This window comes from Acidobacteriota bacterium, assembly GCA_026707545.1.
Classification (GTDB): domain Bacteria; phylum Acidobacteriota; class Thermoanaerobaculia; order Multivoradales; family Multivoraceae; genus Multivorans.
In genome coordinates, this window is record JAPOWR010000005.1 from 114457 (window position 1) to 172127 (window position 57671).

The following is a 57671-nucleotide window of genomic DNA, read 5'->3' on the forward strand; positions in this document are numbered from 1 at the left end:
GTGCTGCACGGCGACGGAGATGCCGGGCGTCTGCGTGGCCTCCATGGAGTCGGAGACGAGTCGGTCGATTCGTTCGAGCAGGGCGCCGCGGTCGTCGGCACCCCCCGCCGCCGGAGCGATCGCCGTGGCCAACGTGGAGAAGAGGATGAACCGGGCCATCGATGGGATTCGCATGGACTCGATCCTATGGCGCGCTACCCTGTGGAGATGCCCATGTCGAAGCCTCGAACGACCTCACCTCACCTCCCTCACCGAAGCCGGCTCCGGGCCGTGCCGGTCCTGGCGGCAGGTCTCAGCCTCGGTGTCCTGGCCTGCACCGACACCTCCCTGTCGATCGACGACTACGCCGGGACGCCCGCGCCGGCGTCGCGGACGGAGGGCTACAACGAGCACCGGAACGTCTACTTCGGCGACGTCCACGTCCACACCCGCTACTCCTTCGACGCCTACCTCCTCGGTACCGAGGTGACGCCCGACGAGAGCTACCGGTTCGCCAGGGGCGAGGCGATCGAGAGCTCCTTCGGCAACGAGATGAAGCTCCGCGAGCCCCTCGACTTCTTCGCTGTCTCGGACCACGGGTTCTTTCTCGGCATGGTGCCCCAGTGGGCCGATCCGTCGACCCGCGTGGGCCAGCTTCCCGGCGCGCAGGCGTTCCACGGCGTCAACGAGGGCGACAACCTGAACCCGTACTCGGTGCAGATGCGCTCGGTTCTGTTCCGCGAGCGCTTCGGCCGCCAGATGCGCACCGACGGCGGCTTCCTGCGGCGCCAGCGGGCGCGAATGGCGAATCATCCGCAGATGCAGTACGCGTCCTTCGACGACGGCGCCCACCGCTCGGCCTGGGAGGACTCGATCCTCGCCGCCGAGCGCCACAACGACCCGGGCAACTTCACTACGTTCATCGCCTACGAGTGGACCTCGTCGACGCCGGCGCCGGAGTCGGCGGCGTACCACCGTAACGTCATCTTCGCTGGGTCCAGGGCGCCGGCCCGGCCGTTCACCCGCATCGATTCGCACGAGCCGGAACAGCTCTGGAGCTGGATGGACCGGCTGCGGGAGCAGGGCGTCGACAGCCTGGCGATCCCGCACAACTCCAACCAGTCCCACGGCCAGGTGTTCCGGCTCAAGTACTCCGACGGCCGCGCCGTCGACCAGGCCTTCGCCGAGCAGCGCATGCGGAACGAGCCGCTGGTCGAACTGACCCAGGTCAAGGGCACGTCGGAGACCCACCCCAGGCTCTCGCCGGACGACGAGTGGGCCAACTTCGAGATCCTGAACACCCGCAAAGGCAGGATCACCGCCCATAGCAATCCGGACGGCAGCTACGCGCGGCAGGCCCTGGCCAACGGTCTGGCCCTCGAGCAGGAGGGACGCGGCAACCCGTTCAAGATCGGTTTCGTCGGCTCCAGCGACACGCACAACGGCGCGCCCTCCTTCGACGAGTCGAACTACTTCGGCTCGGCGCCGACCTCGGTAAGCCCCGAGAACCGGGGCGCGGTGCCGGTCTCCCGGGAACGGCTGGACTACATCGCCGGCCTGCCGCCCGCCGCGCGAGCCCGCGGCACCGTCGTCGACGACGAACTCGGTCCCTACTTCGGCATGCGGAGCGCGCAGTTCTCGGCCTCCGGCCTCGCCGCGGTGTGGGCCGAGGAGAACACCCGGGACGCCATCTTCCAGGGGATGCGCCGCAAGGAGACCTACGCCACCTCCGGCACGCGCATCCGGCTCCGCTTCTTCGCCGGATTCGACTACGACGGCCTCGATCCGGCGAACCCGGACCTGATCGAACAGGCCTACGCCGGCGGCGTGCCGATGGGCGGCGACCTGGTCGCCGACGGCGACGCGGCGCCCCGCTTCCTGGTCTGGGCCCAGCAGGACCGACTTAGCGCCCCGCTGCAGCGGCTCCAGGTCGTCAAGGGCTGGTACGACAGCGGCTACCGCAAGGAGATCCGGGAGCAGGTCTACGACGTCGCCTGCTCGGACGGCGGAACGGTCGATCCGGAAACGCACCGCTGTCCCGACAGCGGGGCGACCGTCGATCTCTCCGACTGCTCGTTCAGCGAAGACCTGGGCGCCGGCGAACTGGCAGGGGTGTGGGACGACCCGGACTTCGACCCGGGCACCGACGCGGTCTACTACGTGCGCGTACTCGAGAACCCGACCTGCCGCTGGACCACCTGGGACGCGCTGCGGGCCGGCGTCGAGCCGCGCGGCGGTGTCCCGGCGACGATCCAGGAGCGGGCCTGGTCGTCGCCGATCTGGTACTACGCGCCGCGCTAGCGGGACGCCGTGGTGGGCCGTGAGGGGATCGAACCCCCGACCCTTGGATTAAAAGTCCACTGCTCTACCAACTGAGCTAACGGCCCGGCGCAGTATACGGCTCTACTCGCCGACCGCCGCTTGGACCCTGGAGATCCGCTCCCCCAGCCAGCCCTCGAGACTCCCACCGCCGCTCACGACGGTTTCCTCCCGTCGCGGGCCGGACGAGATCAGGTCCGCGCTGGCCTCGAGTTCCTGCTCCAGGAAATCGATGTAGTCGAGCGCGGCCTGCGGCAGGTCGCTCCGGTCGAGCACGCCGCGCGTGTCCTGCTTCCAGCCGGGGAACGTACGGTAGATCGGCTCGGCGGCTTCCAGCCGGTCGGTCACCGCCGGCAGGTTGCGCACGACTTCGCCGCCGATGCGGTAGGCGACGCACACCTGGAGTTCGTCCAGCTCGTCGAGCACGTCGATCTTCGTCAGCGCCAGGCAGCGCGCCCCGTTGACCCGGCTCGCGTGGCGCAGGACGACCAGATCGAGCCAGCCGCAACGCCTCGGACGGCCGGTCGTCGTGCCGAACTCGTGTCCGCGGTCCCGCAGGTGGCTCCCCACGTCGTCGAACAACTCGGTCGGCATCGGCCCCTCGCCGACGCGGGTCGTGTACGCCTTGACCACCCCGATCGCTCCGTCGATCGCCGTCGGCGGCACGCCGCTGCCGGTCGCGGCGCCACCGGTCGTCGAGTTGGAGCTCGTCACGTAGGGGTAGGTCCCGTGGTCGACGTCGAGCAGGGCGCCCTGCGCTCCCTCGAAGAGGACAGTGCCGCCGGTCCGCATCAGATCGTCCAGCTCGACCGACAGGTCGCACAGGTAGGGGGACAGGCTTTCCGCCCAGCGGGTGAAGGCGGCCGCGGCGGCTTCGGGGTCCAGCTCGGCGCCCTCGGCGGCCGGACGCTCGAAGTCCGCGACCCGCACGATCTGTCGGTTCCTCATCGCCTCGCCGCCGGCGACGAGTTCCGCCAGGCGGATACCGGTGCGACCGATCTTGCTCTCGTAGGCGGGGCCGATGCCCTTGGCGGTCGTGCCGATGCGGTCCGCGCCGCGCGCCTCCTCGCGGACGATGTCGAGCGCCACGTGCACCGGCGTCAGGGCATGCGCCCGGTCGGAAAGCCGCAGCCGGCCGGCCGTTTCGATGCCTCGTCGCTCCAGTTGGGCGACCTCGCCCAGGAAGGCGTCCGGGTCGATCACCATGCCGTTGCCCAGGTAGCAGGCCATCCCCGGGTGCAGGATGCCGGAGGGGATCAGGTGCAACGCGAAGTGCTCGTCACCCTCGCCACTGCCGAACTTGACCGTATGGCCGGCGTTGTTGCCGCCTTGGAAACGGACCACGGCATCGAAGGCGGGGCACAGGAGATCGATGATCTTCCCCTTGCCCTCGTCGCCCCACTGCATACCGACGACGGCTACGTTCGCCATGTCCAGTTCCTTCAGGCAACTCGCGGTTCGACCCGCATCGCGCCGACGCGGGGAGCGCGACCCTAGCAGCGCGACCGCTACAGGTAACCCATCGCTTTCAAACGCTCGATCTCCTGCCGCGTCCGCTCGACGTCCGTGCCGCCCACCGTGTCGACGGGCTGCCATGCGTCACGGTAGGTCGCCACGCGGCGCGCCGACATCGCCTCCGGCGACGCCTCGAAAGCCCCCTCCAGCACCCTGCCCTCGGCATCCTCCGGCAGCGGCAGACCCAGCAGCGCCAGCACGGTCGGAAAGACATCGAGCACATGGCTGCTCTCCAGCCGGTGGCCGCGCCGGATGCCGGGGCCATACATCAGCAGGACGCCGTCCGGGCCGTGCCGGTGCTGGGTGTACAGCCGGTGGACGAAGGTCGGCGACTGTCCGTGGTCGGAGGCGACAACGAAGACCGTCTCCGGACCCAGGGCCCGGCGCAACTCGCCGACCAGGTCGTCGATCCGCCGGTAGACATCGGCCACCGCCTCGCCGTGCTCCTCGATGCCGGCCCGGGAGACGAACGGGAACAGCTCCGGTTCGGCCCAGCGCCAGCGCTGGTGCGAGACGGTGTCCGGTTCATGGGTGTAGAGGTTGAGGAAGCGCGGCGGCGGCTCGCCCTGCGCGGAGCGGTGCTCCAGCAGGGAGATCACGGCCCGGTGCTGCCAGTCGAGGTCCGGCCGGCCGGCGGCCGCGTCCAGGACCTCCCCGGGCACATCCGGCGGCTGGGCGAACCACTCGAGCGTCGTCTCCGCGCCGCCGGAAGCCGCCAGGGTGTCGTTCAGGCCGTAGCCGAGGAGCCGGCTCGACGGTTCGAGCATCCGCTGGGCAGGAAACGAGTAGAAGTAGCCGTCGACGACGACCGTCGGCAGGCCGGCGCGATCCGCGATCTCCCAGATCGGCGGCGACGCCAGGTCGAGCCGGTTGACGAAGCGCCGCGAGATCCCCGGCGCCCATGCCACGCGCTCGATCAGCTCCTTGAAGCTGGTGCGGTGAACCGGAAACAGGCCGGCTCCCGAACCGGGAAAGCGAATCCGGTAGAAGTCGTGAACGCCGTGCCGCTTGGGCGTCTCGCCGGTGTAGATCGACGCCCAGATCACCGCGGAGTTGGCGTTGCTGATCGTCCCGAGCCGGCTCGACGTGCCCTCGCGGACGAACTCGGCCAGGTTCGGCAGCTCGCCGTCGTCGATCAGATCCTGGAGCATGTCGGGGTCCACCCCGTCGAAACCCAGCAGGGCGACCGGCGGTCCGGCGCCGGCGACCAGCGCCGTCGGGTCGAAGGACGCCGCCCCTTCCTGCGGAGCGAGCCGGAACGCGATCGGCAACACGACGTGGGCCCCGAGCAGGGCCAGGGCGAGCGCGACCACGAGCCGCGGCAGCCGATCGGCGCCGGCGAGACGGGCGACCCGAGCCGCGACCACCCAGGTGCCGATCCAGATGGCGGCGCCAGCCAGAACAGCGGCCACGGCAAGAAACAGCGCCATGCTCCAGAAGCCGGCGGGCGTGAACCAGGGGACCTGCCCGTAAGTCAGGCCGTAGAACAGGACGAGTTCGAGGAAGACGAGGTTGAACAGGCAGGCGGCGAGCACGGTCGGCTTGCGCGCCGGCCTGCGGCGCAGGTGGGCAAGCGTTCGCCAAAGCAGGCTCAGGCCGCCGAAGGCGGCGCCCGCCCAGACGCCGTAGAGCAACGCGAAGAGCAGAAGCGCGGCGATTCCGGCGACGGCGCTGTCCGTCCGGTTGTGCACCAGGTGCGCTAGCGAGATCGGCCCGCCGAACAGCAGCGCACCGAACAGCAGACCCGCCCTCAGGTCGCGGCCGCAGGCGACCAGCAGTCCGCGAATGAAGGAAGCGGCGCCAGCACGTTCGGCCACGGGCCGGGATGATACGGCAGGCGCCTGTGGCGGTTGCGGTCGCCGTTTCGCGGCGGCGTGTTTCTGGCCGCCTCCGGCGGCAGCGGACCAGAAGGTCCGCGCACCCAGAGAGCGGCCCCGGTGTGGCTTGCTTCTCTACATGCGGATGACACGGCGCCGCTACGGGCGCAACCCAACTGCAGCAGGGCATCCCGCAGGACCTCCGCCCGTTCTCTGGGTGCGCGGACCTTCTGGTCCGCTCGGGGGCGGAGCCGCGGAGCGGCGTAGCCCCAATGAAACAGCAGCCGGCCGAATGGCCGGCGACCTTTGACCCTTCCGGCGCATCTATGCGATGCCGCGAAGCGGCAAGCTACACAGCTTCGCGCAGAATAGGCGCATGTCCACCGTCCGCCAGGCCCTTGCCGCCCTCGACCGCGACGCGGCCGGTCGGTCGATGATGGACCTTGCCGCCGAGCTCTACCCCATCCCTCGCAGTCTGACCGGCGACGGCGTCCGCGCGACGCTGGAACGGATAGCCAGCCGAATCCCCCTGGAAGTCCACGAACTACCCACCGGCACCCCGGTTCTCGACTGGACCGTGCCGCGGGAGTGGAACCCGCGCGAGGCCTGGATCCGCGACCCCTCGGGCCGCCGCGTCGTCGACTTCGCCGGCCACAACCTCCACCTAGTCGGCTACAGCGTCCCGGTCCACCGCCGCCTTTCCCTGAACGAGCTGCGTCCGCGTCTGCACAGCCTGCCGGAGCAGCCGGACCTGATTCCTTACCGCACGTCCTACTACGAGGAAACCTGGGGCTTCTGCCTGCCCCACCGACTGCTCGAATCGTTGCCGGATGGCGACTACGAGGTGTTCATCGACGCCTCGCTCGGAGACGGCTCGATGACCTGGGGTGAGTGCCTTCTGCCGGGGTCGACCGCCGAAGAGGTCGTCATCTCGAGCCACGTCTGCCATCCCCAACTCGCCAATGACAACCTCTCGGGGATCGCGGTCGCGACCCACCTCGCCGAAGCGCTGGCCGCCGTGCCCGAGCGCCGCTACAGCTACCGCTTCCTGTTCGCCCCCGGCACGATCGGCGCGATCGCCTGGCTGGCGCGGAACCGGGAGGGTCTGGACACCTTCCGCCACGGCCTGATCGCCGCAAACCTCGGCGACGCGGGCGCCTTCCACTACAAGAAGAGCCGCCGCGGCGACGCCGGGATCGACCGCGCCGTCGCCGCCGCCCTCTCCGGCCTGGGACAGGAACTCGTCACGGAGGACTTCTTCCCCTTCGGCTACGACGAACGCCAGTACTGCTCCCCCGGCTTCGACCTGCCGGTCGGCGTCCTGACACGCACCCCCTGGGGCCAGTATCCCGAGTACCACACCTCGGCGGACGACCTGTCCTTCATTCGTGCCGGTGCGCTGGCCGGTGCGCTTGCCGCCTACCTGGCGACGGCTGCCGTGCTTGAGGAAAGACCGGGTGCGCCGGCGTCTCCGCCGGCTGCCGCCGAAGGCGGCCAGAAGGGCGCGGTCCACACCGGCTCGGTCGCCCGATCAGAGCAGACGCGGTCCCAGCGCCCGGCCAACGACCGCCGCTACCGAAACCTGGAGCCCTTCGGCGAACCCCAGCTCGGCCGCCGCGGACTCTACGGCGGCCTTGGAGGCGCCGGGCGCAAGGAACGGGAGATGGCCATGCTGTGGGTGCTCAACCAGAGCGACGGCCAACACTCGCTGGGCGACGTGGCGGCACGTTCGGGCCTGCCCTTCGACCTGATCCGGGAGGCCGCGGACGCCCTGTCCGAGGCGGGCCTGCTGGAAGAGCTCTAGTCAGGGCTCCCCGACCCGAACCGGCAGCCGTAACGGCGCGACGCCGCGGCTCGCGAACCACGCGACCTGTTCGTACACGAGGTCGATCTCCAGCGTGTAGTCGCCGGGTTCGTCCGGGGCGCGGACCGGCAGCATGATCGTCTCGAAGGCGCCCGGGCTCATGTCCGGCAGCAGGCTGCGCCGCCCCTCCGGGCCGACCTGGGGGCCGGGATCCACGCCCTCGTCTTCGGGCCCGGCGATGCCCCGGCGCCAGCGGGAACCAAGGTTGACTCCGACGCCTCCCTGGCGCTGCCACGTCACGGTCGACTCGTTCGTCACTCCCACGGGGAGCTGGATCTCGGCGCCGGCGCCGAGGGTCGACGGCACGAGGCCCACGGTGCCGATCCGGGCCGCGAAGACATCCGCTCCCAGGTGCTCCTCGCTGCCCAGGATGCGCAGTTCGGCGCCGAGGTAGAAGGTCTCCTCGGTCTCCCGGTTCCAGGCGTAGACCGCGCAGGGCGCGGGCGGCCGGACCCTGGTCCACTTCGTCGGCGCCCCGCCCGTCGTCTCGACACGCACACGATGAACGTAGCTGCGGTGACCGTCCCGCCGCCTTACCTTGTGCGGCTTCCGGGAGGTCAGCGTGACTCGCATTCGTTCGTCGGCCTGGAAGAACTCGAGATAGACCGGCGGGCCGCCGTCGAGCTTCAGACGGACACGGTTTCCCGCGACCGGCGAAGTGACGGAGAGCACGAGGCTGTCGAACCGGTGCCGGGACTCGATGAAGAGCTCGCTCGGACCGCGAGCGGCGACCCACCAGGAGCCGCCCCGCGCCAGCACCCGGTCGGCTCTGCCCAGAACCGTCATGCCGGCGACTCCCCTCCGTTCGTAGCCGGGAACGTTGCGCAGCGAGAACTCGAACGGCAGGTAGCGAAGCGGCGCGTTGCGGGTGTGCGCCTGCAGCGTCGGCGCGGGAACGGTGACGCCGAAGGGCGCGAGGACCATCGCTCCGGCGAACAGCCCGGCGGCGAAGAAGCCGGTCGGCACGGTCCAGGGGGGGATCCGGCCGGGCACCAGGAACAGGAACGCCGGCATCAGGCTCACGAAGTAGCGGTTGCCGATGAAGCCCCCGCCCCCCTGCCAGTTCCAGCCGATGAAGAGCAGGAAGTAGCCCGCCACCACGACGAGCGCCGCGAGCAGCAGCCAGCGGTCGCGGTCGCGGCGGCCGCCGACCAGGAACAGGGCCAGGGCGATGCCGGCGAACGGGTGGTACGGCAGCAGTCCCGCGTGCCGGCCGATCAGGAAGTACTTGACGTTCTCGACCACCTCACCGACCGACTGGCGCGGAATGCGGAACAGCCACGTGAAGGCGTTGCCGGTCGGAGATTCCGGAATGACCAACGCCTCGGCGGCTTCCCCGGTTGCGGGTTCCTCGCCGGCGGCGATCCGCCGCGCCTCGACGATCTCGGCCGGCCAGCCTCCCGGTTCGCACACCCGCACGGCGGCCCGCACGTCGGACCCGAGGTAGGGCAGAAGCTGGCCCGTCATCCGTTGGGACATCCCCGCCAGGAGGGCCAGGGTCACCGCGAAGCCGGCCGTCCAGACCGCGGCCGTGCGCCACTGCCGGCGCAGCAGGTACGCGCCGGCGAGTGGCAGGGCGATCGCGGCGAACATCGGCTTGTTGTAGGTCGGCAGCGCCAGCAGCACCCCGGACAGGGCGCTCAGCCACCAGGCCCGGCGGCGATGCCTGAAGCCCCAGTACAGCGCGCCGAAGACGCCGAACATGTTGAACACCTCGGGCTGCAGCCAGAACACGTAGCGGGAGCAGGCCGAGAGCAGCAGCAGGCCGCAGGCGAACGCGGCGGCGGTCGCGGGCGCGGTGCGGCGGGCCAGGAAGACGGCGGCCAGCCACACCATGGCGACGAACAGGGCCATGTTGAGGAACACCATCCCGTTGGCCCCGAAGAGCGCCGCGAAGGGCGCGGCGAACAGCGGGTAGGGAAGCGGCTTTCCGTAGTGCGCCGTGTCCCAGCCGTCGGAGGTCATCAGGATGAGGTTGTGGGTGGAGGCGAAGGGGAACTCCTCCAGCAACCGGTCGCCGTCGGCCGGCTGGTAGAGCAGGTCGAAGTCGCGGGCGAGGCTCAGCGCCATCAGGTAGTAGGCCGGCTCGTCGGCCTTGAGCGTCGGCGGCTGACCGGGTTTGCCGATCGTCAGGGGGACGGTGAGCAGGAAGCAGCTCAGCGCGGCCAGGGTCACGACCGCGGGCCGGCAGGCGAACAGCCCTTCGCGGCTCCGGAGCAGTGACCGGAGCCGCGCGGTCCACGCTCCGACTGCTCCGATCACGGTCGGACCCCGGGCGGCGTCCCGGCCGCGGATCTCCAGCCGCCGGCCTCAGGCCAGTGCGCGCGCAGGAGGCCGGACGAGGGATCGAGGTCAAGAACGGGCGGGGCTTCGGTCGGCACGGCGAACTCCAGGGACAGCCCGGGGCCGCTCGCCGTCCACGTCCGCGTCGCGCCACGGAGGAACAGGAGCGTGTCGCCGTTCCCCGTCCACTCGGGGTAGAGGGAATCCGGCCCCGCCGCCCAGCTCTCGTTTCGCCACTCCCCCTGCGCGAAGCGCGCTGTCCGCACCCGGTAGACGCCGCCGTCGAAACGGCTCCAGGCGAGCGCGGCGCCGTCGGCCGTCGCCAGAACCCGGGGTGTGATGTCGGGCAGCCGGTTGTCCGGTGAGACCCGGCCTCCGGTCCAGCTTCCGTCCGGCAGCCGCTGCCGCCAGACGAGGTCGTCGTCGCTGCCGTCGAAGGCGGCCCAGACGAGCAGCCAGGAGCCGTCGGCCAGCACGGCCGCGTCCAGCGCGGTTTGAGAACCGGGCCCGGCGCCGATCAGGCGGGTGGCGGGCTGGAAATCTCCGCCCTCATATGGAGCCAGCCACACCTCCTGGCCTCGCGGCCGGGTCGCTTCGAGCCAGGCAAGTCCCTGCACGCCTCCGGCTCCGGTGGCCGCCAGCCAGCGCGGGGAGGCGATCTGGATCCCGGCGCGCGGGCGCTCGGGGGGAGAAAGAGCGCGGATCTCGGCGCCGCGGCCGCGGTGAAGCCTCAGACGGGGTCCGTTCCTGTCCACGGCGACACCGGCTACCGCCCATTCCTGGATGCCGTCCGGGTCCCCGCCGAGCAGCACCAGGTCGTCATAGCGGACCGATGTCCCGGGGGCGGTCGTCGCCGGCAGTTCCACTGCCTGGTCGGGGCCCAGCCAGAGGATCGGCTGCCCGGCCTCCGTCTGCAGGTGCGCCCAGTTCTGTCCCCGATAGGCGGTCAGCCCGTCGGCGGCGAGAGCCGGTGGGAACCCCGTGCTCCAGGCAAGGAACGCGAGCGTCAGGCGGAGCGGCCTTCGCATCGGTCTCAGCTTACCGGGCGGGAGGTCGGTAAGCTGCGCGCGTGCCCGGCGGTACAAGCAGGTTTGCCGAGCGGATCGCGGTCGTGGCCGGAGCCACTGGGGCGATCGGCGGCGCGGTGGCCCGCCTGCTGGCGGCTGAGGGCGCCTCCCTCGTGCTCCTGGGCCGGAACGATGCGCGTCTTCGGGCAACGGCCGCCCAACTCGCGGGTCGCGCGGGGGAGATCCGCACGGTCGCCGGCGACCTGACCGAAACCGCGGCGGTCGACGCGGCCGGGGTGGAGGCGGAGTCGTTCGGCGGCGGGATCGACCTCCTCGTCCATGCCGCTGGAGCCTTCCGGGCGGGCCCCTTCGAAACGGCGCCGGCGGGCGACCTGCAGGTCCAGCTCGCGGTCAACGTGCACGCTCCGTACCTCCTGACCCGGCGGTTGCTCCCGGGTCTCCGGCACAGCCGGGGCCTGGTCGTGTTCGTTAACTCGACGGCGGGACTGGCGGCCGGCGCGGGAAGCGCCGCGTATGCGGCCAGCAAGCACGCATTGAGGGCTCTGGCGGATTCCCTTCGCGCCGAGGCGAACGCGGACGGCGTCAGGGTGCTGAGCGTCTATCCGGGCCGTACCCGGAGCCGCATGCAGGAGGAGGTCTGCCGCAGCCTGGGCCAGCGCTACGACGCGGAGCGCTTCCTCGATCCGGGCGACGTGGCGGCGGCGATCGTCGAGGCGGCGGCTCTGCCGCCGTCGGCCGAGATGGTCGACCTCCGGCTCCGGCCGGCGGCCAAGCCGCGGCTTTAGGGTGCTCGCTCGCGCGGCGACGTCACGACGTACCCCAGCGCCTTCAGGCGCTCCATCTCCTCCGGTGTGATCTCCGGTTCACCGCGTTCGGCGAGCAGGGTGGGCCGGTCGACGCCGTTCGCCGCCTGCCAGCGACTCTGCAGGCGGCGCGTGAAGTCGTCCTCGGCGGGAGCCGGCCGCACGGTGCCGTCGGCGGACCACTCGAACGCCTCGAGTCGCGGCCGGGTGCCGAGTGCGCCCATCAGCGGCGGCGCTGACTCGAACCGCCGCTCGAGCCGGGCCAGGAGTTCCTCCGGCTCCTCCGCCAGCGGCGCCGACGGTTCGCCGTCGGCGAGCACCAGCATCGCGTCGTAGTAGCGCTCCTCGGCCGGAGCGAACCGGCTCTCCCACACCAGTTGGCGCCCCTCCTCGACCAGGGAGACCTCGTTCGTGCCGTTGCCCAGATAGAGCTCGGACAGCGCTCCGGCATCGCTCGGCGTAAACAGGCTCGGTGGACTGCCGGGCGGCGGCGCCCCTCCCGCGGCCTCGATCAGGGTGGAGAAGAGGCGGTAGTTGGCGACCACCGGACCCGGGTCGAGCGGCCGCGGCCAGCCGGCCGGCAGCTTGACGATCAGCGGCACCTCGATCAGCACGCGGTGCAGGCTGTTGCCGTGCAGGACCTGTCCGTTCTCGCCGAACTCCTCGCCGTGGTCGGAGGTCACGGCGATCAGGGCATCGTCCATGTGGCCGCTTTCGCGCAGCGCTTCCAGCATCGCGCCGACCTGGGCGTCGGCATGGGCCGCGTTGAGCTGGTAGAGCTGCCAGGCGCGCTCCCTCTGGTCGGGATCGAGTGGGATCGCCGGATCGGCGAACCGCCTCATCTCCAGCGGGCCGATCCGCGCCGGCAGGTCGTCGCGCGGCGCGGACAGGCGGTCGAGATAGGGGGCGTGGAGCCGGTAGGGCGCGTGGGGCGGCAGCACATGCATCCAGACGAACTGGGGTCCGCCGTCGAGGCCCCGAAGGACCCCGGTCACCCGCTCCATCCGGGAAACCGGGCCGAAGCGTTCGAAACCGCGAACGTAGCCGTAATCCCTGGTCAGCCAGGGGTTCGACCGGAAGGCGGCGTTGCGGAAGCCGAGGTCGCGAAGGATCTCCGGCAGGGTGGGCAGATCGTCCGGAAGAGCCGCCCGCGCGCCGTGCCAACCGCCATGCCGCCAGGGTTGCCGTCCGACGAAGAGCGACGCCATGGACGGCACCGTCCAGCTCGAACTGGTGATCGCGGTGCCGGCCCAGTCCGCGTCCTCCGCGAGACGGTCGAGGTGGGGCATCAGGCCGGTCCCGACCAGATCGGCGCGCAGCGCGTCGATCGTGATCAGGACGATCGGCCCGCGATGGGCCGGCGGCGCCTCGGAACAGCCGGCGATGAGCGCTCCGACTGCCAGGGCGCAACCGGCAATGCGGGTCTTCGCGGCGGGGCGTCGCCTCATGCCGGCGACTCTATGGTCTTACTGCGGCAGGAGCTCGATGTGGAGGTCCGACCAGACCCAGCCGGGCTGGGCCGGTTCGGTCTCGTGCTCGCCGCGGAAACCGAAGCCGACCGCGATCCGTTGCCCCGGATGGAAGGGGACGCGGGAAATGTTCGGGCGACCCACCGACCGCATGACCTCGACGCCTCTCGAATCGGTCAACGTCAGGACGATGCGGCCGCCGTCGGCGTCGAAGTCGAACATCACGTCGTAGGTCTCGCCGGCCTGCATCAGGTGGTGTTTCACCACCCGCTGCTTGTTGACGTGGGTGACTCCCCAGTCCGTGCGGTAGAAGACCTGGGCCGGTCCGCCGGGCCCCTTGGCGATGCCGAACCCGAACAGGTCGACGTGCTTCTCGCGAGCCAGCCAGAACAGGTTCTGGTTCCGCGACGACACCCGGTTCCAGCCGCCGTGATGGACCTTGAAGCGGAAGACCACCCGCTTGTACGTTCCCGGCGGCGTGTCCAGCCTCGTCTCGAAACTGGGGCGAGCGTTCGTGGCGCGGTGGAACCTGCCCTCGAGGTCGACGCACACCCAGCCGCGCGTGCAGCCGTCTACTGTCGGAGGTTCGGGTGGCGGTTCCGGCTCCGGCGGCGGATCGTCGTACCCGGGCCGTCGCAGCGCCGATCCGCCGCTCCGGGATGGTTGCAGCACGGTCAGGCGGTCCGCCTCGTCGTCGGCGACCAGTCCGGCGATGTAGAAGTTGTCAGCGCAGTTGGTGGAGATCGTGTAGTGATCGCCGATTTCGATGCCGACCACCTTCAGGACATCGGTGACGTAGGTCAGGGAAAGCGGCAGGTGGTTCAGGATGCGGGACTCGATGGCCCACTTGCCATCGTGGCTGCGCACCCTGTGTTCGCAGGTGGTGCTCGTGTGCGACAGGTTGAGGATCGCGTAGTCCGAGCGATCGCGGCTGTCCCGCCGTATCCCGCTCACGAAGGCCCAGGTTCCGCCGGGGACCATGTTCGTCGAGTCGACGATCGGAACCTGCTCCCGCAGACCGACCCGCTTGCCGCTCTCGTCGGTGGGCATCGTGTAGGCCTGGAAGGTGAGTTCGCCGCTCGTGACGAGCTCGACCATCGCGGGATCCTCACCCGCCAGATCGCTGTACTGCATCGTCCGACCGGGCTCCACCGACATGGTGATCGCCGGCTGGGGCCGCGTGGTGCCGTTGGTTCCGGAGACGATCGGCAGAATGTCGAAGCTCTGACTCTCGTCGGTCGGATTGTGGACGCTGAGCAGGACTTGCTTGGCGTCGTCGTCGTGCGCGATCAGGACGTAGGACGTGTCCTGTGCGGACAGGGCAACCGGCAGGCCGACCACCAGGGCGGCGATTGCGCGTACTGCTGGACGAACGATCGACTTCATCATCGGATTTCTCCTTTGCCGTGGAGATCGCAATGACACGTAGAAACATGCAGAATAGCAGATAAATGGGCCGAAAGGAACCCATCGGAGGGTCGCGTTCGCGCCTGTAACATTCCCGCGCTTGACTGGTAACTGCTTCTCCAGGCGCCCTCGAATCGTCCCGCGGCCCGGCGTGCTCGCCGCCGTGCTGCTTGCTCTGGCCGCGGCCGCGGCCGCGCAGACGCCGAGTCGCTGCAAGGCTTTCGGCGACAGCATCACGGCCGGTGTCGGTGACGATCCGGGGCGCGCGGAAGCGGGCTACCCGCCCCGTCTCGAAGCTCTGGTGCCCGGCCTGGTGGTCGACAACCGCGGCGTCGGCGCCGAGCGTACGCCGGAAGGTCTGGCGCGCATCGACGACGTGCTCGCGGAGCCGGGCGACTGCCTGCTGCTGATGGAGGGAACCAACGACATCAGCCGCGACATCTCAGCCGAAACGACCCTGTTCAACCTGGATCAGATGGCCGCCCGAGCGGCCGCCGCGGATTGGACGGCGTACCACGCCACGCTGATTCCCCGCCTGCCGAATGCCCGTTTCGATCCGAACAACGTGCAGAACCAGGACCTGGTGCAGTCCATCCGGCGGCTGGCGGCGATTCGGGGCCGTGGCCTGGTCGATCCGTTCGAGATCTTCAGTACCGAGAGGAGGCTGTTCCACGCGTACTACTACGCCGGCACGGAGGATCCCGTCGGCCATCCGAACGGCGCCGGCTACGATCTTCTCGCCTCGGCCTTCCGCGACGTGCTCGAGTCCTCGGACGAGGTTCCGCCGGTACCGACGCGCCTGATCCCCGCCCACGGCGCCGAAGGGGTTTCGGCGGCGAGTGCCGTGGAGGTCGAAGTGAGGGACTTCGGGAGCGCCATCGACACGGGTTCGGCCTCGCTCCTGGTCGATGGTCTGCCGGCGCCCGCGCCCGGCGTCGGCGACGATGGCCGTTGGCTGCGCTGGCGTTTCTCGTCGGGGGAGCCGCTTGAGGGCGTGGTGACGCTGTCCCTGCGCGTCGCCGATGCCGAGGGCAACGTGTACGACCGCATGCTGGGCCGTTTCCTGGTCGAGGGCGCCGTCCGGCCGCCGGGCGATGTCGATCGGGACGGTCGCGTGGACGGCCGCGACCTGGTCTTCCTGGGCCTCGCCTTCGGCGCCGGCTCGAGGTCGCATCGGTTCGACGCCGATGCCGATCTCGACGGCAGCGGGCAGGTGGACGGCGAGGACCTGGCCATCCTCGCGGCCAACTTCGGCGCCAGCCTCTGAGTCCGGGTCGCGAAGATGCAGCTCGGCATCCTGGGCCTGCCCAAGGCGGGCAAGACGGCGCTGTTCAATGCGCTGACCGCCTCCCGCAAGGCGACGGGGAGGTTCCGGGCGTCGAAGACCGCGAACGTGGGCATCGCGGTGGTAGGGGACCGGCGCCTGGAGAGGCTCCGGGACCTCTACCAGCCCCGGCGCTTCGTCCCGGCCCAGGTGCGGTTCGTCGACGTCCCCGGTATCGACCGGGGCCGCGGAGAAACGCTGGACCTGGCGGAGCTGCGGATGATGGACGGCCTGGTCCACGTCGTGCGTGCCTTCGAGGACCCGGAACTCCTGCACCCGTCCGGGGGCGTCGACCCGCGGCGCGACATCGCGGCCATCGACCTGGAGCTGATTCTCGCGGACTACGACGTCGTGGAGCGGCGCCTGGAGCGCCTCGTTCAGGCCCGGACGAGAGGTCTCACCGACCTGGAGAAGCGCGAGCGCGCCCTGCTGTCGGACCGCGTCCTGCCGGCGCTCGAGGCGGAAACGTCGTTGCGACGTCTGGAACTGGACACGGAGGAGGAGAAACGGCTGCGCGGCTACGGCCTGCTCTCACTGAAACCGATGCTGGTCGTCCTCAACGTCGATGAGGATGTCGCGGCGGTTCCCGCGGCGATCGCCGGGATCGAAGCCCCGCCGGGCACCCGGATTCTCGCCGTCAGCGCTTGCCTGGAGGAGGAGATCTCCCGCCTCGACGCGGCCGATCAGGGCGACTTTCTGGCCGAGGCCGGCCTTGACCAGCCAAGCGCGATCCGGGTCGTGCGGGCGGGCTACGAGCTGTTGGGACTGATCTCCTTCTTCACCGTCGGCGACGACGAAGTCCGCGCGTGGACGATCCGCCGGGGCAGCACGGCGCTCAAGGCCGCGGGCACCGTCCATTCCGACATCGAGCGCGGCTTCATTCGCGCCGAGGTCACCGAGTGGCATGAGCTGGTCGATGCCGGATCGCTCGCGGCCTGCCGCGAACGGGCGACCCTGCGTCTGGAGGGCAAGGGCTACCGGGTTCGGGACGGCGAGGTGGTCCACTTCCGCTTCAACGTCTAGTCTGCCCGGTGATGGACCGCAGGGGGCCTTTCTGGCTCGATGATTCGCGCATCGCCTTCCCTTCGCCGCGACTGGCGGATCCGAGCGGTCTGCTCGCGGTGGGCGGAAACCTCGAGCCGGAACGGCTGCTCGCGGCCTACCGGTCCGGCATCTTCCCCTGGCCGCTCCTGGGGCCGGACGGACCCATGCTGTGGTTCTCTCCCGATCCGCGCCTGGTGCTGTATCCGTAGCGGTTCAGAACGTCCCGCAGTCTTCGGCGCGAACTGCGGCGCGAGCCGTTCGAGGTGGCGGTCGACACGCGCTTCAGGGAGGTCATCGTGGCCTGCGCCGAGAACCCGCGTGCCGGGCAGCAGGGCACGTGGATCACGGGGCCCCTGATCGACGCCTTCGAACGTCTCCACCGGCTGGGCCACGCCCACTCGGTCGAATGCCTGCAGGGCGGCGAACTGGTGGGTGGCCTCTACGGCGTTTCGATCGGCGGAGCGTTCTTCGGCGAGTCCATGTTCACCCGGCGCTCGAACTCGTCCAAGATCGCGCTGGTTCGTCTGGTTCGCTGCCTGGAGCAGTGGGGCTACGCGTTCGTGGACTGCCAGCAGGTCACGGAACACATGCTCCGGTTCGGCGCCGAGGAGATTCCGCGCAGCCGCTTCCTGGACGAACTCGAAGCGGCGCTCCGGCTCCCCGGCCGTCCGGGTTCGTGGCGCTCCGGCTCCTGACCGCGGTCAGGAGGACGGTTCCATCACGACCAACTGCGTGACGACCTCGTCGGCGATCCGCGAACCCACGTCGGCGCCGAAGACGAGGATGTCGCTCTCGGCGCCTTCGTAGGACTCGGTCCAGAGGACGGTCCCGTCGTCGGCCAGGAGCAGGCGGGCCCAGACCCGGAGGCGACCCTGCTGCCGCTGCACGCGGCCGTCGAGCAGGTAGTCGGCGAGGATCCGCCTTGCTCTACCGCCGGCGCCCGTGAATGGCCGGAGGTCGCGCGAAACGACCGCCAGCCGATCGGACGCCTGCCGGCCGAGCGACGTGATGAGTTCCTGCTCCAGACCCTCGCGGAACGAGTCCGCGCCGGACCAGGTCTCCACCGGCGTGAAGGGCAGTACCACGAGCACGGGCCGTGGCGGCTCGTTCGCGCTGGACGGTTCGGAGTCGAGGGCGCGCCAGACGAGGATCGTCGCGACGACTCCCAGGACCGCCCCAAGAGCGGCGAGCGCGATGGCCGCGAAAGGCCGGGAGCGCCGGCCGGCCCCGCCCCGGGAGGGCTCCGGTTCGTCGTCGTCGTCGTCGCCGATCTCGCTCACCGGCTTGAGGAAGCGGTACCCGAGGCGCGGCAGCGTCTCGATGTACTCGGGCGTGTCGGCGCTGTCGCCGAGTGCTATGCGGATCCGCTTCACGCAGGAGTTCATGCTCTGGTCGTACTCGACGTGGACCCGGTCGGGCCAGAGATGGCGACGGACGGCCTCGCGCGAGACGACGGCGCCAGGGTGCGCGATCAGAAGCTCGAGGAGCCGGGCGGGTTGCGGTTGAAGCCGTACCGTGCGGCCGCGGCCGGAGAGTTCCAGGGACTCTGGATCGAAGCGGAACTCGCCGAACCTCAGCCGGCGAGGGCGTGCAGCGAGCGTGCCGTCGTCGCTCCGCTCCGGGCTTTCCCCGGGCGATGTGCCGTTATCGCGCTGCATGACGTAGCCCCTGGATAGCTACGGTTGAGCCCCTGTCTGGTGTTTCCAATCCTCGAAACTGCAGTTCCGATTCTAGGGTCCTCTTTTTCGAGGACACAAAACAAGACTACGCACAGAGCGTTCCAGGCTGTACGTGACAGTTGCGTGACCCGTTCGTGACCCGTCAGCGGGTCTGCGCGTAACTTACTGGGGCGCTTGCACTTAGGCTGCCGGTGTGCTACCTTTCGGGGCCACAAGAAAAGAGGATAGGGACCGCTCCGGGGTTCTCACCCGAATCGACCTGAGCCTCCCATCCCTCGCTAGCGTTTCCTCAACCCTCAGCTTGGCGGGCATCCGGTCGGGGAGCGCTTCGCGCGCCACCGATCCTCCGTTCGGGCCCGGGCGCCTGTGTCTTGCGACTCCGGCGGTGGAACCTTGCGGCCCCTCCAGTCCCTTCCGGGGTTCGCCGGGACTCCCTCCCGTCCTCCCTCCCCTTCGGGTCTCCCGCTCCGGCTTGCGCCTTCCCGGTCAACCCTCCGGCTCAGGTGGCCGAAAGGTCCACGCCGCCGTTCCGCTTCGTGTCCAGTCCCCCGGCTTGCGCCTTGGAACCGATCACGTTGCGGCCCGCCGCCGCGGGGACTCCCTAGCGTCTCTCTCCTTCGACCTGGCGCCCCTGGGGTACTTCGTCGCTCGACTGGTCGGGTCTCACGACGAAGCCCCCGAAGCGTCTGCCGATGAAGCGCTTCAGCTGCCGATCGGCCTTCCGCTGCTGCCGGGCAACGTCCGGCCGGTCGCTTCCCTGAAGCCGCCTCCCTGGCTTTGGCGCGGTGAGGCTTGCGCCTCTCTTTGCCGCCCCCCGGGAAGCCTTCGGCTACGGGAGCCACTCGCCGACTGAAGCTTCATGGCGTCAGGATCTCCTCGGCTTGCGCCTCGGTTTTCCCGGCTCCAAGCGGCTTCCGCCGCCGAGCCCGGCTTCGAGTCGTGACCTTCCGACCCTCACTCTTGAAGCGCGCCCACCACGCGAACGTGACTTTCGCCCTTCTCAAGCTCCGATCCGAGGGTCGCGTCTCTTGGACCGGTGGATTGGGTTGCGATTCTTGGTCACAGTCCCTATCCGCGAAACAACGTATAGGGCAGATGAAGGTCGTGTCAAGACGACGGCTGCAGCGTTTCTTCGCCCGGTGCTCCGGGTGGAGTCCTAACTGTCTGAGGTGCTGGAACTTGACCCTCGCAACAGGGAATTGCCCGGATGGTCGCCCTCTGCGGATTTCCTGCGGATTCGGGCAGCGGCGGCGGAGTCGAGTGGTGCCCAGGGGCGGATTCGAACCACCGACACCCTGATTTTCAGTCAGGTGCTCTACCAACTGAGCTACCTGGGCAAGTCGCACGCCGGGTCAGGCCGGGCAGGGTGTTCTAACAGGCATGGAGCGAGCCAGTCAATGGAGTACCCCGCGTGAGGCTGACAGACGGGTGGGGCACTGACTACACTCCCCGACCATGAACGAAACCAGAAAAGCGGGCCGGCGAGTTGCGGCCGCGTCGATCAGTCTGTTGATTCTTGGAGGGGGCGCCGCCCAGGCGCAGCGCCTGCTGAGCCTGGGCCCAGGAACGGGGACCCCCGGAGTGGCCGCGGCCGCGCAGTTCGAACCGGGCATGGGGCCGGTGACCGTACAGGTCGATCTCGATCTGGTCAGGTCGGCCCCGCCGCGGCTCGAGTTGCCGACGCCCGACGGCCGGGTGCTCGTCGCGGTGCGGAGCGTGTTCGAGGATCGCGGCAACGGCAACGTGATGTGGGCAGGCAGCTTTCCGGGGGCGGACTACGAGAGCGTCGTCCTGACGGTGGAGGACGGCAGCTTCGTGGGACGGTTCGGGGAACCGGGAGGCGTGAAGTTCAGGATCAGCGCGGGCCCCGACGGCGGTGGCACGATGGCGGATACCGGTGGCGTGCCGGGCGACGCCCCGGAGACCGTCTGTCCGGTCGGCCTGGAGCCCTTGGGCCTGGAGGAGAACTTCCTGGTCGAGACCCCCGGGCGCGTTGGCCAGTCTCAGCGTGTGGCCCAGGCGCAGAACGGGAACGAACTCGACATTCTGGTGCTGTACACGGCGCAGGCAGCCCGGAACTGGGCGAACCGGGGCGGCGCCCTGGCCTCGATCCGGAACGCGGGCGACTACCTGAACCTGGTGCTCCGCAACGGTCAGATACCGATCAAGGCGAACCTCGTCCACATCGCCAGGGCGCCCGCGGTGCTCGACACGGTGGGCAGAAGGGGTGTCGGCCCGTTCCAGAACGAACTCAGCTTGCGAACGCTCTGGAACGGCGAGGTCCTGCAGTTGCGAACCCGCCACGGCGCCGACGTGGTCCACGTGTTCAGCGGCGAGAGGACGTCCCTGCTCGGGGCTTGCGGCCGCGCCTACCTGCTGACTCAGGGTGAGACGGCCGAGGACTTCTCCTCCCGTGCGTACGGCTGGACCGCGAACAGTTGTGCCAGTTTCGACGACGCCGAGATCTTCGCGCACGAGGTCGGCCACAACCTGGGCGCCAACCACGATCCTGACAATGTCTCGGTGATCACTCCTGACCAGGCGGTGGAGCCGTACGCCTTCGGCCACCACAACCACGAACACATTCCGAACGTCGGCACGATCATGAGCTATCGCGGCCAGACGGAGCCCTTCTTCTCGTCGGTGCGGATCAGGCCCAAGCGGCGGACCATCGGGATCGGCGGCGAGCAGGAGAACGAGCGCGCGCTCCGCCGCACCTCGAGGATCGGCGTCCAGTACAGCGACGCCCTGACCGTGCCGCCGGAGGGCGCGCCCGCGGCGCCGGGCAACGTTCGCGCTCAGCTCGCCGGCGCCGGGACCGTGCGCGTCAGTTGGGTCGACAACTCGGACGACGAGGTCGGATTCGAGGTCTGGGTCCAGCGGCAGGGCCAACCGTTGGCGGTCAGTACCCTGGTCGCCGCCGATGAGGAGTCGGTCGAGATCGACGACCTCGAGCCCGGCTATCACTTCTTCTGGGTCTATTCGTACATCGGCGATAACCGTTCCCTGAGAAGCACCTACCTGGATGTCGTCGTGCCCGGGGCGGAGCCGGCCGCTCCCACGGATTTGAGCGTGACGGCCATCGGGAGCTTCGCGATCCTGTTCTGGACGGACAACTCGGACGACGAGATCGGCTTCGAACTCCAGTCGCTGCGCGGCGGCGAACTCTGGTATCGGAACGAGGTCGCGGCGGACCGACAGTTCAGCTTCATTGGGGGCCTCGAGCCGGGCGTTCGCCATGTCTTTCGCGTTTCCGCGTACAGCGGTGGCGGCTTGTCCTGGAGCGACGACGTCGTCGTCGTGCCGGAGGAGCTCGAGGGTCCGGAGCCGCCCAGCAACCTCCGCGCGACGGTGACCGATGGCACGTCGGTTCGCCTGACCTGGACCGACAACTCGGACGACGAGGTCGGGTTCGACGTCCGGGCCGCCGTCTGGGGCTGGTCCGAGTTCTTCGCGGTCGAGGCCAACACGGAGTCCATCGAGATTCCGGCCCTCGCACGGGGCGGCCGCTACTTCTTCAGCGTGGTCGCCGTGGACGCCGAGGGACAGACGGCTTCGAGCGACACGCTGGTCGTCACGCTCGGCGTGTCAGGGAAGGGGCCGCGGGGGCCGAGACGGCTTCGAGCGATGCCCGTCGACGCGACCTCGGTGCGGCTGACCTGGGAGGACGACTCGACGGACGAACGGGGCTTCGAGGTCCAGGTCCGTGAGTTCGGCGACCGCTGGAGCCGGGCCGCCCTGGTCGGCGCCAACGAGGAGTCCGTGCTGCTCACACGCCTGACGCCCGGGAGCGTCGACGACTACCGCGTCTTCGCCTTCAACGACACCGGTTTCTCCGGCAGCAGCAACACGGTGACCGTGAAGCTGCCCGGTGGCGTACGACCCACGGAGCTCACAGCGGCGCCCGCGGGCGACTCCGCGATCGAGCTGAAGTGGTTCGGAAGGTGGGCCGACAGGTCGCTGGGCCTGATCGTCGTCGAGGGGCGCAATCCGGAGTCGGACTGGACTGAACTGATCACGACCCGGGCCGCCACCGGTTCGGTTCGGATCAGTGGTCTGATGACCGACACTCCCTACACGTTCCGCCTCGTCTCGGCGGTCGGCGCCACGCGAGCGGTTTCCGGAGAGGTGAGCGCGACGACCGGCGCCTTCCGGGACGCCTGTCGTGACGGCGCGCAGTACCTGTGCCTCCGGGATGGCCGCTTCGAGGTGCAGGTGCATTGGACGAACCCGGACAAGGCGGGCGACCACGGCTTCGGCACCGGCGTCCCCATCGACTTCTCGGACGAATCCGGTCTGTTCTGGTTCTTCGAGCCGGACAACGTGGAACTCGTTCTCAAGGTGCTCGACGGCACGGCGCTCAACGGCAACTTCTGGGTGTTCTTCGGCGCCCTGTCGGACGTGGAGTACTGGGTGACGGTGGAGGACACGCAGGGCGAACAGCGGCGCACCTACCACAACCCGCCCAAGGAAGTCTGTGGGCAGAGCGACATCGCCGCCTTCGCGGGAGCCGGAGTGGCCGCGCAGCTTGCGCCGTCGACGGGGGTGCGGGGCGAGCCCGGCATCGACCTGCTGAAGATGGACGTGGCGCGGCTGCCCGCGATCGGCATCGAGCGATCCGAAGAGTCTGCGGGGGAATGCGAGGCCGGCAAGGAACTGCTGTGTCTGCTCGACGACCGCTTCTCGGTCGAGGTCGGCTTCGTCGATCCCAACCTCGAGTCTCCCGACAATGAGAAGACCGCCAGGGTGGCCGATTCCCTGACCACGGCCAACACCGGGTTCTTCTGGTTCTTCAACAAGGAGAACATCGAGTTGGCGGTGAAGGTGCTCGACGGCCGGGCGATCAACGGCAGCTTCTGGATCCTCTACGGCGGTCTCTCGGATGTGCAGTACAAGATGACGGTGGAGGACACGGTCACCGGCGAATCCGCCTCATACGAAAACGAGAAGGGCAGTCTCTGCGGGCGGGTCGATATCGAGCCCTTTGCCGATCCTTGAGGCGGCCTTTCAGCGTGCTACGCTGCGCCGACTCCGATGCTCCCCGTTCGCCGCGCACTGGTCTCGGTCTTCGACAAGGCGGGCCTTGAGGAACTGGGTTCGGGGCTGGCGAAGCTCGGTGTCGAGATCATCTCGACCGGCGGTACCGCGCGCCAGCTCGCGGAGCACGGCGTATCGGTCACCGCGGTGTCCGATGTAACCGGACACCCCGAGATCCTCCACGGGCGCGTCAAGAGTCTGCACCCCCGGATCTTCGGCGGCATCCTGGCCGACCGGCGCCGGCCGGAGCACCAGGCGGAACTGGAGCAGCACGAGATCCCGCCGATCGACCTCGTGGCGGTGAACCTGTACGCCTTCGCCGCCGCCGCCGCGGCCCCGGATGCGACCGTGGACAGCACCGTCGAGATGATCGACATCGGCGGCCCGAGCATGGTCCGCGCCGCGGCGAAGAACTTCGCCAACGTGGCGGTCGTCGTGGACCCGGCGGACTACCCGCGGATCCTCGAGGCCCTTCGGTCCGAGGGAGGCCTGCCGGAAGAGCTCCGGCGCGAACTGGCGCTCAAGGCGTTCCGGCACACAGAGAGCTACGATGCCGCGATCGCCGACTGGTTGGCGAACGGCACGGGGGCGCCCGCCCGCGACGAGTCTTCACCCCTGCCGGAGTCCGTCCGGCTCGAACTCGAGCAGGTGCTGGCGCCGCGCTACGGCGAGAACCCGCACCAGGGAGCGGCGGTCTACCGGGAGGTCGGCGGCGGCGGCGTCCTGGGCGGTTTTCGGCAACTCCAGGGCCGGGAACTCTCGTGGAACAACATGCTCGATGCGGACGCGGCGCGGAAGCTGTCGGCGCTGTTCGGCGCCGCCGGGGACGACCCGACGGTGGTCATCGTCAAGCACAACAACCCGTGCGGTGTCGGACGGGGCGCGTCCTTGGTCGAGGCCTACGAACGGGCCCTGGCCTGCGACCCGGTATCGGCGTTCGGCTCGATCATCGCGGTCAACCGGCCCTTCCCGGAGCCCCTGGCCGGGGCGATGGCGAAGCTGTTCGTCGAGGTCATCGTGGCTCCCTCCTTCGACGCCGCCGCGCTGGAGCGGCTCGGCCGCAAGAAGAACCTCCGCCTGCTTGAATGCCCTCCCTTCTCCGCTGAGGACGGTGCCTACGAGCTGCGAGCCGTCGACGGCGGGTTCATCGCCCAGCACCTCGACAGCGCTCCGGAAGACCCGCGGGAATGGACCTGTCCCACGCGGGCGCAACCGGACGAGGCGCAGTTGCGCGCGCTCGATTTCGCCTGGCGGGTGTGCAGGGCGACGAAGTCGAACGCGATCGTGGTCACCAACGAGCACCAGACCGTCGGCATCGGCGCCGGCCAGATGAGTCGCGTCGATTCCTGCCGGATTGCGCTCGACAAGGCGCAGCTCCCCCTTGCCGGCACGGTTGCCGCTTCGGACGCCTTCTTCCCCTTCCGGGACGGGATCGACACCCTCGCCGAGGCGGGAGTCGTGGCGATCGTCCAGCCGGGCGGCTCGGTCCGGGACGACGAGGTGATCGCGGCCGCCGACGAGCACGGCGTCGCCATGCTCCTGACCGGGCGCCGCCACTTCAAGCACTGATGCGGCCCGCGCGAACGGCGGCATCCGTCAGGCGTAACGGCGTAACACTGGGTGCGCCGGCCTTCTGGCCGGCATCAGCCCTCGCGGCCCTCTGCCTGGTGGCCGCCGGGCCTTCGCACGCCGACGATCCCTGGGGCGTTCTCGAGGAGTTCCGGCGTTCGCTCGAGGCGCAGTCGCCGCTCTCGGCGGGGTTCGTCCAGACCTACGTCCCCTACGGCTTCGATCCGGAGGACGGCGAGACGGAACGCGGCGACCTGGCCGTCGACCTGCCGGGTTGCCTGCGCTGGGACTACTCGCCGCCGTTCGAGAAGGCGTTCCTGCTGTGCGACCGGACCGTGCATCACTGGAATCCGGGCGAGTCGGTCGGCCAGCGCCACGACCTGTCCGAGCAGCCGGCCCCGGGGCTGGACTTCTTCCTGCTCACGACCGACGATCTCCGGGACCGGTACGAGGCGGAAACCGGCCCCGCACCGGACGACCGGGTGCTCGTCGTCCTGCGCCCGCTCGAACCGAGCGAAGACGTCGCCCTCGTGCAGGTCGTGATCGATCGCGGCCAGCAACGGCTGCGTGAACTGACCTACTACGACGCCCAGCGCAACGAGAACCGCTTCGTCGTCGGCGACTACCGCAGCGGCGCGGCCCCGGGCCGCTTCGAACCGCCGCCCGGCATCGTGTGGGAGGAGCCGTAGGGAGTCCGCCGGCGCAGTCGTCGGGTTGGCGGTGGGGAGAAAGGTCGCCGGCCTCCGGCCGGCGGCTGCGTTCCTGGGGCTACGCCGCTTCGCGGCCCCGCCCCAAGCGGACCAGAAGGTCCGCGCACCCAGAGAGCGGTCGTGGGGTTCTGCGAGCTGCCCTGCTGCAGTTGAGATAGCCCGCAGCGGCGGAAGGTCGCCGGCCGTTGGCCGGCGGCAGTGTTCCTGGGGCTACGCCGCTTCGCGGCCCCGCCCCAAGCGGACCAGAAGGTCCGCGCACCCAGAGAGCGGTCGTGGGGTTCTGCGAGCTGCCCTGCTGCAGTTGAGATAGCCCGCAGCGGCGGAAGGTCGCCGGCCGTTGGCCGGCGGCAGTGTTCCTGGGGCTACGCCGCTTCGCGGCTCCGCCCTGAGCGGACCAGAGGGTCCGCGCACCCAGAGAACGGTCGTGGGGTTCTGCGGGATGCCCTGCTGCAGTTGGGTTCCGCCCGCAGCGGCGCCATGTCATCTGCATGTAGAAAAGTCGGCCACACCGGGCTGGCTCTCTGGGTGCGCGGACCTTCTGGTCCGCTCGCCGCCGGAGGCGGCCAGAAACACGCCGCCGCGGAGCGGCGACCGCAAGCGCTGCAGCGGCGGCATGGCACCCGCATGTAGAAACCCCGCCGCACTGCGCCCGTTCTCTGGGTGCGCGGACCCTCTGGTCCGCTTGCCGCCGAAGGCGGCCAGAAACACGCGCCGGCCGAAGGCCGGCACCTTCTAGCTACGCGCCCGCACCGCCCGAAGCTCCTTCAACCCATACACCTCCACAGTGTCGAATGTGCGCGAGGCCGAGTCCCTCCAGGCCGGCCGTCCGGCGGTCAGCACCAGCGGCCGCCACTCACAGTCGCCGCCGCGGCAGAACTTGAGCCGGCCGGCACCGACGGCGCTTCCTGGCCGGAACTCCAGTTCGAGCACCCCGGTGACCTCGCGGCCGAAGTCCACCCGAAACGCCGATCGCTCGCCGGGCAACACCTCGAGGCCGGGGGACGTGGAGACGCGCACGATGCGGCGCGGCACAACGGCCTGCCAGATCGGCTCGGGCCTCGCCAGCTCGCCGCGGACGATGCGGCCCCAGCGGCCGACAGGCGGCCGCCCCCAGGAGCGAACGAACCCGGGCTCACGGCCGTCCGCGACCGGCGCGGCTCCCTTCACCGCCAGCGGTTCCCACGCGTCCAGGAAACGCCACGTGCGGTCCGTCGTGACCGGCATCGATCCGTCGGCGAGTTCGATGCCGGCGAGCGCGCCGCCGTCGCCGTAGGGCGTGCGCACCTCGATCGTCAGACGGTTGGCCCCGGCGCGCAACAGGTGGGCGACCTGGACCTCGTCGATCGGCTCGCCCCGCCGGAAGCCGCCGCGCGCGATCTGATGGCCGTTCAGATGCACCGCGTACTCGCGGTCGGCGGTCACGAACAGGCGAGCTGCCGCCTCCGGCGCCTGGTCCAGCTCGAAGTCGCCCAGCAGCACGTAGGCCGCCGGCTGTCCGGCCTCCGTGGCCGCCGTCTCGGGCCAGATCCACTCCGCCGCGCCGGTCGGCAGCGAGGCGTCGCCACACCCCGCCAGCAGGCACGCCGCGATCGGGGCTAGAACGCGCGGGGTCCGGTACACGCCGCGAGCGTATCGGCCCGTCCGCCGGTGAGCGGCCCGGCGGTTTGACCGGCGGCGCGCCGCGCGGGTAGGGTCGCCCGTGTCGAGTGCTCGGCCCGTATCGGACGCAGTCGGTATCGTCTGTGCGATTCCTGCTCGATATGGCTCGATTCGATTGCCCGGGAAGGCCTTGCTGCCGATCTGCGGCCGCCCCATGATCGAGCATGTCTACCGCCGGGCGAGCGAAGCGTCGGGTCTCGACGCCGTAGTCGTGCTGACGGACCATGAGGACATTCGCCGGACGGTCGAGGGCTTCGGCGGAACCTGCCAGATGACGCCCGCGGACTGCCGTAGCGGCACGGACCGGATCGCCTGGGCGGCGCGTGGCTGGCGCGCCGACGCGGTGATCAACGTGCAGGGCGACGAGCCCCTGCTCGATCCGTCGGCGATCACGCAACTCGCCGAGCACCTGCGAGCGCGAAACGGCGAGGAGATGGTCACCCTGGCCGCCGAGGTCGACGAGGAGGCCCTGCGGGATCCCAACCAGGTCAAGGTCGTGTGCGGGGGAGACGGCTACGCCCTCTACTTCAGCCGCGCCGGGATCCCCTTTCGCCGGCGTTCGGAGGACGACGGCCCGGCGGCGCCGGTCCTCCTGCATGTCGGCGTCTACGGCTACCGCCGCGAGGTGCTGCTGCGGATCGCCGAACTCGAGGCCTCGCCGCTCGAGCGCTCCGAGAAGCTGGAGCAGCTCCGCGCGCTCGAGAACGGCGTCCGCATCCGCGTCCTGCCGGTCGACGAGGCGCCCCTGGGAGTCGACACGCCGGCGGACCTGGCGCTGGCCGAGCGGCGGATGCTGGCCATGCAGACGGACGAGAATCCATAGGTAAGGACGGGAGCACACGCCATGGCAACCAAGTACATCTTCATCACCGGCGGCGTCGTGTCCTCGCTCGGCAAGGGCGTGGCCGCGTCCTCGGTGGGAGCGATTCTCGAGGCCCGCGGCTTCACCGTCGAGATGATGAAGCTCGACCCCTACGTGAACGTCGATCCGGGGACGATGTCCCCCTACCAGCATGGCGAGGTGTTCGTCACCGACGACGGCGCCGAGGCGGATCTCGACCTGGGGCACTACGAGCGGTTCACCACCTGCAAGACGAGCAAGAAGCACAACTACACGACCGGCAAGATCTACGAGGCGGTGATCAACAAGGAGCGCAGGGGCGACTACCTGGGCAACACGGTCCAGGTCATTCCCCACGTGACGGACGAGATCAAGGCGGGGATGCGCCGGCTGGCGGGCAGCGCCGATGTCGTGCTGGTCGAGATCGGCGGCACGGTCGGCGACATCGAGTCCCTGCCCTTCCTGGAGGCGATCCGGCAGTTCCGCCAGGAACTGGGTCGAAGCAACGCCGTCAACCTCCACCTCACCCTGGTGCCGTACATCGCCGCCTCCGACGAGCAGAAGACGAAGCCCACCCAGCACTCGGTGCGCGAGTTGCGGGCCATCGGCATCTCCCCGGACATCCTGCTCTGCCGGGTGGACCGCGACCTGCCGGACGAGATGAAGGCGAAGATCGCCCTTTTCTGCAACGTGGACACCCACAACGTGATCGCCGCGCGCGACGTCGACACGATCTACGAAGTGCCCCTGATGTTCTGCCGCGAGGGCCTCGACGAGTCCCTCATGGACCTGCTCAGCCTGCCGGGCTCCCCGCGCAACCTGGCCGGTTGGGAACGCATGGTCCACCGCATCCGCCACCCGCAGGGGCAGGTGCGGATCGGCATCGTCGGCAAGTACGTTGAACTGCCCGACGCGTACAAGAGCCTGAACGAAGCCCTGATGCACGGCGGCATCGCCAACGACGTCGAGGTCCAGTTGGTCTACATCAACGCGGAGGACCTGGAGACCGAGAGCTGGCCCCAGGAGATGTTCGAGGTCGACGGCCTGCTCGTGCCGATCGGCTTCGGCCCGCGCGGGGTCGAGGGCAAGATCCGGGCGATCCAGTACGCGCGCGAGCAGCAGGTGCCGATGTTCGGCATCTGCCTCGGCATGCAGTGCATGGTGATCGAGATCTCGCGCAACGCCTGCGGCATGGAGGGCGCCCAGTCGACGGAGTTCGACGAGGTGGCGGTTGATCCCGTGATCTACAAGTTGCGCGACCTGCTCGGAGTCGAGGAGATGGGCGGCACGATGCGTCTGGGCGCCTATCCCTGCGTCGTCGAGGAGGGCACTCTGGCGGCGCAGGTCTACGGCGGGACGTCCGAAACCGAGGACGGCCGGTTGCTGATCAGCGAGCGCCACCGGCACCGCTACGAGGTGAACCAGAAGTACCTCGGGGCGCTCCAGGACTCCGGAGTCGTCGTCTCCGGCCGGAGCCCCGACGGCAAGTTCGTCGAGATCGTGGAGCTTCCGGACCACCCCTGGTTCCTCGGCTGCCAGTTCCACCCCGAGTACAGGTCGCGTCCGGCCGATCCGCACCCGCTCTTCATCTCCTACATCCGGGCGGCGGTCGAGCAGAAACAGCGGACCGCGGCGGCGTCGGCGAGCGCCGGGGACGAGCTTCCCTCCGGCGGCGCCGAAGCAAACTGAGGCTGTCCCGGGAACCGTGACCGCGGAAGGCTTCGAACTCGCGCCGGGAATCGTCCTCGGTCGCGGCGGCTTGCCCGTGATCGCGGGTCCCTGCGTGATCGAGGGCCGCGACTGGCTCGTCGGCGTGGGCCAGCAGATCCAGGCGATGAGCCATCGCCTCGGGCTGCCGATCGTCTTCAAGTCCTCGTTCGACAAGGCGAACCGCAGCTCCGGCGACAGCTTCCGGGGCCCGGGGCTCACCGAAGGGCTGGCGGCGCTGGCGGAGGTCAGGGAGGCGACCGGACTGCCGGTGCTGACCGATGTCCACCAACCGGGCCAGTGCGCCGAAGCCGCCCAGGTCTGCGACGTCCTCCAGATCCCCGCCTTCCTCTGCCGCCAGACGGACCTGGTCGTCGAGGCGGCCGCAACCGGGCGGCCGGTCCTGATCAAGAAGGGCCAGTTCATGGCGCCGGCCGACATGGTGCGCGTGGTCGACAAGGCACGCGCCACCGGCAACGCGCGGATCGCCGTGACCGAGCGCGGCAGCTCCTTCGGGTACCACAACCTGGTCGTCGACATGCGCAGTTTCGAACTCCTCGCCGAGCACCGGATCGCCGTCCTCTACGACGTGACGCACTCGCTGCAGTTGCCCGGCGCCCGCGAGAAGGAGAGCGGCGGCGACCGCCGGTTCGCGGAGCCGCTGGCCCGCGCCGCGATCGCCGCCGGCGCCGCCGGCCTATATCTCGAGACGCATCCGGACCCCGACAGCGCGCGGTGCGACCGCGAGACCCAGTTGCCGCTCGCACGCGCCGAGAAACTGCTCCTGTCCGCGCTCGAGATTCACCGCTCTCGCGTCGCCGAGGGCCCCTGGGTCTGAACTGAAGTGGCCGGACGCCCCAGCAGCGCAACCGCCGAATCGGAGCGAAGCCTGGAGATCGCCCGGGCCGTCCTCGAACTCGAGGCGGCGGCGATCCGCGGCCTGATCGGGCAGCTCGAGGACTCCTTCGGCGAGGCGGTGCGGCGCATGCGCGACTGCCGGGGGCGGGTGATCTGCACCGGTATGGGCAAGAGCGGCCACGTGATGAAGAAGGTGGCGGCCACCCTGGCCTCGACCGGCACGCCCGCCCTGTTCATCCATCCGGCCGAGGCGATCCACGGCGACCTGGGCATGATCGTGCCGGGCGACGTGGTTCTGGCCGCCTCGACCTCCGGCGGCACGGAAGAACTGCTGCGGATGATCGACGTGCTGCATCGGCGCGGCGTTCCCCTGATCGCCGTCACCGGGGCCGCGAAGAGTCCGATCGCCGAGCGCGCCGACATCCACCTGTCGGCGGCGATCGACCAGGAGGCATGCCCCCTGAACCTGGCGCCGACCGCATCGACGACCGCCACCCTGGCGCTGGGCGACGCACTTGCCATGGCGCTGCTCGAGGCGCGCGGGTTCACCCTCGAGGACTTCGCCACCCTTCATCCCGGCGGCGAGCTCGGCCGCCGGCTGATGACGGTGGATCAGGTGATGCACGCCGGCGCCGCCGTGCCCAAGGTCGGGCTCCAGGCCTCGATGCGCGAGGCCCTGTTCGAGATGACCGAGAAGTCGTTCGGCATCACCGCGATCGTCGACGACGCGGGCGGTCTCTGCGGCGTCGTCTCGGACGGGGACCTGCGGCGCCTGCTGAACACGGATCCGGCTGCCGGCGAGTCGGCCGGCGGCGCGTTCCTGGACCGCGCCGTCTGCCACTACATGACGCCCGAACCGAAGACGATCCAGCCCGACGCCCTGGTCACGGTCGCCCTGGCGTCCATGGAGCGGCACCGGATCACGTCCCTGTTCATCTGCCACGGCGACGGCCGCCTGCGCGGCCTCGTCCACATCCACGATCTTTGGGGCCTGCGCCGGAAGTAGCCGCCGATGTCCACCATGCTCTCCTCCGTTGTCCTTCGCCTCCGCTTCCTCCTCTTCGACGTCGACGGCGTGCTCACCGACGGCCGGCTCTACTACCTCGGCGACGAGATCGCGGTGGCGTTCGACACGCGAGACGGCGTCGCCGTGAAGCGCGCCCGCGACGCGGGCCTCGGCGTCGGTCTTCTGAGCTCCAGGAGAGACTCCCCCGCGGTCGCCCGCCGCGCCGCCGACCTCGGCTTCGACGAGGTGCTCCTCGGCCGCCGCGACAAGGCCGCGGCCTTCGCCGATCTGCTCGAGCGTCGCGGGCTCGAAGCCTCCGAAGTGGCCTACGTCGGCGACGACCTGGTCGACCTGCCGGTCCTGCGCGCCGCAGGCCTGTCCGTCGCCCCGGCCGACGCGGTGCAGGAGGTCCGCGACAACGTCGACCTCGTCCTCGACGCCCCCGGCGGCCGCGGCGCCGCCCGCGAACTCGTCGACCTCATCGTCGAGGCGTTGGGCCCGGTGTCGTAGCCGGTGGCGAGCCGCGCTCCGCGGCGCAGAGTGCCAGAAACTCGCTCTCGCTGGCGCAGTGCAACGCGGCCCGCACCATCGCGGTCGCCGGCAGTTCACCCAGCGCGGCGAGACGTGCCGGCAGTGACGGCGCCGCCGTGATGCCGCGCTCTTCGAGGATGGCGAGCACCGACTCGTACCGCACCTCGGCGCGCCCCTCGTTGCGACTCTCGTTGCGGTAGTGCCGCAGCCAGGGGTCGTCGTCCGGTCCCGTGCCTTCGGCGGCGCTCAGGGCGGCGCCTACGCGATGCAGGGCCTCGCGCGTGATGTCCGACATCCGGTGTTCGTTCAACGCCCGGTGAATCTCCTCGGCAGTCCAGCCGGGAAACGCTCGACTGCTCTCGGCCCGGACGAAGCGGCCGCCCTCAAGAACGTGAATCGCGAGACCGGGCACCCGGGACTTGGGACGGCTCGGCGAGCCCACATCCGGCACGTCGACCCAGACCTCGGGGAAACCCCAGGCCTCGTACAGTCGAAGCTTGCGAACGCGAACGTCCGTCGAGTAGTCGACCTCCAGCACGACGTCGGGCAGAGCCCCGCCGTCCACGTCCACCTTCGGCGCCAGCTCTTCAGCGGAAGGCGGATGCAGGTACAGGATCTGGTCCGCCTGCATCAACACCCTGGGCTTGCCCCGGGCGTCGAAGCGCACCAGGTCCGACGTGCCGAAAGCCGCGATCGCCGAGCCCCTCGACGCTGCGATGAGCGCCGCAAGGCCGGCCAGTCTGTGCCCGGGCCGCTCGTGATAGGTGGTCGTCGGCTCGCACACGACCATCGCTGTCGCGGTCCGCCTCTCCCAATACTCGAGCCGGCCCTCGTACTCGTCGATCTGCTCCAGCGTGATGCGGACCGCCCTGCAGCCGGGAAAGTCCGCCGCGTCAAGCGGTGCTCGTTCGGCGTCGGACGGCGCCGTTCGTGCTGCGTGGGCGGGCTCGGCCATGCGCGGGATCCTATCTCCGGGATCCCGCCACGATGCGCTAGCTCGCCCACTCCTCTTCGGCCTCTTTCTCGAGACGCTTGCGGCGGCGCTGGACCAGGGCCGAGGCGCCGACGCCGAGCAGGTAGAGGAGCAGCGTCGGCCCCGCCACGATGGTCATGTTGATGGCGTCCGGGGTCGGCGTGATCGCGGCGGAGAGGATCACGATGATGAGCACTGCCCATCGGAAGTGGCGCATCAGGAACCGCGGCGTCACGATGCCGAGCTGCGACAGCATGAAGATGACGATCGGGAGCAGGAACATGACGGCCAGGCCGAGCAGGACGTTGACCGCGAAGCTCAGGTACCGCTCGATCCGGATGTCGGCGCCCCAGTCGCTGTTGAGACCCATGTTGACCAGGAACTCGGTCGCGAAGGGCAGGGCGACGAAGTAGCCGAAGGCGCCGCCGCCCAGGAAGAAGAAGGAGCCGAAGAAGATGAAGGGGATCGCGTAGCGCTTCTCGCGCCGGTAGAGCCCCGGCGAGACGAAGCCCCAGAGCTGGCTGACGAGATAGGGGGAGGTGACGAAGACGGAGGCCAGGAGCGCCACCTTCACGAAGACGATGAACGGATCCGTGACGCCGTCGAACACGAGCTGATCGACGTGGGGCTCGATCGGTCTCGCCAGCACGTTGTAGATCTCTTCGGCGAAGGCGAAGCAGCCGAAGAACGCGACGACGACGACGATCAGCGTGCGGAGGATGCGGCGGCGCAGCTCGTCGAGGTGCTCGAGCAGCGTCATCCGCGGGAGTTCTTCTTCGTCCTCCTCAGATTTCCTGCGGGCGGGCTGCGTCGGGGGCAGCCGCTCCGGTTCCGACTCTTCAGTCGGCTGTCCCTGTTCGGGCTCTTCAGGCGGCGGGGTCACTCGGCGTCCGGGCCCCCGATTCGCCCGTCTTCTTCGAATCGTCGGCGCTCGCGGTCTTCCTGGAACCGTCCGACACCCCGGTCTTCTTGCTCTTGTCGATTCGGCGTGGCGGCGGCGGGCGCTTCTCTTCGTCGAGTTCGACGTCGATCGAGCGCTTCAAATCGCTCGTGGCACGCCGAAACTCGGCCATGCCGCGGCCCAGCGTGCGGCCCAGTTCAGGCAGCTTCCGTGGGCCGAAGATGAGCAGAGCGGCCGCCATGATGAACAGCATCTCCTGCATGCCGATCGGGCCGAACATGGGACGGCATGATACGCCAACCCGCGCCACTGGCTCGCTGTTACAATCTTCGCTTCGCCTCGCCGGGCGGCGGTCCGACCGGCGCGACCAAGAGCGGAACCCTCGTGCAGAAACCCTGGCGCAACATCGCACTCGTCCTCTTCGTCACGGCCGTTCTCGTCGGCGGGCTGGCCGGTGGCCACCTGCTGGCGGTGGGCGGCGGGGAGTTCGCGCCGGTTCGCGAGTACACCGACCTGATCGAAGCGGCGCACGCGCACTACGCCGTGCCTGAGGTCGCCTACCGCGACCTGATCTACGCCTCGATCGGCGGCATGCTGCGCAGCCTCGATCCGCATACCAGCTTCCTGCCGCCGGTCGCCTACGACTCGATGAGGGAACGCCAGCAGAGTTCGTTCTACGGCCTCGGCATCTACGTCGGGACGCGCAACAACCGGCTGACGGTCATCTCGCCGATCGAAGGCACGCCGGGCTACGAGAAGGGCATCCGCGCCGGCGACATCATCCACCTCATCAACGGCGAGCCGACCGAGGAGATGAGTCCGAACGAGGCAATCCGCAATCTCAAGGGCCCCAAGGGGACCGACGTCACCGTCACCCTGCTCCGTCCGGGTCTCGACGAGCCCCTGGTCGTCACCGTGACCCGGGCCGAGATCCCGCAGGAGACCGTTCGCCATGTCCACATGGTGAAGCCGGGCGTCGGCTACGTCCTGGTCAACGACTTCTCGCGCTCGACCGGCGATGAACTCGAACGGGCCCTCGCGAGTCTCCGGGACCAGGGCATGGAGCGTCTGGTGCTCGACCTGCGGGAGAACGGCGGCGGTCTCCTCGACCAGGCGATCGCGGTCTCCGATCAGTTCGTGCCCCCCGGCAGCACGATCGTCGAGACCCGCGGCCGCATCGACAGTTCTCACCAGACCTACCGCTCCACCGGCCGCCACGAGCCGCTCGGCCTGCCCCTCGTCGTGCTCGTGAACGGCGGCTCAGCGTCGGCCTCCGAGATCGTCTCGGGCGCCGTCCAGGACCACGACGTCGGTCTGGTCGTCGGCGCGTCGACCTGGGGCAAGGGTCTGGTGCAGACCGTCTACGAGCTGTCCTACGGCGCCGGCCTCGCACTGACGACGGCCCGGTACTACACGCCGTCGGGGAGGTTGATCCAGCGCGACTACTCGTCGTATTGGGACTACTACACGGAGTACGACGCGAACGGCAGCAACGGAGAGGACGCGCCGGAGGACGGCTTCCCGCTCGACGGCGACGTGCCGGCCGGCCTGCTTGAGGCGCCCCCGGCTCCGTCGCAAGACGAGCGCCCCGTCTTCTACACCGACCTGGGCCGCGAGGTGTTCGGCGGCGGCGGAGTGACCCCGGACTACGTGATCGAGCAGGACGAGCCGCCCGCTCTCATCTGGCGTCTGCAGTCGCGGAGCGGCTTCCACCGCTTCCCGTTCGAGGCGGGCAACCAGGAAGGCGTCGAATCGACCGACTGGCAGGTGTCGGACGAGTACCTGGAGCGGTTCTGGGAATGGGTCGTCGAAGAAGAGTTCGTCGCCGCCGGGGAACTCGAAGAGGCCCGGGAGGATCCGGAAGTGGACCGCCACGCGCGGGTCCGCCTTCGCTACGAGATCTTCAACACCGCCTTCGGCCTGACCGAGGGGTACAAGGCCCAGGCGGTGTTGGACAAGCAGCTTGCCCGCGCCCTCGAACTGCTCGACGAAGCGGAAGATCTCCTCGACCGGCGACTGGACCTGGACGGCCAGGGCGGCAGCCCCGTGTCCGGTCTGGTCGCGCAGCAGTAGCAGGCTCGGCGCCCACTGGGTGCGCGGACCTTCTGGTCCGCTGCCGCCGCAGGCGGCCAGGTGCACGCGCCGGCCGCACGGCCGGCACCTTGTCGGGCGGCGAGCCTGCTAGCGCATCTTCTCTTCGACGAACTCGACGTGCCGCCTGATCTTCGGGTCGTACTTCTTCAGCTTCAGCTTCTCGCGGCTGAGCTTCTTGTTCTTCGTCGTCGTGTAGAAGTACCCGGTACCGGCGCTTGATACGAGCTTGATCTTGTCTCTCACGTGGTGGTCACCTCTGGTGAAGCCCGGTGGCCGAGGGAAGGGCGGAGCGGAAGTGGCGGGGCCGACGGGACTCGAACCCGCGACCTCCGGCGTGACAGGCCGGCATTCTAACCAGCTGAACTACGACCCCGTCTTCAATCCGTTTCCCGTTTCCCCGACTCCTGAATCGTCCTTGACCTCCGTGGTGGGAGGTGGGGGATTCGAACCCGCGACCCCCTGCGTGTAAAGCAGGTGCTCTACCCCTGAGCTAACCTCCCCGGCGCCGGCGCTCCGGCCGCCCGGCGGACATCGCAGGCCGCGTGATCTTAGGGCAGGCGCGGGGACATCGTCAACGAAGAGCACGGCCGCGTCGCTCCGTGGCACAATCGCCTGCCCAACCACTTCCTCACAGGAGTACCGATCATGCACGAAGTTCCGGATCTCGCATATCCCTTCGACGCCCTCGAGCCGCACATCGACGCGCTGACGATGGAGATACACCACGACAGGCACCACGCCGTCTACGTCGCGAACCTCAACGCGGCACTGGAAGGGCATCCGGATCTGGCCGCGATGAGCGTCGAGAACCTGCTCAGGAACATCGACGAGGTGCCGGGCTCGATCCGCGGCGCGGTGCGCAACCACGGCGGCGGCCACGCCAACCACTCGCTCTTCTGGTCGGTCATGGGGCCGGATGGCGGCGGCGCGCCCAGCGGCGACCTGGCCACCGCGATCGATATCCGTTTCGGTGGCTTCGACCAGTTCCGGGAGCGCTTCAAGGGCGCTGCGATGGGTCAGTTCGGCAGCGGCTGGGGTTGGCTGGTCAGCGGCGATGACGGTCTGTCGGTGATCGCTCGCCCGAACCAGGATTCGCCGTTGATGGAGGGGTTGACTCCGCTGCTCGGCGTCGACGTGTGGGAGCACGCGTACTACCTGAGGTACCAGAACAAGCGGCCGGACTACCTGGACGCGTTCTGGAACGTCGTCGATTGGGACGCCGTGTCGGAGCGCTTCAGAGGCTGAATTCCGCTCTCCGGCCCTCCCATCGGGCCGTGGAGAGTGCTACGCTGCGCGGTCCTTGCCGACTCGTGGGTAAGGCCGTCCCGGCTGGATCGCCCCGGTTCCCCCGGACCGTCCCTTGGGCGTCTCCGCTCCTCTTTCCTGGAGCGGAAGATGAACCCAAAGACCAATGAACACCAGTGCGAGGAGTCGCAGGAGTTCCCTGCGCTCTGGCGCGGATGCGCTGCCCGCGACGGCGACTGGGCGCCCCTTGTCCAGCGAGTCGAACCGGCGCTGCGCTGCGCGCTCGCCGGGTTGGGGCGAAGCTACGGACTGCGCCTGACCCGGGATCTCCTGGACGAAGTCGTGCAGGAAACCTACCTCCGGCTGCTACAGAACAACCGCCGCGTGCTGCGCGGCTGCAAGGGGCGCACCGAGACGACGATCATGTCCTACCTGCGCAGGGTGGCGCGCAGCGCCCTGGTCGACTGGTTGCGCGCCCGGCGGGCGCTCAAGCGCGACCCCTCCGCCGAACTGAGCATCGATCTCCGGGAGGGCCCGGCCGACGGAACCGACCGCCTGGAGTTGCCGGCCGCGGCCGCGAGTCCCTTCAACGACATCTACGTCCGCGAACTCCGCTACCACTTCCGGCGGGAATGCTGGTGCGTCGCGAGCGGACGGGCCACGGGCCTCCGCGACACCTGGATCACCGAGCGCATGGTCGTGGACGGCTGGAGTTCGCACGAGGCCGCGAGGGCGGTCCAACTGGCGCCGGCGACGGTCGCGACGGTGATCGGCCGCATGCGGCGGGACCTGCAGCGGCGGGGCCTGAATGTGCCCGGCCGGCTGAACTCGCGGGCCTGAAGGCGGAGGCCAATCGGCGCATCGGACCCGCGAGGGCGAGACGTGGCGGCCAACTTATGGCATAATGGGCAACTGTTCATTAGCAGCTTTTTGGAGATCTGAGACCGTGGACAACAGCACAGAACCTCGACCCGTCCGCCTTGGCGGTTCGCTGAGCGGACTCGAACCCCGGCACCGTCGCTCCCGGAGAATGACGAAGGTCTTCAAGGCGCTCTCGGACTCCACGCGGCAGGACATCCTCCGACTTCTCGAGGACGAGCAGCGTTGCGTCGGCGACATCGTGGGTGAGTTCGAGCTTTCCCAGCCAACGATTTCCAGGCACCTGTCGGTGCTCAAGGAAGCCGACCTGGTGATCGATCAGCGTCGCGGCCAGAACGTGATCTACCGGTTGAACGACGAGGCGCTCTCCGAGTCGATGCGCAGCTTCTTCGGCCAGTTTCGGAGCTGCCAGAACTCGCTGCGCAAGCGGTCCCCCTGAACAGGCGGCGCTCACCGGTCGCGGGCGCGGAGACGCCGGGCCGGAATGCCGAACGGGGGAGCGATTCCGTTAGGGTTCGGCGTCGATCTGGCGGTGTAGCTCAGCCGGTTAGAGCAAGCGGCTCATATCCGCTGTGTCGGGGGTTCGAGTCCCTCCACCGCCACCACCCGACCCCGCCGCGGGATGGCTCCCACCGCGTCGAGCGGGAGGTGGCGGCCTTCTTCGAGCGGCGCGGCGAACTGGCCGGCGCCGTCCGCGGATCGTCGGTCGTCGCCGCCTTCTCCGGGGGACCCGATTCGTCCGCCCTGCTGATCGCGCTCCGGGCCTGCGCCTCCCGATTCGGCTTCGGGCTCCGCGCGGTCCACGTCGACCACCGGCTCGACGAAGGATCGGCCGGGCGAGCCCGCGCGGCGCGCCGGATCGCCCGGCATCTCGACGTCGCCTTCGAACTCCGCGTCGCGCGCCCGATGCCGCCGGGCGTGGGCGGTGAGGAGTGGGCCCGCGCGGAACGCTACCGGCTCCTCGCTGCCGCCGCCGGATCGGCGGGCGCGGCGGCGATCGCCACCGCGCATCACCGGCTGGACCAGGCCGAGACCGTGCTGCTGCGCATTCTCTTCGGCAGCGGTCCCGCCGGTCTCGGGGCCATGCACCCGGTGTCGAACCGCCTGGGCCTGCCGCTGCTCCGTCCCCTGCTCGACCTCGAGCCGGGGCACCTTCGCCGCTACGTGGCCGCAAGCGGGATCCGCCCGGTCGACGACCCGACGAACCGCGCTCCGGGACCGCGCCGCAACTTCGTGCGCCGCCGCCTGCTGCCGCTCCTGGTGGCCGAGACGCCGGATCTGGGCGCCCGGCTGAACCGCCTGGCCGGAGCCGCTCGGGGCGCGGAACGTACCGTCCGGCGGCTGCTCGACGAGGCGCTCGAGCCGCGGCCGGGGCACCGGTGCTGCGAGATCGACACGGGCGCGCTGACGGGGCTGCCGGCGACGCTCTGGCCGGCCGCGCTCGCCCGTCTTCACCGTCTGGCCGGCGCGCCCTATCCGCCGAGGCGAGCCGCTCGGCGGGAGTTGCGGCGGCAGGTCGAGCGGCGGCGCGACACCGGCGCGGCGGTCGGCTGCGACTGCGGCGACGGCTGGCGCTGGGAGGAGTCCGGCGACCGGCTGCGGGTGCTCATGCGGCCTCCGTTCGGCGGGGATCAAAGAATTGAATTGCTTGAAGAACCGCGGACGGAGTGACAGTCTTGTTGCAGTCCGGCAGCCTGCGGGACAGGAATCTCCTTGGCCGGAGCATGGTTGTTCCTCCGCGATGAGGACGATCCACCACCGATGAACGCGACACTGAAGAACCTCCTGCTCTGGGCCGCCATCTTCGTGATGGTGATCCTGCTCTACAACCTGTTCAGCCAGGGCGCCGCCAAGCGGGGGGAGATCACCTACAGCGAGTTCCTCGAGGATGTCGAGAAGGGCCGGATCGATGAGGTCACGATCACCGGCGACGAGACGGCCAGCACCTACAGGGTGGAAGGCACCTACAAGAACGCGCCCCGGGACAGTCTCGCCGACGGCACCTTCAGCACCGAGATCCTGAACACTCCGGACCTTTGGCCCTTGTTGCAGGAGCACGTAGAGCGCATCGAGGTCCAGCGCGAGAGGAAGAACACCCTTGCCGCGGTGCTGATGACCTACGGCCCGCTGCTCCTGATCATCGGCCTGTGGATCTTCTTCATGCGCCAGATGCAGAGCGGCGGCAACCGGGCGCTCTCCTTCGGCAAGAGCAAGGCGAAGCTTCTCAACGCCACCGGCAAGAAGGTCACCTTCAAGGACGTCGCCGGGATCGAGGAGGCGAAGGAAGAGCTCTCCGAGATCGTCGAGTTCCTGAAGGAGCCGCAGAAGTTCCAGAAACTCGGCGGCCGCATTCCCAAGGGGGTCCTGCTGATGGGTCCGCCGGGCACCGGCAAGACCCTGCTGGCGCGGGCGATCGCCGGTGAGGCCAGCGTCCCCTTCTTCTCGATCTCGGGGTCCGACTTCGTCGAGATGTTCGTCGGCGTCGGCGCCAGCCGGGTCCGCGACCTGTTCGAGCAGGGCAAGAAGAACGCGCCCTGCATCATCTTCATCGACGAGATCGACGCGGTCGGCCGTCATCGAGGCGCGGGCCTCGGCGGCGGGCACGACGAACGCGAGCAGACCCTGAACCAGTTGCTGGTCGAGATGGACGGATTCGAAACGAACGAGGGCGTCATCCTGATCGCCGCCACGAACCGTCCCGATGTCCTCGACCCGGCGCTGCTGCGACCGGGCCGCTTCGACCGCCGCGTCGTCGTCGACCGGCCCGACATCGCCGGCCGGCTCGGCATCCTCCAGGTCCACAGCCGCAACATCCCGCTCGATCCCGACGTCGATCTCCAGGTGCTGGCGCGCGGCACGCCCGGCTTCTCCGGCGCCGATCTGGCGAACCTCGTCAACGAGGCGGCCCTGATCGCGGCGCGGCGCAACCACAAGAAGGTCGACATGGCCTCCTTCGAGTTCGCCAAGGACAAGGTGATCATGGGCGCCGAGCGCAAGACGATGATGCTCACCGAGCAGGAGAAGGAGGTGACCGCCTACCACGAGGCCGGTCATGCCCTCGTCGCCGCCTTCATGCCCGAGTCCGACCCCCTGCACAAGATCACGATCATCCCGCGGGGCCGCGCCCTCGGGCTGACGATGCAGCTTCCGACGGAGGACAAGCACACCTACCGCCGCAAGTACGTCGACGCGCAGATCGCGATCCTGATGGGTGGCCGGGTCGCCGAGGAACTCTCGCAGGACGACATCACGACCGGCGCCGGCAACGACATCGAACGCGCGACGGAGATGGCCCGGCAGATGGTCTGCGAGTGGGGCATGTCGGACCTGGGGCCGCTCAACTTCGGCGAGAAGAGCGAGCCGGTCTTCCTCGGCCGCGACTTCAGCCAGCGCTCCGACTACTCCGACAGCACCGCGCATTCGATCGACAGCCAGATCCGCGCCATCGTCCAGCGGGGCTACGAGAAGGCCCGGGAGATTCTCTCGGAGCACCGGAACCTGCTCGAGCAGTTGGCGAGGGAGTTGCTGGAACTCGAATCGCTCGAGGGCGACCGCGTGTACGAGATGATCCTCGAGGCGACCGGCCAGGACCTCACCCCGGTGCGCAAGCCGACGCCGATCCTCGACGTCGAGCCGCCCGACGAGGGAGCGGCGGCGTCCACGAAGGATGAAGGCCCCGTTCCCGACGTGACCGGTACGCCCGAACCGGCGACGATCGCGGAGCGGCAGGAACCCGACGGCGTTCCGATTCCGCTGCCGAAGCCGGAGCGGTAGAGACTTGCAGGCGGCGGAGCGCCAACTCTGAACGCGGGCAGGCGCTGGTAGGAACCGTCCACGGCGATCGGAACGCGATGGACCTGGCGCAACCCTTCGAACTCCTGGGCTGGAGAGATCTGGTCGACCTCCTGGTCGTCGCCCTCGTCGTCTACAACCTGCTGCTGCTGATCCGCGGCACCGGAGGCATGCGGATCGTGCTCGGCATCCTGGTGCTGCTGGGCGGGGCCTGGATCGCGACGTCGCTCCGGCTGCGCGCGCTGGAGGCTTCGCTCGCCTACCTGCTGCCGGCGTTGCCGGTCGTCATCGTCGTGCTGTTCCAGAACCAGATCCGGAGAGCCCTGGCGCGGGTCGGGCGCAACCCGCTGTTGCGGCTGATGACGGATCAGACCCAGGACACGGGAGTTCACGAGATCGTCATCGCCGCGCAGGCGCTGTCCCTGCGGCGGTTGGGCGCGCTGATCGTGATCGAGCGGCTGGACGGTCTGCGCGACTACGTCGAGAACGGCATCCTGCTCGATGCCGAGATCTCCTATGACCTGTTGCTGACGATCTTCGGCCGCGGCACACCGCTTCACGACGGCGCCGTGATCGTGCAGAAGGACCGGGTGGCTGCCGCGGCCTGTTTCCTGCCCCTGACCACCAGCGCCGGCGTCTCGATCGAACACGGAACGCGCCACCGGGCCGCGATCGGAATCACCGAGGAGACCGACGCGGTCGTGGTCGTCGTCTCGGAAGAGACGGGCAGGATCTCGGTGGCGCACGAGGGTCGCCTGACCAGCGACCTGACGATGCGGGAACTGCGCAACCGGCTCTTCGAGCTGGTGCTGACCCTGGGAGCAACCAAGTGAGCGAGAGCCGCAGCCTGTGGGCTTTTCGGGCTCTGGCCGTCCTGATCGCGATCGGCATCTGGCTGCCGGCCTCGTACTGTCCCCGTCTTCGGGACGTGACCGAAACGCCCATCGAGGGGAGCGTGCAGGTGGTGCAGGTCAACTACGAGGATCATGACCAGATGGTGGTTCTCGGCTCGCCAATCCTCGGGTCGCCGGAGGATCCGAAGGAGACGCTGTCCGTTCAGATCCGCGGCAGCGAGGATGCGATGGCTTCCCTGAACCGGGATCAGATCCGGGTCCAGGTGCCGTTGGGGGAGAACCTCTTCGGCGGCGCGACGTACAGCGGTCCGCGCCAGGTCGCCATCATCCTGAGCACCGAGCACGTCGTGCTCCCGGCTGACGCGGAGGGCATCGAGGTGCTCTCGGTCACGCCCGAGCAGTTGACGCTGACCCTCGACGAGGAGATCTCGCTTCAGGTGCCGGTCCAGGTCGACTGGAGAGGCGAACCGATCGGAGGCTTCAGCGTCGACTACGACAACGTCCGGATCGAGCCGCGCCTGGCGACGGTCGAGGGATCGCGCTCGGAGATCAACAGGTTGGGCTATGCGTTGGCGGGCCCGATCGACGTCGACGGCCGGGGCGTCGACTTCGTCGAGGAACAGGCGCGCGTGCGGTTCGAGAGCGACGACGTGGTGGTCGAGTTCCCGACCTTCGTCAGAATCGAAGTGCCCATGATCCAGGGCCCCCAGCCGCAGTCCGGCGCAGGTTCTTGAGCCTCTTCGGGACCGACGGCATGCGTGCCGTTTTCGGCACGCCGCCCCTCGACCGCGCGACCGTCCAGGCGGTCGGCTACTGGTTCGCCCGCCTCAGCCTGCCGGCGGTCCGGCCGGCGGGTTCGCGGCCGCTTCTGATCCTCGGCGGCGACACCCGCGACAGCCGGGAGGAAATCAGCGGCTGGCTCGCCGCGGCCGTTCGCGCCGGGGGGGCCGACGTCCGTTCGGCCGGCATCGTGCCGACGCCGGCGGTCGCCTTCCTGGTTGCCGACCTCGGTGCTGCCGGCGGCATCGTCGTCTCCGCCAGCCACAATCCCTGGACGGACAACGGCCTCAAGCTGATCGGGGCCGACGGCTTCAAGGTCGACCCCGCGCTCGAGCGCGAGATCGAGGACCGGATCGCCGCCGGCGCCCCGGACCGCTTGGGCGGCTCGGCCGGGCTCCGGGAAGAGTCCGGGCTCGCCGAGCGCTACCTGGACCACCTGCGGGCCTCGCTGCCGGCAGGTCGCCCGCTGGAGGGCCTTCGCCTGGCGATCGACGCCGCGAACGGCGCCGCGGCCCCGCACGCCGCGCGACTGTTCGTGTCCTTGGGGGCCGACTGCCACGTCACCGGCGACGCTCCCGACGGCCGCAACATCAACCGCGACTGCGGTTCCACCTGCACGGACCGCATCGTCGCCCTGACGCTCGAGACGGGCAGCGACCTCGGCGCCTCCTTCGACGGCGACGCCGACCGGGCCATTCTCTGCGACCACGAGGGCCGGGTCTGCGACGGCGACGCCCTGCTGTACGTCTGGGCGTCCCACCTGGCGGAACGGGACGAGCTTCCCGGACGCCGGATCGTCGCCACGACGATGTCCAACCTGGGCCTGGAGCGCGCGCTGGAGCGCCGCGACATCCGGATCCTCCGCTGCGGTGTCGGCGACCGCGAGGTCGCCGAGGCGATGCGCCGCGAAGGGGTCCGGCTCGGCGGCGAGCAGTCCGGCCACCTCCTCGACCTGAACCTCGCGACGACGGGCGACGGCCTGCTCACCGCGGCGTCCGTAGCCGCGATCGTGGCCTCCTCGGGCCGCTCCCTCGCCGACCTGGCGGCCGGCTTCCAGCGCTTTCCGCAGGTGCTGCGGAACGTCACCGTGCGGGAGAAGCTGCCGCTCAAGAACGTGCCCGGCCTGTCCGATGCGGTCGCCTCCGTCGAACGGGACCTGGGATCGTCGGGCAGGGTCCTGCTGCGCTACAGCGGCACCGAACCGCTAGCGCGCGTGATGATCGAGGGCCCGGACCAGGAGCGGATCGAGGGCCTGTGCGAGCGGATTGCCCGGGTGCTTGAGGTGGAGCTGGGTACTGGTTGAAAAGGTCGCCGGCCGTTGGCCGGCGGCAGTGTTCCTGGGGCTACGCCGCTTCGCGGCTCCGCCCCAAGCGGACCATAGGGTCCGCGCACCCAGAGCACGGTCGTGGGGTTCTGCGGGATGCCCTGCTGCAGTTGGGTTGCGCCCGCAGCGGCGCCACGTCATCCGCATGTAGAGAAGCTCGCTGTATCGGGGTCATTCTCTGGGTGCGCGGACCTTCTGGTCCGCTGCCGCCGAAGGCGGCCAGCAACACGCCGCCGCGAAGCGGCGACCACAAGCACCGTCCCCTCAACCACCCTCCATCGCCGCCAGCATCTCCTTGACCGCAGCGGTCATTCCGATCAGCACCGCCCGGGACACGATCGAGTGGCCGATGTTCAGTTCGGACACCCCGGGCAGCGCCGCCACGGGTCCGACGTTCTCCACCGTCAAACCGTGCCCGGCGTACGCCTCCCGGCCCGCTGCCAGGCCGCGCTCGGCGGCGGCCTTGATCTTCGCGAACTCCGCCGCCGCCTCGGCACCCGAGGCCCGCGTGTAGGCGTCGGTGTTCAGTTCGAAGCCGGTGACCTCCTCCTGCGCGTCGAGCGCCGCGATCTGGTCGAGGTCGGGATCGACGAACACGGAGACCTGGATGCCGGCGGCGACGAGACGCCGCGCCGCGCTGCGCACCTGGTCGCCCCGCCCAATCAGGTCGAGTCCACCCTCGGTGGTCACCTCGTCCGGCCGTTCCGGAACGAGCGTGACCTGGTCGGGGCCGACGCGCTCGGCGAAGTCGAGCATCGGCTCTTCGGTCGCGATCTCGAGGTTGAGCCGGCCGCTGACCGTCCGCCGGAGTTCCACGACGTCCCGGTCCTGAATGTGGCGGCGGTCCTGGCGCAGGTGCACCGTGATGCCGAACGCTCCCGCGTCCTCGGCGAGCCGCGCCGCCTCGACCGGGTCGGGATAGCCCGCCAGGCGCGCCTGCCGCACGGTGGCGACGTGGTCGACGTTCACCGACAGGGCGGTCACGCCTCGCCCTCCTTGAGCAGGCCCTGCTCCCGGTAGTCCTTCAGCTTCCGCTGCAGGGTGCGCACGCCGATGCCGAGCACCCGCGCGGCCTGGGCGCGCTTGCCGCCGGTCCGGCCCAGGGTCTCGAGGATCGCCTGGCGCTCGATCTCGGCCATCGTCCGGGGTTCGCCGAACGGGCTCTGGACCGGGCTCTCCACCGGTGTCGCGGCGGCGCTTCGGACCTCCTCCGGCAGATCGCCGACCTCGATCATGCCGCCGTCATGGAAGACCGCGACCGTCTCGAGCACGTTGCGCAGTTCCCGCACGTTGCCCTGCCAGCGATGCTCGGACAGGCACTTCAGCGCCCTGCCCGAGAGCCGCATCTCCGGCTTGCCCTCGCGGGCGGCGAACTCGCGCAGGAAGTGGTTCGCGAGCAGCGGCAGGTCGTCGAGCCGTTCCCGGAGCGGCGGAATGCTCAGCGTCACGACCTTCAGCCGGTAGTAGAGGTCCTCCCGGAAGGCGCCGTCCGCCACCGCCTGCTCCAGGTTACGGTTCGTCGCCGCCAGCAGCCGGAAATCGACGTCGATCATCCGGCTGCCGCCGACCCGCATGACCTGGCGCTCCTCGAGGACGCGCAGCAGCTTCACCTGGAGCTCGGGCACCAGTTCGCTGATCTCGTCCAGGAACAGAGTGCCCTGGGCGGCAAGTTCCAGCTTGCCGATCTTGCGCCCGACCGCTCCGGTGAACGACCCCTTCTCGTGACCGAACAGCTCGCTCTCCAGGATCTCGTTCGGAATCGCGCCGCAGTTCAGAGCCAGGAAGCGCTCCTGCCGGCGGGGGCCGGCCTGGTGCAGGGCCTTGGCGACGAGTTCCTTGCCGGTGCCGCTCTCGCCCAGGATCAGCACCGAAGCCCGGCTCGGCGCAACCTGCCGCATCTGCTGGAACAACTGCTCCATCGCCGCCGACTCGCCGATGATCGCGTCGAAGCCGAAGCGCTCGTCGAGCATCTCGCGCAGGTTCGTCACCTCATCGCGCAACTGCCAGTTCTCGATCAGCTTCAGCACCCGGCTGCGCAGCTCGTAGAGGTCGACCGGCTTCGTCAGGTAGTCGTCGGCGCCCACGCGCATCGCCTCGACCGCCGACTCGATCGTGCCGAAGCCGGTGACCAGGATGACCGCCAGGTCGAGCTCCTGCGCCCGCACCCGGTTCAGGAACGCCAGTCCGTCCATTCCCGGCATCCGCAGATCGCACACAGCCAGCCGCACCCGGGGCTCCCGTTCGACGAACGCCAGCGCCGGTTCCGCATCGTCGAACACGCGCACGCCGAGCCCTGCCCGTTCCAGGGCGATCGCCATCGATTGGCGGGATCCGGCCTCGTCGTCGATGACGATGACCCAGGGGGCTGCGGCCATGGCGGGCATCCTAGCTGCCGTTGCGTCGGTTGCGGTCGCCGCTTCGCGGCGGCGTGTTTCTGGCCGCCTGCGGCGGCAAGCGGACCAGAAGGTCCGCGCACCCAGAGCACGACCCCGGTGCGGCTTGCTTCTCTACATGCAGTTGACATGACGCCGCTGCGGGCGCATCCCAACTGCAGCAGGGGCATTCGCCTAATCCCACGGCCGTTCTCTGGGTGCGCGGACCTTCTGGTCCGCTCGGGGCGGAGCCGCGGAGCGGCGCAGCCCCAACGAAACAGCCGCCGGCCGAATGGCCGGCGACCTTCCGCCGCGAAGCGGCGTGCGCGGACCACTTCCCGAGTTGACGGTCTGGCACCCGTTTGGATACGGTTCGGACTCATGAGTGAGATCCGTATTCGAACCGTCATCGATCCGTTCGACGACCGCCAATCGCTGCCCCTCGGGATTCAGGTGCTGACCCGAGCGGAAGCGATGGGGATCCTGGGTGGTGGAGCCATCGACAGGCTCGACGCATCGGTCTGGAAGGACGTGCTGGCCCGTATCCGGCGTGCAGGGGTCGCACGACACCTACCTGAAGTCGTTCCGAAGGACGATACGGCGCGCGAGGGGTTCGTTCGGCAACTCAAGCAACTGAGCGACGCGCTGGAGGCCTCGCCGGTTCCGGCATCGGAGGGACCGCGGCTCGACGATCTACTGGGGCGTGAACTCCTTGCCAGATTGCTCCAGGTCTCAGTTGTGAGCCTGCGACGATACCTGGCGGGCGAAAGGACGGTGCCTGACGCCGTTGCGGCGCGCTTGCACTTCCTCGCGCTGGTCGCGGGTGACCTTGCGGGGGCCTACAACGACATCGGCGTGCGGCGCTGGTTCGACCGACCGCGCTCACTACTGGACGGCCGGAGCCCGGCGGAACTCCTGCAAGCCGAATGGCAGCCGGAGGATCCGGGTCCGCGGCGGGTCCGCGACCTGGCCGGGGCACTGGTCTGGTCGCCTGCCACGTGATCGTCTACCGCAACGCGGACCCCCGCTACCCGTTCCTGTGGGAGGAGGGCGCTGGTTCCCAGCCGGCTGCCCGGTGGCATGCGGAAGGTGAAGGGCCGGTGCAGTACCTGAGCGATACGCCCGACGGTGCGTGGGCCGAGTTTCTTCGACACGAGGACATTCGCGATCCCGAAGAGTTCTCCTACATACGCAGGTCGCTTTGGGCAGTCGACATTGGGTCGGAACACTTGGCCAGTGCCGAGTTGCCTGCGGAAACCCTGACCGGCGACGCCAGGTCGTACTGTGCATGCAGGGAAGAGGCACGGCGCCTGCGCTCGGCGGGGTCTTCGGGTTTCAAGGCGCGATCTGCAGCGCTGAGGCCGGGGACGGCCGGAGGATGGCGTGTGGACGCGGGCCTGCGGCCGGGCGCTGAACGGGACGGCCAGACGATCGTCCTGTTCGGTGGAAGGCCGGACTTGACCGGGTGGCGGACGGTGTTCGCGGGCAGGCCGGATGAGGCGCTGTTAGCTGCTGTTCGCTTTCTGAGCCCGGGTTAGCCGGGGCGGGCTCGCTCGAGCGATCGGCTGCGGTCGCCGCTTCGCGGCGGCAGTGTTTCTGGCCGCCTTCGGCGGCGAGCGGACCAGAAGGTCCGCGCACCCAGAGCACGGCTTTGTCCGGTGGGAGGCTCTCTACCGCAAGCCCTTTGCCCGCAGTGACGCCATGTCATCCGCATGTAGAGAACTCCGCCACATCGTTGCGGTTCTCTGGGTGCGCGGACCTTCTGGTCCGCTCGGGGCGGAGCCGCGGAGCGGCGCAGCCCCAAGAGAAACAGCCGCCGGCCAACGGCCGGCGACCTTCGACCTTCCGCCGCATCCATGCGCCGCCGCGAGGCGGCGTGCGCGAGTCAGGGACCAGCGCCGGCCAGCAGCTCCTCCAGCCCCGCCTGGTCCAGTACCTCGACACCCAACTGCTCCGCCTTCCGTAGCTTCGAGCCGGCGTTCTCGCCGGCGACGAGGAAGTCGGTCCGACCGCTCACCGAACCTGTGACCTTGCCGCCGAGGGCCTTGATCCGGGCGCCGGCTTCGTTGCGGGTCATGCCTTCGAGAGAGCCGGTCAGGACGAAGACCTTGCCTTCCAGCGGCTGGTCGGCGCCGTCGTCGGCAGCCGCCTCCTCCTCCTCCTCGAACTCGAGACCCGCTTCCTTCAGACGGCGGAGCAGGTCCTGGTTTCGTTCGGAGTCGAAGAAGGCCCGGACCGATTCCGCGATCCGCCCGCCGATCTCGTCGACTTCCTCCAGCTCCTCGGCCGACGCTTCGGCCAGGCCGTCGACGGTTCGGAAGCGACGGGCGAGGAGGGATGCCGTGCTGTCGCCGACGAAGCGGATGCCGAGGGCGTAGATCAGGCGGCTGAGGGAGCGCTGCTTCGACTCCTCCAGGCTGGCGACAGTGCGCGCCGCCGCCTTCTCGCCCAGCCGGGCGTCGTTCGTCTTCTTCAGATCGGCGAGCTGCTCCACCGTCAGGCCGTAGAGATCCGCCGGGTCGCGGACGATGCCGCCGCCGACGAGTTCCCCGACCAACCAGTCGCCCATGCCCTCGATGTCCATCGCGTTGCGGGAAGCGAAGTGGCGGATCGCCTCGCGGACGACCGCCGGGCAGGCGGCGTTGACGCAGCGGAGCAGCGCCTCCTCCTCCGGTTGGTACAGCTTCTCGTCGCAGACCGGACACTCGGTTGGCGGCGCGAACGGCTGCGACTCCGGTCCCCGCCGCTCCTCGAAGACCGACACGACCTTGGGGATGATGTCGCCGCCCTTCTCGATCACGACCGCGTCGCCCTCCCGGACGTCCTTCCGCGCCAGGTCCTCGTAGTTGTGGAGGGTGGCGCGCTTGACCGTGGTGCCGGCGACCAGCACCGGCTCGAGTTCGGCGACCGGAGTCACGGCACCCGTGCGGCCGACCTGGGCGTTGATCGCTCGCACCACCGTCTCGGCCTGCTCGGCTTCGAACTTGAACGCCACCGCCCAGCGCGGCGCCTTGGCGGTCGCGCCGAGCCGGTCGCGGAGCTCCGGATCGTCCACCTTGACGACGACGCCGTCGATCTCGAAGTCCAGTTCGCCGCGCTTCTCCTGCCACTCAGTGCAGTAGGCGACGACCTCGCCGAGGCCCTTGCAGCGGCGCCATGAATCGTTGACCGGCAGACCGTAGTCAGCCAGGGCAGCGAGGCTCTCGCCATGCGATGGGCGCTCTTCGCCCTCGTCGCCGGCGGGTTGAACCCACTCGTAGCAGGCCACGTCGAGCCGCCTCCGCGCGACGTCCCGGCTGTCGAGCAGGCGCACCGTGCCGGCCGTCGTGTTGCGGGGGTTCGCGTACAGCTCCTGGCCGGCCGCGGCGCGCTGCTCGTTCAGAGCGGCGAACGCACTCCGGCGCATGTAGGTCTCGGCCCGCACGAGCAGCCGGGCGGGCGCCGACGCCGGCAGGCGCAGCGGCAGGGAGCGGATCGTCCGCGCATTCGCCGTCACGAGGTCCCCGACCCGACCGTTGCCCCGGGTCGCGGCCTGGGTCAGCACGCCGTCCTCATAGAGCAGGGACAGCGAGACGCCGTCGACCTTGAGCTCGCAGATGAACTCGAACTCCGTGTCGGGAAGCAGACGGTTCAGCCGCCCGAACCACTCCTCGAGTTCATCGTGGTCGTACGTGTTGTCGAGCGAGAGCATCGGCGGCGTGTGCTCCACCTGCTCGAAGCCCTCGGTCGGCTCGCCCCCGACCCGCTGGGTCGGGCTGTCGGCGGTCCGGAGCTCCGGGTGCTCCTCCTCGATCGCCTGCAGCTCCGCCATCAGGTGGTCGAACTCGCGGTCGCTGATCTCGGGCTTCGCCTCCTGGTAGTAGAGGCGCTCGTGGCGCTGGAGCTCCTCGCGCAGGAACGCTGCCCGGGCTGCTGGTGACTCCGTCATCGTGGACATTCTGGCGCGTTTTGAGGACCGCCGCAGTATGCTGCCCCACCATGGAGTTGGTCGGCTTCTACCTCCGCTACGCCCGCCGTTACCTTCACTGGGGGCTGCTGGCCCTGGCGGGGATCGTGGTGTTCGGCGTCGCCACGCTGGCCTTCATCGGGTTGATCCACCCGATGTTCGAGGAGGTGCTCCTCGCCACCGAGGACGAGATCCAGGAGGTGTCGATCCCCGGTCTTTCTGCCGGCGACGGCGAGGAGGTCGACGGGGCGGTAGCGCGCCTCTTCCAGCCCATTGAGAGCTACACCGCGAGCCTGAAGGCGGCGGCGGGCGATCTCTACGACGACCTGAAGCGGCGGGCGGGCATCGAGGGGCGTAGCGAGGTGTTCTTCGCCCCGGCCCTGATCGTGCTCGTCCTGCTGCTGCGCGGCCTGATGGCGTTCGTGTCGGGCTACTCGTTCCAGCGCGCCGGACTGGGCATCACGACCGACATCCGGAACGACCTCTACCGGCACATCATCCACCAGTCGAGCCGGTTCCATCAGCGCTACACCTCGGGCGAGCTCTACAGCCGGGTGGTCAGCGACGTCTCCAAGCTCCAGAACGCGGTCGCGGCGCGGCTCTTCGACATCTTCATGTCGATCGCGATGCTCCTGTTCTACGGCGCGACGCTGCTGACGATCCACTTCACCCTGGCCGTCGTGTCGCTCTTCGCGGTGCCGCTGTTCGCCTTCCTGCTGGCCCGATTCGGCAAGGGGATGCGCAAGGTCACCTACCGCAGCCAGGAGCGGATGGCCGACCTCTCCGGGCTGTTGACCGAAGGCGTCCGGGGCAACCGGGTGGTCAAGGCGTTCGGCATGGAGGAGTTCGAGTGCGGGCGGTTCGAGCGGGCCACTCGCGGCCACCTGCTCGCCAACCTGAGGGCCCAGTTCCTGTCGACCCTCTCGAGTCCGGTGATCGAGTCGACGGCCGCGGTCGGCGGCGCGGTCCTGGTCGTCTCCGCCGGCCTGATGATTCGTGACGGCCGCCTGACCTTCGCCGACTTCTTCCAGTTCCTGCTCGTGCTCATCATGATGTACGACCCGATCCGCAAGCTGAACAAGGTGAACCTGGTGCTGCAGGAGGCGCTGGCGTGCAGCCACCGGATTCACGGACTGTTGCAGGTCGAGAGCGAGATCGTCGACCGCCCGACCGCACCGCCCGTCTCCGGGCTGGAAGAGGGCGTCCGGTTCGAGGAGGTCTCCTTCGACTACGAGGAGACGGGGCACGGCAAGTCCGTCCTCTCCGGCATCGACCTCGACCTGCGCCGCGGCGAGGTGGTCGCCCTGGTCGGTCCCTCCGGCGCCGGCAAATCGACCCTGGTCAACCTCCTGCCGCGGTTCTTCGACCCGGGTTCGGGCCACGTTCGGATCGACGGCACGGACATCCGCGACCTTTCCCTTGCGAACCTGCGCTCGCTGATCGGCATCGTCACCCAGGAGACCGTGCTGTTCAACGACACGGTGCGCAACAACATCGCCTACGGCCGCGACGATCTGCCCCTGGAGAAGGTGCGGATGGCGGCGGCCGCCGCCTACGCGGACGACTTCATCATGGCGATGCCCGAGGCCTACGACACGGTGATCGGCGAGGGCGGCCAGAACCTCTCCGGCGGCCAGCGCCAGCGACTCGCGATCGCCCGGGCGTTGCTCAAGAACGCCCCCATCCTGATCCTCGACGAGGCGACCTCCCACCTCGACACCGAGTCGGAGGTCGTCGTGCAGCGCGCGATCTACAACCTGATGGAGGGGCGCACGGCGCTCGTCATCGCCCACCGGCTCTCCACCGTCGTCCGCGCGGACCGGATCGTCGTCCTCGACCGCGGCGTCCTGGTCGAAGAGGGAACCCACGAACAACTGCTCGAGTTGGGCGGCGCCTACAAGCGCCTCTACGACCTGCAGTTCCATGGCTGATCCGGGCGCCGCACCACTGGGTGCGCCGGCCTTCTGGCCGGCTTCTGACAAGAGCGCGCCGCGAAGCGGCGACCACCGCGGTGCCGGCAACTAGCCGCGAGCTCCACCCCGAAACCCTCCTGGAGGCCCTCGAACGCGCGGCGTCCGTGTGGCCGCAGCGGGGCATCACCCTGATCGACAGCCGAGGCCGGGTGGAGGGCCGGCGCACGTGGCCGGCGATGCTGAACGAGATCGAGGCCGCCGCCGGCCGCCTCGTCACCCTGGGCGTTCGCCCGGGCGACCGCATCCTGGTGTGCCTGCCGACCTCGTGGCCCTGGTTCGAGGTCTGGTTCGGCGCCGTTCGCCTCGGCGCCCTGCCGGCGGCGGTCGCGCCGCCGCGGGCGCTGGGCTCGCCCCGCAACCAGATCGAGAAGGCGCTCGCGGTGAACGAACTGCTCGACGCCCGCTACATGGTCTGCACCGACCTGGTCAGCGACCAGGTGCAGGAGATCGCCTCCGCCGGACCCGCGAGCGGATCGCGCCCGAACCTGCTCTCGCAGTCCGCCGTGGCCGCGACGAGTCCGTCGCCGTTGCCGGACACCCGGCCGCCGCGCGGCGACGAGCCGGCCTTCCTGCAGATGACCAGCGGTTCGACCGGCCGCCAGCGAGCCGTCGTCGTGGGCCACGCCGCGGCTACCTGGAGCGCCCGGGCCAGCATGGAGGCGGTGGCGATTCCGCGCGGCGGAGAACTGATGGACGCCCTCGTCGGCTGGCTGCCGCTCTACCACGACATGGGCCTGGGAGGCTGCCTGCTCGGCTCGCTCCTGACCGGTGCCGACCTGATCATGCTGAACCCGCGCGCCTTCCTGGCACGGCCCTGGGTCTGGCTCGAGCAGTTCCGGCGCACGAAGACCGCGATGTCGGCCGCCCCGAACTTCTCCTTCCGCCAGTGCGTCGAGCGGATCGGCGACGATCGCCTCCGGACCCTCGACCTGAGCGGCTGGCGCGACGTGTGCAGCGGCTCTGAGATGGTGCGGCAGGCGACGATGGCCGAGTTTGGCAGCCGCTTCGAGGCCGCCGGCCTCGATCCGGGCGCGCTCCGCGCCGCCTACGGCATGGCCGAGAACACCCTGCTCATCTCGATCAGCCAGACCGTCGACGGCCTGCACACCGCGGCGCCGGCCGGCGGCGGACCCGAAGTGACCTCGAACGGCCCGCCGATGGAGGGCACCGAGATCGAGATCGCGGCGCCCGACGGGCGGCCGCTGCCGCCCGGCGAAGTGGGCGAGATCCGGCTGCGGTCGCCGTCGGTCATGCTGGGGTACTGGGACGACCCGGAAGCGACGGCGGAGGTGCTGCGCGACGGCTGGCTCTACACCGGCGACCTCGGCTTCCTGAGCGCGGCCGGCGAGGTCCACATCACCGGCCGCACGAAGGAAGTGCTGATCCTGGGCGGTTCGAACCTGATGCCGCAGGAGATCGAGTGGGTGGCGGAGTCCGTCCTCGGTACCGGCGGGCGGGAACGCGCCGCGGCCTTCTCGGTCGACGGGGTGCACGGCGAACGCGCGGTCCTGGTCATGGAGACCGGCGGCGCCGGCGACACGACCGGCCTGCTGAAGAGCGAAGTCGGCCGCAGCGTCGGCCGCGCCCTGGGCATTCAGCTCGCCGATCTGCTCCTGGTGCGCCGGGGTAGGATTCCGCGGACCAGCAGCGGCAAGGTCCGGCGGCGGTCGCTCCGCGAGCAGTACCTTCGCGGCGATCTTGCGGCCGACTTCTGAATCGAGCAATGGACCCAAGTGCGGCGGCGAGCAAGGTACTGGCGCGGGCGAGCGGCCGGGACGAAGCCGACCTGCGCCCCGAGTTCGACCTCGTCGCCGACCTCGGCATCGACTCTCCCAAGCAGCTCGAACTCCTGATCGAGCTGGAAGAGGCTCTCAAGGTGGAGATCAGCGACGAAGACGCGGCCGCCATGGAGACCGTCGGCGATGTGCTCGACTACGCCGCCGGCGTCGGTTGAAGGTACGCGGCGCCGCCCTGCCGGCCGCCGCCGTGGCGGTCCGCCTCCTCTCCCAGACCCTCGTCGCGACCTATCGTCTGCACCGCCTCGAAGGCGCTGGGCACCTCGAACGCGCTCTCGAGCCGCCGGCCATGCTCGCCTGCTGGCACGAGCAGTTGGCGCTCTCCCTCGTGCTGGTGCGCCGGCGCCTGCTCCCGGCGGGCGGCCCGGTGTCCATCCTCGCCAGCCACTCCGCCGACGGTGAGCTGGCGGCCCGCGTCGCCAGGGCCTGGGGCATTCGCGTCACCCGGGGTTCGACATCACGCGGCGGGCGCGAGGCGGCGCTCGCCCTCTACCGCGAGCTGGTCAAGCAGCGGTCGACCCTGCTGTTCATGCCCGACGGTCCGCGCGGACCGGCGCGCACGCCGAAGGCCGGGGGCATCGTGCTGGCCGCCATGTCCGGCGCGCCGATCGTCCCCGCCGGCCTCGCGGTGGACCGCGGCCTGAGGCTCCGTAGCTGGGACCGCATGATCGTCGGGGCCCCGTTCAGCCGCGTCGCGGTCGCGGTCGGAGAACCGATCGTGCTCTCCCGCGCCTCGACCGACGCGGAGCGCGAGGAGGCTCGCGTCGAGTTCGGCGCGAGGCTCGACGACCTGACGGCTCGCGCCCGCCGGCTCCTGGCCTGAGCCGGAATCCGGCCGCGGCAGCCGGTGTTGAAGGCTGTGTTCCTCGGCCCGACAACACCCGCAAACCCGCGAGAATGCTAGAATCCGACGGCTTTCGCCCTGCGCTTCGGCGTCTGGGTGTGGCTTGTGCTATGTACAGCCATCGTCTAATCGACATGTCTCTCCGCCGCGGCGGCCCGCGCCGGCGCCGTGCCGCGCTGCCCGCCGCGCTGGGCGCGGTGCTGATCGCGGTGGCCCTCGCCCCGGCGCCGGCCGCGGCGACGGTCTACGTCATGCCGACCGACGAGGCGATGGTCACCCGCTCTCCGGTGATCGTCTTCGGCGAGGTCCTGGCCACGGAGCCGGCGCCCGTGGGAGGACCTTTCGCCACCGACCTGATGTTCCAGATCGAGGAGGTGCTGAAGGGCTTCGTCCCGGGCAGCACGATCGTCGTCCGGCAACCGGGCGGAGTCGGTCCCGGCGGCATCGCCGGCCGCGTGATCGGCGCGCCGGTGCTCGCCGAGGGGGACCGGGTGCTGCTCTTCCTCGATCCGGTCGAGGGTGTCTACCGCAGCGTCGAACTGGCGATGGGCATCTTCTTCGAGGTTCCGGCAGGCGACCGGGTGCTGCTGTTGCGCGATCTGACGGAGGAGTTGGTGCTGCCGAAACCGGGGGGGCCGGCTGCCGGCACGGCCACCGGCCCGCGGGACGGTGACCGTTTTCGCCGCTGGATCGCCGACCGCGCGGCGGGTGTGCTGCGCGAGCCCGACTACGTCGCGACCGACCTGCCGGATGGCCTGGCCTCGGTCGTCTCGGACTTCCGCCTGATCGTGGCCCCCGGCGGCTGCGAGGATCCCGGCGCCCGCCTCCGCTGGCGCAACTTCGACCGGGGCGGGACCCTGGGCCTCGTCGTCCACCGTCGAGGCCAGCCCGGTGCTCCGGCCAACGGCCATCCGCAGGTGCTGGCGGGAATGAGGGTCTGGAACCAGGATCCGAGAAGCCGGGTCCGGCTGGTGCGCAGCGGCCTGTCGGACGAAGAGTTCTCGCTCGCTCTGGACGACGTGAACAGCATCACCTTCGAGGATCCGATGGATGAGATCCCCGGCTCCTTCGATCCCTCCCTGGGCGGGACGCTCGCGGTCACGTACTCGTACTTCTCCTGCGGGGCGTCCACCCCGCCGCACCGGGTTCCGGGGCTGGGGCGAGTGGAGGCCTACGAGTTCCTGGAGGCGAACATCACGACCCAGGACGGGTACCAGGACTGGTTGGACATGGTGGAGGATCCCGGCCTGGCCCACGAGGAGATCATGGGCCACGAGCTGGGCCACGTGCTCGGGATCTCCCACCCCTGCGGCGACGAAGCGAGCGGTGCCTGTGACAGCAGGACCATCGAGGCGCTCATGCGCGGGTACGTCCATGACGACGGCCGCGGGGCCGCACTGAACTCCGACGATCGCGCGGCGGTCCGCGCCCTCTACCCGGAGATCGGTC

General features: G+C 69.7%; 44 protein-coding genes, 5 tRNA genes and 1 pseudogene (2 of these 50 only partly in view). 30 read left to right on the forward strand and 20 right to left on the reverse strand.

Annotation, left to right across the window (positions count from 1 at the left end):
• Positions 1-174, reverse strand: partial view of a serine hydrolase gene (locus OXG83_16565; GenBank protein MCY3966639.1) — the 5' portion only. 1203 nt of this gene lie to the left of the window's left edge; only the first 174 of its 1377 coding nucleotides appear in the window; its start codon is at positions 172-174; its stop codon lies beyond the left edge, outside the window.
• Between the two features lie 39 nt (positions 175-213).
• Between OXG83_16565 and OXG83_16570 the strand changes: the two genes are divergently transcribed.
• Positions 214-2280: a DUF3604 domain-containing protein gene (locus tag OXG83_16570; protein ID MCY3966640.1), complete on the forward strand. Its 2067-nt coding sequence runs from the start codon at positions 214-216 to the stop codon at positions 2278-2280.
• Between the two features lie 10 nt (positions 2281-2290).
• On the opposite strand, the gene OXG83_16575 is transcribed toward OXG83_16570, so the two are convergent.
• From OXG83_16575 to OXG83_16585, 3 genes are all read right to left on the reverse strand, one after another.
• A tRNA-Lys gene (locus OXG83_16575) sits at positions 2291-2366 on the reverse strand.
• A 16-nt stretch (positions 2367-2382) separates the two neighbouring features.
• On the reverse strand, positions 2383-3729 hold the full coding sequence (locus tag OXG83_16580) for an adenylosuccinate synthase (protein ID MCY3966641.1): 1347 nt from the start codon (positions 3727-3729) through the stop codon (positions 2383-2385).
• A 77-nt stretch (positions 3730-3806) separates the two neighbouring features.
• On the reverse strand, positions 3807-5630 hold the full coding sequence (locus tag OXG83_16585) for an alkaline phosphatase family protein (GenBank protein MCY3966642.1): 1824 nt from the start codon (positions 5628-5630) through the stop codon (positions 3807-3809).
• A 433-nt stretch (positions 5631-6063) separates the two neighbouring features.
• Between OXG83_16585 and OXG83_16590 the strand changes: the two genes are divergently transcribed.
• Complete coding sequence (locus OXG83_16590) at positions 6064-7434, forward strand: DUF4910 domain-containing protein (protein MCY3966643.1); 1371 nt, start codon at positions 6064-6066, stop codon at positions 7432-7434.
• On the opposite strand, the gene OXG83_16595 is transcribed toward OXG83_16590, so the two are convergent.
• Together OXG83_16595 and OXG83_16600 are read right to left on the reverse strand one after the other, a co-directional pair.
• Positions 7435-9756 (reverse strand): glycosyltransferase family 87 protein, encoded by a 2322-nt coding sequence (locus OXG83_16595; protein ID MCY3966644.1) that lies wholly within the window; start codon positions 9754-9756, stop codon positions 7435-7437.
• Positions 9753-10805, reverse strand: coding sequence for a hypothetical protein (locus OXG83_16600; GenBank protein MCY3966645.1), 1053 nt, complete (start codon positions 10803-10805; stop codon positions 9753-9755). The genes OXG83_16595 and OXG83_16600 overlap by 4 nt, the downstream gene beginning before the upstream one ends.
• 83 nt (positions 10806-10888) lie before the next feature.
• Here OXG83_16600 and OXG83_16605 point away from each other — a divergent pair, with 83 nt between their 5' ends.
• The gene (locus OXG83_16605; protein ID MCY3966646.1) at positions 10889-11590 is read left to right on the forward strand and encodes an SDR family NAD(P)-dependent oxidoreductase; all 702 of its coding nucleotides are present in this window, start codon (positions 10889-10891) and stop codon (positions 11588-11590) included.
• On the opposite strand, the gene OXG83_16610 is transcribed toward OXG83_16605, so the two are convergent.
• Entirely contained in the window at positions 11587-13056 is a 1470-nt protein-coding gene (locus tag OXG83_16610; GenBank protein MCY3966647.1) for a sulfatase, read from the reverse strand. The genes OXG83_16605 and OXG83_16610 overlap by 4 nt on opposite strands.
• Before the next feature lie 18 nt (positions 13057-13074).
• A complete protein-coding gene (locus tag OXG83_16615; GenBank protein MCY3966648.1) occupies positions 13075-14463 on the reverse strand; it encodes a hypothetical protein in 1389 nt (462 codons plus the stop codon).
• A 121-nt stretch (positions 14464-14584) separates the two neighbouring features.
• On the opposite strand from OXG83_16615, the gene OXG83_16620 reads away from it, so the two are divergent.
• From OXG83_16620 to aat, 3 genes and pseudogenes are all read left to right on the forward strand, one after another.
• Positions 14585-15751 (forward strand): GDSL-type esterase/lipase family protein, encoded by a 1167-nt coding sequence (locus OXG83_16620; GenBank protein MCY3966649.1) that lies wholly within the window; start codon positions 14585-14587, stop codon positions 15749-15751.
• Between the two features lie 15 nt (positions 15752-15766).
• A complete protein-coding gene (gene ychF, locus OXG83_16625) occupies positions 15767-16831 on the forward strand; it encodes a redox-regulated ATPase YchF (GenBank protein MCY3966650.1) in 1065 nt (354 codons plus the stop codon).
• An 11-nt stretch (positions 16832-16842) separates the two neighbouring features.
• Positions 16843-17547: pseudogene (gene aat / locus OXG83_16630) on the forward strand (leucyl/phenylalanyl-tRNA--protein transferase).
• Positions 17548-17553: 6 nt separating this feature from the next.
• On the opposite strand, the gene OXG83_16635 reads toward aat, so the two are convergent.
• Both OXG83_16635 and OXG83_16640 read right to left on the reverse strand, forming a co-directional pair.
• Positions 17554-18510: a winged helix-turn-helix domain-containing protein gene (locus OXG83_16635; protein MCY3966651.1), complete on the reverse strand. Its 957-nt coding sequence runs from the start codon at positions 18508-18510 to the stop codon at positions 17554-17556.
• A gap of 1282 nt (positions 18511-19792) precedes the next feature.
• Positions 19793-19868, reverse strand: a tRNA-Phe gene (locus tag OXG83_16640).
• Between the two features lie 118 nt (positions 19869-19986).
• Here OXG83_16640 and OXG83_16645 point away from each other — a divergent pair.
• Genes OXG83_16645 through OXG83_16655 form a run of 3 tightly spaced genes read left to right on the forward strand, consistent with a single transcriptional unit; the run spans position 19987 to position 25826 of the window.
• Entirely contained in the window at positions 19987-23529 is a 3543-nt protein-coding gene (locus OXG83_16645) for a fibronectin type III domain-containing protein (GenBank protein ID MCY3966652.1), read from the forward strand.
• A 36-nt stretch (positions 23530-23565) separates the two neighbouring features.
• On the forward strand, positions 23566-25137 hold the full coding sequence (purH, locus tag OXG83_16650) for a bifunctional phosphoribosylaminoimidazolecarboxamide formyltransferase/IMP cyclohydrolase (GenBank protein ID MCY3966653.1): 1572 nt from the start codon (positions 23566-23568) through the stop codon (positions 25135-25137).
• Positions 25137-25826: an outer membrane lipoprotein carrier protein LolA gene (locus OXG83_16655; GenBank protein MCY3966654.1), complete on the forward strand. Its 690-nt coding sequence runs from the start codon at positions 25137-25139 to the stop codon at positions 25824-25826. The genes purH and OXG83_16655 overlap by 1 nt, the downstream gene beginning before the upstream one ends.
• Before the next feature lie 753 nt (positions 25827-26579).
• On the opposite strand, the gene OXG83_16660 is transcribed toward OXG83_16655, so the two are convergent.
• On the reverse strand, positions 26580-27467 hold the full coding sequence (locus tag OXG83_16660) for a hypothetical protein (GenBank protein MCY3966655.1): 888 nt from the start codon (positions 27465-27467) through the stop codon (positions 26580-26582).
• 79 nt (positions 27468-27546) lie between these two features.
• On the opposite strand from OXG83_16660, the gene kdsB reads away from it, so the two are divergent.
• From kdsB to OXG83_16685, 5 genes are read left to right on the forward strand one after another with little or no spacing between them, the layout of a single operon-like run.
• On the forward strand, positions 27547-28329 hold the full coding sequence (gene kdsB / locus OXG83_16665) for a 3-deoxy-manno-octulosonate cytidylyltransferase (protein ID MCY3966656.1): 783 nt from the start codon (positions 27547-27549) through the stop codon (positions 28327-28329).
• A 21-nt stretch (positions 28330-28350) separates the two neighbouring features.
• A complete protein-coding gene (locus tag OXG83_16670) occupies positions 28351-30036 on the forward strand; it encodes a CTP synthase (GenBank protein MCY3966657.1) in 1686 nt (561 codons plus the stop codon).
• Positions 30037-30052: 16 nt separating this feature from the next.
• Positions 30053-30892, forward strand: a complete 840-nt coding sequence (kdsA, locus tag OXG83_16675; protein ID MCY3966658.1) for a 3-deoxy-8-phosphooctulonate synthase — start codon at positions 30053-30055, stop codon at positions 30890-30892.
• A 6-nt stretch (positions 30893-30898) separates the two neighbouring features.
• Positions 30899-31918 (forward strand): KpsF/GutQ family sugar-phosphate isomerase, encoded by a 1020-nt coding sequence (locus tag OXG83_16680; GenBank protein MCY3966659.1) that lies wholly within the window; start codon positions 30899-30901, stop codon positions 31916-31918.
• Between the two features lie 6 nt (positions 31919-31924).
• Positions 31925-32428, forward strand: coding sequence for an HAD family hydrolase (locus OXG83_16685; protein ID MCY3966660.1), 504 nt, complete (start codon positions 31925-31927; stop codon positions 32426-32428).
• Here the strand turns inward: OXG83_16685 and OXG83_16690 are convergent.
• From OXG83_16690 to OXG83_16700, 3 genes are all read right to left on the reverse strand, one after another.
• The gene (locus OXG83_16690) at positions 32397-33404 is read right to left on the reverse strand and encodes a Uma2 family endonuclease (GenBank protein MCY3966661.1); all 1008 of its coding nucleotides are present in this window, start codon (positions 33402-33404) and stop codon (positions 32397-32399) included. The two genes, OXG83_16685 and OXG83_16690, sit on opposite strands and share 32 nt — an antisense overlap.
• A gap of 37 nt (positions 33405-33441) precedes the next feature.
• Positions 33442-34182: a twin-arginine translocase subunit TatC gene (tatC, locus tag OXG83_16695; protein ID MCY3966662.1), complete on the reverse strand. Its 741-nt coding sequence runs from the start codon at positions 34180-34182 to the stop codon at positions 33442-33444.
• Between the two features lie 106 nt (positions 34183-34288).
• Positions 34289-34603, reverse strand: coding sequence for a twin-arginine translocase TatA/TatE family subunit (locus OXG83_16700; protein ID MCY3966663.1), 315 nt, complete (start codon positions 34601-34603; stop codon positions 34289-34291).
• A 104-nt stretch (positions 34604-34707) separates the two neighbouring features.
• On the opposite strand from OXG83_16700, the gene OXG83_16705 reads away from it, so the two are divergent.
• Positions 34708-36396 (forward strand): S41 family peptidase, encoded by a 1689-nt coding sequence (locus OXG83_16705; protein MCY3966664.1) that lies wholly within the window; start codon positions 34708-34710, stop codon positions 36394-36396.
• A 108-nt stretch (positions 36397-36504) separates the two neighbouring features.
• Here OXG83_16705 and rpmG read toward each other — a convergent pair whose 3' ends face one another.
• From rpmG to OXG83_16720, 3 genes are all read right to left on the reverse strand, one after another.
• Entirely contained in the window at positions 36505-36660 is a 156-nt protein-coding gene (gene rpmG, locus OXG83_16710; GenBank protein MCY3966665.1) for a 50S ribosomal protein L33, read from the reverse strand.
• Between the two features lie 53 nt (positions 36661-36713).
• Positions 36714-36790, reverse strand: a tRNA-Asp gene (locus OXG83_16715).
• 52 nt (positions 36791-36842) lie between these two features.
• Positions 36843-36917: transfer RNA gene (locus OXG83_16720), tRNA-Val, on the reverse strand.
• Positions 36918-37059: 142 nt separating this feature from the next.
• On the opposite strand from OXG83_16720, the gene OXG83_16725 reads away from it, so the two are divergent.
• The 9 genes from OXG83_16725 (at position 37060) to OXG83_16765 (ending at position 45270) form a co-directional block, all read left to right on the forward strand.
• Complete coding sequence (locus tag OXG83_16725) at positions 37060-37662, forward strand: superoxide dismutase (protein ID MCY3966666.1); 603 nt, start codon at positions 37060-37062, stop codon at positions 37660-37662.
• Between the two features lie 150 nt (positions 37663-37812).
• Positions 37813-38502: a hypothetical protein gene (locus OXG83_16730; GenBank protein ID MCY3966667.1), complete on the forward strand. Its 690-nt coding sequence runs from the start codon at positions 37813-37815 to the stop codon at positions 38500-38502.
• A gap of 190 nt (positions 38503-38692) precedes the next feature.
• A complete protein-coding gene (locus OXG83_16735; protein ID MCY3966668.1) occupies positions 38693-38980 on the forward strand; it encodes a metalloregulator ArsR/SmtB family transcription factor in 288 nt (95 codons plus the stop codon).
• An 89-nt stretch (positions 38981-39069) separates the two neighbouring features.
• Positions 39070-39146 (forward strand) — tRNA-Met (locus OXG83_16740).
• A 43-nt stretch (positions 39147-39189) separates the two neighbouring features.
• Complete coding sequence (tilS, locus tag OXG83_16745) at positions 39190-40212, forward strand: tRNA lysidine(34) synthetase TilS (GenBank protein ID MCY3966669.1); 1023 nt, start codon at positions 39190-39192, stop codon at positions 40210-40212.
• A gap of 90 nt (positions 40213-40302) precedes the next feature.
• Positions 40303-42315, forward strand: a complete 2013-nt coding sequence (ftsH, locus tag OXG83_16750; protein MCY3966670.1) for an ATP-dependent zinc metalloprotease FtsH — start codon at positions 40303-40305, stop codon at positions 42313-42315.
• 77 nt (positions 42316-42392) lie between these two features.
• Complete coding sequence (cdaA, locus tag OXG83_16755) at positions 42393-43166, forward strand: diadenylate cyclase CdaA (protein ID MCY3966671.1); 774 nt, start codon at positions 42393-42395, stop codon at positions 43164-43166.
• Positions 43163-43921, forward strand: a complete 759-nt coding sequence (locus OXG83_16760; protein ID MCY3966672.1) for a hypothetical protein — start codon at positions 43163-43165, stop codon at positions 43919-43921. The genes cdaA and OXG83_16760 overlap by 4 nt, the downstream gene beginning before the upstream one ends.
• Positions 43918-45270, forward strand: coding sequence for a phosphoglucosamine mutase (locus OXG83_16765; GenBank protein ID MCY3966673.1), 1353 nt, complete (start codon positions 43918-43920; stop codon positions 45268-45270). The genes OXG83_16760 and OXG83_16765 overlap by 4 nt, the downstream gene beginning before the upstream one ends.
• A 285-nt stretch (positions 45271-45555) precedes the next feature.
• Here the strand turns inward: OXG83_16765 and OXG83_16770 are convergent, their stop codons facing one another.
• Both OXG83_16770 and OXG83_16775 read right to left on the reverse strand, forming a co-directional pair.
• Positions 45556-46275, reverse strand: coding sequence for a pyridoxine 5'-phosphate synthase (locus tag OXG83_16770; protein MCY3966674.1), 720 nt, complete (start codon positions 46273-46275; stop codon positions 45556-45558).
• Positions 46272-47666: a sigma-54 dependent transcriptional regulator gene (locus OXG83_16775; GenBank protein MCY3966675.1), complete on the reverse strand. Its 1395-nt coding sequence runs from the start codon at positions 47664-47666 to the stop codon at positions 46272-46274. The genes OXG83_16770 and OXG83_16775 overlap by 4 nt, the downstream gene beginning before the upstream one ends.
• A 378-nt stretch (positions 47667-48044) precedes the next feature.
• On the opposite strand from OXG83_16775, the gene OXG83_16780 reads away from it, so the two are divergent.
• Entirely contained in the window at positions 48045-48665 is a 621-nt protein-coding gene (locus OXG83_16780) for a hypothetical protein (GenBank protein MCY3966676.1), read from the forward strand.
• An 883-nt stretch (positions 48666-49548) separates the two neighbouring features.
• On the opposite strand, the gene ligA is transcribed toward OXG83_16780, so the two are convergent.
• On the reverse strand, positions 49549-51591 hold the full coding sequence (gene ligA, locus OXG83_16785) for an NAD-dependent DNA ligase LigA (GenBank protein MCY3966677.1): 2043 nt from the start codon (positions 51589-51591) through the stop codon (positions 49549-49551).
• Positions 51592-51641: 50 nt separating this feature from the next.
• Between ligA and OXG83_16790 the strand changes: the two genes are divergently transcribed.
• The 5 genes from OXG83_16790 to OXG83_16810 all read left to right on the forward strand — a co-directional run.
• On the forward strand, positions 51642-53540 hold the full coding sequence (locus OXG83_16790; protein ID MCY3966678.1) for an ABC transporter ATP-binding protein: 1899 nt from the start codon (positions 51642-51644) through the stop codon (positions 53538-53540).
• Between the two features lie 80 nt (positions 53541-53620).
• Positions 53621-55297 carry an AMP-binding protein gene (locus tag OXG83_16795; GenBank protein MCY3966679.1) on the forward strand — a complete coding sequence of 559 codons (1677 nt, stop codon included), beginning with the start codon at positions 53621-53623 and terminating at the stop codon, positions 55295-55297.
• An 8-nt stretch (positions 55298-55305) separates the two neighbouring features.
• Positions 55306-55536: a phosphopantetheine-binding protein gene (locus OXG83_16800; GenBank protein ID MCY3966680.1), complete on the forward strand. Its 231-nt coding sequence runs from the start codon at positions 55306-55308 to the stop codon at positions 55534-55536.
• Positions 55533-56201, forward strand: a complete 669-nt coding sequence (locus OXG83_16805; GenBank protein ID MCY3966681.1) for a DUF374 domain-containing protein — start codon at positions 55533-55535, stop codon at positions 56199-56201. Before OXG83_16800 ends, OXG83_16805 begins: the two co-directional genes overlap by 4 nt.
• Before the next feature lie 155 nt (positions 56202-56356).
• Positions 56357-57671: the 5' portion of a hypothetical protein gene (locus OXG83_16810; GenBank protein MCY3966682.1), read on the forward strand. Its footprint extends 1148 nt past the window's final position; the window shows 1315 of its 2463 coding nt (coding positions 1-1315); the start codon lies at positions 56357-56359; its stop codon lies off the right edge, out of view.

Coding starts and splice junctions, on each gene's coding strand:
- OXG83_16570 (MCY3966640.1), top strand. CDS start 214: ATGTCGAAGCCTCGAACGACCTCACCTCACCTCCCTCACCGAAGCCGG.
- OXG83_16580 (MCY3966641.1), bottom strand. CDS start 3,729: ATGGCGAACGTAGCCGTCGTCGGTATGCAGTGGGGCGACGAGGGCAAG.
- OXG83_16590 (MCY3966643.1), top strand. CDS start 6,064: ATGATGGACCTTGCCGCCGAGCTCTACCCCATCCCTCGCAGTCTGACC.
- OXG83_16600 (MCY3966645.1), bottom strand. CDS start 10,805: ATGCGAAGGCCGCTCCGCCTGACGCTCGCGTTCCTTGCCTGGAGCACG.
- OXG83_16610 (MCY3966647.1), bottom strand. CDS start 13,056: ATGAGGCGACGCCCCGCCGCGAAGACCCGCATTGCCGGTTGCGCCCTG.
- OXG83_16615 (MCY3966648.1), bottom strand. CDS start 14,463: ATGAAGTCGATCGTTCGTCCAGCAGTACGCGCAATCGCCGCCCTGGTG.
- ychF (MCY3966650.1), top strand. CDS start 15,767: ATGCAGCTCGGCATCCTGGGCCTGCCCAAGGCGGGCAAGACGGCGCTG.
- OXG83_16635 (MCY3966651.1), bottom strand. CDS start 18,510: ATGCAGCGCGATAACGGCACATCGCCCGGGGAAAGCCCGGAGCGGAGC.
- OXG83_16645 (MCY3966652.1), top strand. CDS start 19,987: ATGAACGAAACCAGAAAAGCGGGCCGGCGAGTTGCGGCCGCGTCGATC.
- purH (MCY3966653.1), top strand. CDS start 23,566: ATGCTCCCCGTTCGCCGCGCACTGGTCTCGGTCTTCGACAAGGCGGGC.
- OXG83_16655 (MCY3966654.1), top strand. CDS start 25,137: ATGCGGCCCGCGCGAACGGCGGCATCCGTCAGGCGTAACGGCGTAACA.
- OXG83_16670 (MCY3966657.1), top strand. CDS start 28,351: ATGGCAACCAAGTACATCTTCATCACCGGCGGCGTCGTGTCCTCGCTC.
- OXG83_16685 (MCY3966660.1), top strand. CDS start 31,925: ATGTCCACCATGCTCTCCTCCGTTGTCCTTCGCCTCCGCTTCCTCCTC.
- OXG83_16690 (MCY3966661.1), bottom strand. CDS start 33,404: ATGGCCGAGCCCGCCCACGCAGCACGAACGGCGCCGTCCGACGCCGAA.
- tatC (MCY3966662.1), bottom strand. CDS start 34,182: ATGACGCTGCTCGAGCACCTCGACGAGCTGCGCCGCCGCATCCTCCGC.
- OXG83_16700 (MCY3966663.1), bottom strand. CDS start 34,603: ATGTTCGGCCCGATCGGCATGCAGGAGATGCTGTTCATCATGGCGGCC.
- OXG83_16730 (MCY3966667.1), top strand. CDS start 37,813: ATGAACCCAAAGACCAATGAACACCAGTGCGAGGAGTCGCAGGAGTTC.
- OXG83_16735 (MCY3966668.1), top strand. CDS start 38,693: ATGACGAAGGTCTTCAAGGCGCTCTCGGACTCCACGCGGCAGGACATC.
- ftsH (MCY3966670.1), top strand. CDS start 40,303: ATGAACGCGACACTGAAGAACCTCCTGCTCTGGGCCGCCATCTTCGTG.
- cdaA (MCY3966671.1), top strand. CDS start 42,393: ATGGACCTGGCGCAACCCTTCGAACTCCTGGGCTGGAGAGATCTGGTC.
- OXG83_16775 (MCY3966675.1), bottom strand. CDS start 47,666: ATGGCCGCAGCCCCCTGGGTCATCGTCATCGACGACGAGGCCGGATCC.
- OXG83_16780 (MCY3966676.1), top strand. CDS start 48,045: ATGAGTGAGATCCGTATTCGAACCGTCATCGATCCGTTCGACGACCGC.
- ligA (MCY3966677.1), bottom strand. CDS start 51,591: ATGACGGAGTCACCAGCAGCCCGGGCAGCGTTCCTGCGCGAGGAGCTC.
- OXG83_16790 (MCY3966678.1), top strand. CDS start 51,642: ATGGAGTTGGTCGGCTTCTACCTCCGCTACGCCCGCCGTTACCTTCAC.
- OXG83_16800 (MCY3966680.1), top strand. CDS start 55,306: ATGGACCCAAGTGCGGCGGCGAGCAAGGTACTGGCGCGGGCGAGCGGC.